Origin of the sequence: Archangium sp. Cb G35 (assembly GCF_001896145.1) — a bacterium.
GTDB lineage: Bacteria > Myxococcota > Myxococcia > Myxococcales > Myxococcaceae > Archangium > Archangium violaceum.
The window spans coordinates 691,679-749,349 of record NZ_MPOI01000003.1; the positions used below are offsets into that span (position 1 = coordinate 691,679).

44 protein-coding genes (2 of these 44 running past the window's edge) are annotated in these 57,671 nt (G+C 68.9%); 17 read left to right on the forward strand and 27 right to left on the reverse strand.

The annotated features are described in order from the left end of the window. Positions 1-648, reverse strand: partial view of a discoidin domain-containing protein gene (locus BO221_RS13145; RefSeq protein ID WP_233165947.1) — the 5' portion only. It extends 645 nt beyond the left edge of the window; only the first 648 of its 1,293 coding nucleotides appear in the window; the start codon lies at positions 646-648; the stop codon falls past the left edge of the window. A 433-nt stretch (positions 649-1,081) separates the two neighbouring features. Between BO221_RS13145 and BO221_RS13150 the strand changes: the two genes are divergently transcribed. Further along, positions 1,082-1,726 carry a porin family protein gene (locus BO221_RS13150; protein ID WP_143195419.1) on the forward strand — a complete coding sequence of 215 codons (645 nt, stop codon included), beginning with the start codon at positions 1,082-1,084 and terminating at the stop codon, positions 1,724-1,726. A gap of 27 nt (positions 1,727-1,753) precedes the next feature. Here BO221_RS13150 and treZ read toward each other — a convergent pair whose 3' ends face one another. After that, positions 1,754-3,601 carry a malto-oligosyltrehalose trehalohydrolase gene (gene treZ, locus BO221_RS13155; protein WP_073560738.1) on the reverse strand — a complete coding sequence of 616 codons (1,848 nt, stop codon included), beginning with the start codon at positions 3,599-3,601 and terminating at the stop codon, positions 1,754-1,756. Between the two features lie 185 nt (positions 3,602-3,786). Here treZ and BO221_RS13160 point away from each other — a divergent pair, with 185 nt between their 5' ends. Then, a complete protein-coding gene (locus BO221_RS13160; RefSeq protein ID WP_073560739.1) occupies positions 3,787-4,929 on the forward strand; it encodes an AAA family ATPase in 1,143 nt (380 codons plus the stop codon). 172 nt (positions 4,930-5,101) lie between these two features. Here BO221_RS13160 and BO221_RS13165 read toward each other — a convergent pair whose 3' ends face one another. After that, on the reverse strand, positions 5,102-6,250 hold the full coding sequence (locus tag BO221_RS13165; protein WP_073560740.1) for a pyridoxal phosphate-dependent aminotransferase: 1,149 nt from the start codon (positions 6,248-6,250) through the stop codon (positions 5,102-5,104). 73 nt (positions 6,251-6,323) lie between these two features. Between BO221_RS13165 and BO221_RS13170 the strand changes: the two genes are divergently transcribed. From BO221_RS13170 to BO221_RS13190, 5 genes are all read left to right on the forward strand, one after another. Beyond that, positions 6,324-7,502 carry a hypothetical protein gene (locus BO221_RS13170; protein ID WP_073560741.1) on the forward strand — a complete coding sequence of 393 codons (1,179 nt, stop codon included), beginning with the start codon at positions 6,324-6,326 and terminating at the stop codon, positions 7,500-7,502. 32 nt (positions 7,503-7,534) lie between these two features. Then, the gene (locus BO221_RS13175) at positions 7,535-8,521 is read left to right on the forward strand and encodes a HEAT repeat domain-containing protein (protein ID WP_233165949.1); all 987 of its coding nucleotides are present in this window, start codon (positions 7,535-7,537) and stop codon (positions 8,519-8,521) included. Positions 8,522-8,580: 59 nt separating this feature from the next. Further along, entirely contained in the window at positions 8,581-9,123 is a 543-nt protein-coding gene (locus BO221_RS13180) for a peptidase M23 (RefSeq protein WP_073560742.1), read from the forward strand. A gap of 210 nt (positions 9,124-9,333) precedes the next feature. Continuing rightward, complete coding sequence (locus BO221_RS13185) at positions 9,334-9,786, forward strand: DUF5666 domain-containing protein (RefSeq protein WP_073560743.1); 453 nt, start codon at positions 9,334-9,336, stop codon at positions 9,784-9,786. A gap of 28 nt (positions 9,787-9,814) precedes the next feature. Next, entirely contained in the window at positions 9,815-10,189 is a 375-nt protein-coding gene (locus BO221_RS13190) for a DUF5335 family protein (RefSeq protein WP_073560744.1), read from the forward strand. Positions 10,190-10,270: 81 nt separating this feature from the next. Here the strand turns inward: BO221_RS13190 and BO221_RS13195 are convergent, their stop codons facing one another. Both BO221_RS13195 and BO221_RS13200 read right to left on the reverse strand, forming a co-directional pair. Beyond that, positions 10,271-11,071, reverse strand: coding sequence for a M57 family metalloprotease (locus BO221_RS13195; protein WP_083680995.1), 801 nt, complete (start codon positions 11,069-11,071; stop codon positions 10,271-10,273). 471 nt (positions 11,072-11,542) lie between these two features. Next, positions 11,543-12,607 (reverse strand): Rieske 2Fe-2S domain-containing protein, encoded by a 1,065-nt coding sequence (locus BO221_RS13200; protein WP_233165951.1) that lies wholly within the window; start codon positions 12,605-12,607, stop codon positions 11,543-11,545. 134 nt (positions 12,608-12,741) lie between these two features. Here BO221_RS13200 and BO221_RS13205 point away from each other — a divergent pair, with 134 nt between their 5' ends. Next, positions 12,742-14,199, forward strand: a complete 1,458-nt coding sequence (locus BO221_RS13205) for a phospholipase D-like domain-containing protein (protein WP_073560745.1) — start codon at positions 12,742-12,744, stop codon at positions 14,197-14,199. A 12-nt stretch (positions 14,200-14,211) separates the two neighbouring features. Here the strand turns inward: BO221_RS13205 and BO221_RS13210 are convergent, their stop codons facing one another. Both BO221_RS13210 and BO221_RS13215 read right to left on the reverse strand, forming a co-directional pair. Further along, on the reverse strand, positions 14,212-14,787 hold the full coding sequence (locus BO221_RS13210; protein WP_073560746.1) for a DUF2378 family protein: 576 nt from the start codon (positions 14,785-14,787) through the stop codon (positions 14,212-14,214). 155 nt (positions 14,788-14,942) lie between these two features. Next, the gene (locus BO221_RS13215; RefSeq protein WP_233165953.1) at positions 14,943-19,370 is read right to left on the reverse strand and encodes a DNA topoisomerase 3; all 4,428 of its coding nucleotides are present in this window, start codon (positions 19,368-19,370) and stop codon (positions 14,943-14,945) included. Between the two features lie 273 nt (positions 19,371-19,643). On the opposite strand from BO221_RS13215, the gene BO221_RS13220 reads away from it, so the two are divergent. Then, a complete protein-coding gene (locus tag BO221_RS13220) occupies positions 19,644-20,051 on the forward strand; it encodes a hypothetical protein (protein ID WP_158079836.1) in 408 nt (135 codons plus the stop codon). A gap of 137 nt (positions 20,052-20,188) precedes the next feature. On the opposite strand, the gene BO221_RS13225 is transcribed toward BO221_RS13220, so the two are convergent. The 3 genes from BO221_RS13225 to BO221_RS13235 all read right to left on the reverse strand — a co-directional run bounded on the left by BO221_RS13225 (position 20,189) and on the right by BO221_RS13235 (position 24,191). Beyond that, complete coding sequence (locus BO221_RS13225; protein WP_073560749.1) at positions 20,189-21,355, reverse strand: SDR family oxidoreductase; 1,167 nt, start codon at positions 21,353-21,355, stop codon at positions 20,189-20,191. Positions 21,356-21,415: 60 nt separating this feature from the next. Further along, complete coding sequence (locus BO221_RS13230; RefSeq protein ID WP_073560750.1) at positions 21,416-22,711, reverse strand: NTP/NDP exchange transporter; 1,296 nt, start codon at positions 22,709-22,711, stop codon at positions 21,416-21,418. A 187-nt stretch (positions 22,712-22,898) separates the two neighbouring features. Continuing rightward, entirely contained in the window at positions 22,899-24,191 is a 1,293-nt protein-coding gene (locus BO221_RS13235; RefSeq protein ID WP_073560751.1) for a pyridoxal phosphate-dependent aminotransferase, read from the reverse strand. Between the two features lie 280 nt (positions 24,192-24,471). Here BO221_RS13235 and BO221_RS13240 point away from each other — a divergent pair, with 280 nt between their 5' ends. Beyond that, the gene (locus tag BO221_RS13240) at positions 24,472-24,954 is read left to right on the forward strand and encodes a CHRD domain-containing protein (RefSeq protein WP_073560752.1); all 483 of its coding nucleotides are present in this window, start codon (positions 24,472-24,474) and stop codon (positions 24,952-24,954) included. A gap of 141 nt (positions 24,955-25,095) precedes the next feature. Beyond that, positions 25,096-25,797: a hypothetical protein gene (locus tag BO221_RS13245; RefSeq protein ID WP_073560753.1), complete on the forward strand. Its 702-nt coding sequence runs from the start codon at positions 25,096-25,098 to the stop codon at positions 25,795-25,797. Between the two features lie 9 nt (positions 25,798-25,806). On the opposite strand, the gene BO221_RS13250 is transcribed toward BO221_RS13245, so the two are convergent. After that, a complete protein-coding gene (locus tag BO221_RS13250; protein WP_073560754.1) occupies positions 25,807-27,774 on the reverse strand; it encodes a 4-alpha-glucanotransferase in 1,968 nt (655 codons plus the stop codon). A 224-nt stretch (positions 27,775-27,998) separates the two neighbouring features. On the opposite strand from BO221_RS13250, the gene BO221_RS13255 reads away from it, so the two are divergent. Both BO221_RS13255 and BO221_RS13260 read left to right on the forward strand, forming a co-directional pair. Continuing rightward, complete coding sequence (locus BO221_RS13255; RefSeq protein WP_073560755.1) at positions 27,999-28,439, forward strand: type II secretion system protein GspG; 441 nt, start codon at positions 27,999-28,001, stop codon at positions 28,437-28,439. Positions 28,440-28,532: 93 nt separating this feature from the next. Next, positions 28,533-30,758 (forward strand): ATP-binding protein, encoded by a 2,226-nt coding sequence (locus BO221_RS13260; RefSeq protein WP_073560756.1) that lies wholly within the window; start codon positions 28,533-28,535, stop codon positions 30,756-30,758. Between the two features lie 6 nt (positions 30,759-30,764). Here BO221_RS13260 and BO221_RS13265 read toward each other — a convergent pair whose 3' ends face one another. From BO221_RS13265 to BO221_RS13280, 4 genes are all read right to left on the reverse strand, one after another. Beyond that, positions 30,765-31,907, reverse strand: a complete 1,143-nt coding sequence (locus BO221_RS13265; RefSeq protein WP_073560757.1) for an oxygenase MpaB family protein — start codon at positions 31,905-31,907, stop codon at positions 30,765-30,767. Positions 31,908-32,015: 108 nt separating this feature from the next. Then, entirely contained in the window at positions 32,016-33,743 is a 1,728-nt protein-coding gene (locus BO221_RS13270; protein WP_143195420.1) for a HAMP domain-containing sensor histidine kinase, read from the reverse strand. 13 nt (positions 33,744-33,756) lie between these two features. Then, complete coding sequence (locus BO221_RS13275; RefSeq protein WP_073560759.1) at positions 33,757-36,921, reverse strand: efflux RND transporter permease subunit; 3,165 nt, start codon at positions 36,919-36,921, stop codon at positions 33,757-33,759. 24 nt (positions 36,922-36,945) lie between these two features. Further along, positions 36,946-38,136, reverse strand: a complete 1,191-nt coding sequence (locus BO221_RS13280) for an efflux RND transporter periplasmic adaptor subunit (protein WP_073560760.1) — start codon at positions 38,134-38,136, stop codon at positions 36,946-36,948. Positions 38,137-38,329: 193 nt separating this feature from the next. On the opposite strand from BO221_RS13280, the gene BO221_RS13285 reads away from it, so the two are divergent. Beyond that, on the forward strand, positions 38,330-40,015 hold the full coding sequence (locus tag BO221_RS13285) for a CehA/McbA family metallohydrolase (RefSeq protein ID WP_143195421.1): 1,686 nt from the start codon (positions 38,330-38,332) through the stop codon (positions 40,013-40,015). A gap of 1 nt (position 40,016) precedes the next feature. Here the strand turns inward: BO221_RS13285 and BO221_RS13290 are convergent, their stop codons facing one another. Genes BO221_RS13290 through BO221_RS13305 form a run of 4 tightly spaced genes read right to left on the reverse strand, consistent with a single transcriptional unit; the run spans position 40,017 to position 45,163 of the window. Then, complete coding sequence (locus tag BO221_RS13290) at positions 40,017-40,580, reverse strand: SecY-interacting protein Syd (protein WP_073560762.1); 564 nt, start codon at positions 40,578-40,580, stop codon at positions 40,017-40,019. A gap of 27 nt (positions 40,581-40,607) precedes the next feature. Further along, on the reverse strand, positions 40,608-41,597 hold the full coding sequence (locus BO221_RS13295) for a 2-dehydropantoate 2-reductase (protein WP_073560763.1): 990 nt from the start codon (positions 41,595-41,597) through the stop codon (positions 40,608-40,610). Beyond that, positions 41,594-43,123 (reverse strand): acyl--CoA ligase, encoded by a 1,530-nt coding sequence (locus BO221_RS13300; RefSeq protein WP_073560764.1) that lies wholly within the window; start codon positions 43,121-43,123, stop codon positions 41,594-41,596. The genes BO221_RS13295 and BO221_RS13300 overlap by 4 nt, the downstream gene beginning before the upstream one ends. 51 nt (positions 43,124-43,174) lie before the next feature. After that, a complete protein-coding gene (locus tag BO221_RS13305; RefSeq protein ID WP_073560765.1) occupies positions 43,175-45,163 on the reverse strand; it encodes a hypothetical protein in 1,989 nt (662 codons plus the stop codon). Positions 45,164-45,315: 152 nt separating this feature from the next. Between BO221_RS13305 and BO221_RS13310 the strand changes: the two genes are divergently transcribed. Together BO221_RS13310 and BO221_RS13315 are read left to right on the forward strand one after the other, a co-directional pair. Beyond that, positions 45,316-46,353 carry a DUF2169 domain-containing protein gene (locus BO221_RS13310; protein WP_073560766.1) on the forward strand — a complete coding sequence of 346 codons (1,038 nt, stop codon included), beginning with the start codon at positions 45,316-45,318 and terminating at the stop codon, positions 46,351-46,353. A gap of 80 nt (positions 46,354-46,433) precedes the next feature. Continuing rightward, positions 46,434-46,898, forward strand: a complete 465-nt coding sequence (locus BO221_RS13315; protein WP_073560767.1) for a DUF4150 domain-containing protein — start codon at positions 46,434-46,436, stop codon at positions 46,896-46,898. 45 nt (positions 46,899-46,943) lie between these two features. On the opposite strand, the gene BO221_RS13320 is transcribed toward BO221_RS13315, so the two are convergent. From BO221_RS13320 to BO221_RS13345, 6 genes are all read right to left on the reverse strand, one after another. Continuing rightward, positions 46,944-47,747: an immunity 49 family protein gene (locus BO221_RS13320; RefSeq protein WP_073560768.1), complete on the reverse strand. Its 804-nt coding sequence runs from the start codon at positions 47,745-47,747 to the stop codon at positions 46,944-46,946. Positions 47,748-47,749: 2 nt separating this feature from the next. Next, complete coding sequence (locus tag BO221_RS13325) at positions 47,750-48,358, reverse strand: imm11 family protein (protein WP_073560769.1); 609 nt, start codon at positions 48,356-48,358, stop codon at positions 47,750-47,752. Next, positions 48,358-49,353, reverse strand: a complete 996-nt coding sequence (locus BO221_RS13330; protein WP_073560770.1) for an AHH domain-containing protein — start codon at positions 49,351-49,353, stop codon at positions 48,358-48,360. The genes BO221_RS13325 and BO221_RS13330 overlap by 1 nt, the downstream gene beginning before the upstream one ends. Then, on the reverse strand, positions 49,350-50,453 hold the full coding sequence (locus BO221_RS53650; protein WP_073560771.1) for a hypothetical protein: 1,104 nt from the start codon (positions 50,451-50,453) through the stop codon (positions 49,350-49,352). The genes BO221_RS13330 and BO221_RS53650 overlap by 4 nt, the downstream gene beginning before the upstream one ends. Before the next feature lie 29 nt (positions 50,454-50,482). Beyond that, complete coding sequence (locus BO221_RS13340; protein ID WP_073560772.1) at positions 50,483-52,510, reverse strand: TonB-dependent receptor; 2,028 nt, start codon at positions 52,508-52,510, stop codon at positions 50,483-50,485. 195 nt (positions 52,511-52,705) lie between these two features. Further along, entirely contained in the window at positions 52,706-53,605 is a 900-nt protein-coding gene (locus tag BO221_RS13345; protein ID WP_369864824.1) for an OmpA family protein, read from the reverse strand. Positions 53,606-53,979: 374 nt separating this feature from the next. Here BO221_RS13345 and BO221_RS13350 point away from each other — a divergent pair, with 374 nt between their 5' ends. Beyond that, positions 53,980-55,611 (forward strand): kelch repeat-containing protein, encoded by a 1,632-nt coding sequence (locus BO221_RS13350; protein ID WP_073560774.1) that lies wholly within the window; start codon positions 53,980-53,982, stop codon positions 55,609-55,611. 67 nt (positions 55,612-55,678) lie between these two features. Here the strand turns inward: BO221_RS13350 and BO221_RS13355 are convergent, their stop codons facing one another. Continuing rightward, on the reverse strand, positions 55,679-56,719 hold the full coding sequence (locus BO221_RS13355) for an ADYC domain-containing protein (protein WP_073560775.1): 1,041 nt from the start codon (positions 56,717-56,719) through the stop codon (positions 55,679-55,681). Between the two features lie 137 nt (positions 56,720-56,856). Next, positions 56,857-57,671, reverse strand: the final stretch of a protein-coding gene (locus tag BO221_RS13360) for a bifunctional serine/threonine-protein kinase/formylglycine-generating enzyme family protein (RefSeq protein WP_073560776.1). 2,998 nt of this gene lie beyond the right edge of the window; 815 of the gene's 3,813 nt are visible here — the last part of the coding sequence; its start codon lies off the right edge, out of view; it ends in the stop codon at positions 56,857-56,859.

A 57,671-nucleotide genomic window follows, 5' to 3' on the forward strand; every position in this document is an offset into this window, starting at 1 on the left:
CGCGTTGCGGGTGATGGTGTCCTGGGGATCGAAGCGCGAGTCCGTCAGCGCCGCGTCCTTGAGGAACCACGTCTCGCCGCCCGTCTTCGTCGGGTAGAGCATCTTCACGCCGAAGACGTCGGTGCCCGTCGCGGGCGGCGTCGTGGGCGGCGTGGGCTCCGTGGGTGGCGTGGTGGTACCACCGGTGATGGCGGCCATCTCGGAGATGCTCGCCCAGGTGTTCATCGTGGTGCCATTCACCGTCACGCGCACATAGCGGGCATTCCTGGCCGCGAAGGTGTAGCGCTCGAAGGCGGCCGTCTTCCCGGACGAGGTGCCGGAGAAGGCCTGCGTGAAGGTGGTGCCATCCGTGGACGTCGAGATGACGAACTTGCTGGCGCGCTCATTGCCCCGGTACCAGGCGATGTCGAGCGCGGTGAGGGACTTCACGGCGCCCATGTCTCCCTGGAGCCACTGGCCGATGCCATCCGCGGACCAGCGGGTGCCCGAGCTCCCGTCGATGGCGTTGCCCGGCACGTTGCCGTCATGCGCCTTCGCGGTGGCGGAGGTGAAGCCGCCGGCCGCCAACGCCGGAGCGGCGGAGAGGGCGAGGACGGAGACGAGTCCGAAGGCGGACAGCCGCATGCGGCGGGTAGAGAGTCGATTCACTGTGTCGCTTTCCTTCGTGTGAGGGGATTCGGCGCGGCCGGGGAATTTCCCGTGCACCCCATCCCGTGTGTTGGGCTCCAAACACTCGACTTCCCAATCAATTCCCTCAGATTTCTGAGGATTTTCAAGGGGTTACGAGCGCAGCCCTCCCTGTGAGGTCTCATCGGGCCGATGGACCTCCAAACCAGGGATACGGGCGTCCGGCCCGATGGGGCCTCGCGCCGCTGCTTGCCCACCAACCTGACAGGTCAGTAGGAAGTGAGGGGTATAACAAGTCACATTCCGTGTGCCCACCCCCAGCCGGCCCCGGGTGCGTCGCACTGGCCGCCTGGAGGGATGGCGCACGGAGAGGGGGCGCTTCCGGTCCTCAAGGCCCGCGCCCAGTTTTCGACAGACCCCCCCGACAGGGTGGGGGGGACAGGGAGGCAACACCATGAGCTTCAAGATGAAGTGGGGGCTCGGCGCGATCGCCGCGGCCACGTTGTTCGCCGTGCCCGCGTTGGCCCAGGACGACTACATCCCGGACGACGACATCACCCCGGAGGAGAGCATCTACGACGCGGGCCGCGGAGAGCGCGGAGGAGGCGGCCTCTTCAATGACCTCAACGTCGCCGTGTCGGGCGGCTTGAACACGTACACCGGTGACATCGGTGACAACACGACCGCGGGTGGATTCCTCGGCGTGCAGGCCAACTCGCGGCCACTGCCGTTGCTGGGCGTGGAGCTCGGCTATGAGGGCGCGCGCAACGCGTTCGAGGACATCGACGGAGGCCTGTGGCGGCACAACGTGGGCGCGCTGGCCAAGGTGGGCCCGGAGCTGCTCGCCAATGGAAGCCTGCGGCCCTTCGTCGGCGCGGGTTTCGGCGTGAGTCTGCTCAACCCGAGCGAGGACGGAGAGCTCTTCTTCGAGAACGACGTCGTCACCGAGGTGCCGTTGGCCGCGGGCGTGGACTACAAGTTCGGCGGCGTCACCGCTGGCGCGCGCGCCACCTACCGGCTGGTGGGCGGCGAGGACCTGGGACTGGCGCAGGACGGCAACATCGTCAACTTCGGTATCCAGTTGGGCGGCGCGTTCTGAGGCACACCGCCCTGGCTCCCGGGGGACTCAGTCCGTGAGACGCACCACCACGGCCGAGGGTCCCTCGAGCCGTACTCCCCCGCTTCGCAGCGGTGCCTCGTGCACGGTGCCGCCGAAGCGGGGGGCTTCGGTCCACAGCACGAGCTCGGAGCGCCCGGGCAGCCGGTGCTCCAACGTCCCACGCACATTGAGGATGACCTGGAGCGCGCCCCCGGGGCCGCGGCGCTCGAGCACCAGCCCGTGCTCACCGGTGGGCCGCGCGTCGAACTGGCCCCGGCGGGTGTCCTTCAGACACGGGTCCGTGGCGCGCAGGCGCAGCAGCTCCCGGTAGAGGGCGAGCACTCCCGCGTGCTCTGGCTTCGCCGCCTCGTTCCAGTCGAGCTTCGAGCGCGTGAAGGTCTCCACGGCCTGAGGGTCCGGCACCGTATCGCCCGAGAAGCGCGTGAAGCCGGCGAATTCCTTGCGCCGCCCCTCCGTCACCAGCTTGCCCAATTCGGCGTTGTGGTCCGTGAAGTAGAGGAAGGGTGTGCTCGCGTTCCACTCCTGCCCCATGAAGAGCAGCGGCGTGTAGGGCGACAGCAGCAGCAGCGCGCTCATCGCGCGGAAGGCGGCCGGGGAGACGTCCGCGCCCAGCCGCTCGCCATGCGCCCGGTTGCCCACCTGATCATGGTTCTGGATGCAGTGCACGAGCTGCCAGGGTTGCGCCTCCCGGGCGGGCGTGCCTCGCGCGTGGCCGGCCACCTGGGACACCTGCCCCTCGTAGAACCAGCCCTGCCGCAGCGTGCGGGCCAGGTCCTCCATGCTGCCGGTGTAGTCGCGGTAGTAGCCCTCGTTGTCCCCGGCGAAGGCGCGGCGCATCTGATGGTGGAAGTCGTCCGCCCAGACGCCGTCCAGTCCGTAGCCGCCCTTCTCCCTCGGGCGCACCAGGCGCGTGTCGTTGCGCTCGTCCTCGGCGATGACGACCACCCGGCGGCCGGGAGCCGAGGCCCGGGCGCACTCGGCGATCTCCGTGAGCAGGTGCGACGAACCGTCGTCGAGGATGGCGTGGGCGGCGTCCAGGCGCAGCCCGTCCGCGTGGTAGTCGCGGATCCACATCTCCACGTTGGAGAGCACCAGGTGGCGCACCACCGGGGAGCCCTCGCCGTCGTAGTTGACGGCATCCCCCCACGGCGTGTGGTGGCGGCCGGTGAAGTAGTGCGGCGAGTAGCAGCGCAGGTAGTTCCCGTCCGGCCCGAAGTGGTTGTAGACGGCGTCGATGAGCACCGCGAGCCCCTCGGCGTGGGCGGCGTCGATGAGGCTCCGCAGGCCCTGGGGTCCGCCATAGGCGGCGAGCGGAGCGAAGAGGTCCACCCCGTCGTAGCCCCAGTTGCGCACGCCCGGGAAGCTGGCCAGCGGCATCAGCTCCAGCGTGGTGACGCCCAGTTCCTTGAAGGAGCGCAACCGGGGGATGAGGGCCTCGAAGGTGCCCTCGGGCGTGGCGGTGCCCACGTGCACCTCGTAGATGACCTGGGCTTCCGGGTCCGGCCCCTTCCACGCGGCGTCCGTCCAGGCGAAGCCGGGCACCACCACCTCGGAGGGGCCGTGTACACCGTCCGGCTGTGAACGGCTCCAGGGGTCCGGGAAGGGCCCCTCTCCGTCCACCCGCAGCTTGTAGCGCACGCCCGGGCCGGCTCCGGCGAGGGTCGCGGAGAAGAAGCCTCCCCCCTCGTCCACCATGGGCACCGAGTCGCCCGGCTGCTGGCCCTCCCGCTCATACAGCACCACCCGCACCTCGCGGTGTCCGGGAGCCCAGACACGCCACCGCACTCCCGCCCCCGGCTCCACCCAAGCGCCCAGGCGAGGAGCCTGCCCTCGCGCGTTCTGTACCTTTTCCATGCCCCCCTACTTATCCACCCTCACGCCCGAGAGAGGTGTCTCTTGGGGCAAGAGGGGGTAGAGATGTTCACTGGTGGCCCGCCTCGGGCGTTGGATGCCCCCTCCGAGAGCGGGCGGGCACTGGCGTGGAGAGCAGGCAACGCTTGTCCAGTGCGGTCCCGAACCGGAAAGATGCCGTCCACTCCATGAGCCCACGTCCCGACCACCTGCAGGCCCTCCCCTTCGAGCGCAGCGATTCCGTTCGCGAGCGCGTCGCCGCGTTGGAGGTGCTCTCTCCCCGTGAGATCGACCAACGTCTCTCCGAGCTGGGCTACAGGGGCCAGCAGGAGGCCCGGCGCGCGGCGTCGGTGCTCACCTACCGGCACCTGCAGCGGCTGCGGCGCATCCACCTGGAGGGGCTCGCCCCCGAGCCGGGGACGCGGGAGAACTGTCTGTTCCTGGGGCCCACGGGCAGCGGGAAGACGTTCCTGGTGGAGCTGCTCTTCAAGGAGATTCTGGGGGTGCCCACCGTCATCGTGGACGCCACGCAGTTCTCCGAGACGGGCTACGTGGGCGACGACGTGACGACGATGCTCTCGCGCCTGTACGAGGCGGCGGGCGGGGACGCGGCGTGGGCGGCCTGCGGGGCCATCTGCATGGACGAGTTCGACAAGCTCGCCACCAGCCGCTCCGATGCCCGCTTCTCCGGACAGCAGACCACCAAGGACGTGAGCGGTTTTGGCGTGCAGCGCAGCCTGCTCAACCTGCTGAGCGCGCCGCGGGCGGACTTTCCGCCGGACTTCGGCTTCACCAGCCGCACGCCGCCCATGCCGATGGAGCTGTCGGCGCTGACCTTCATCGCCTGCGGGGCCTTCAGCGGGCTGAAGCACACGGCGGAGGAGCTGGGCGGCCACAAGGAGCGGATGGGCTTCGGGCGCGAGACGGGCAAGCGCGAGACGGCCATCGCGGAAAAGGTGACGGACGATCAGCTCGAGCAGACGACGGCCTTCGCGCGCTACGGCTTCATTCCGGAGCTGATTGGACGCTTCAGCCGCATCGTCTCCTTCTCGCCGCTGGACGCGCAGACGCTGGGCAAGATCCTCGAGGACAACGTGCTGCGCGCGTATGAGCGCGAGTTCGCCCACGAGGGGCTGACGCTGGTGGTGGAGCCCACGGTGCGCGAGTGGGTGGTGGCGCGGGCGCTCAAGCGCGAGACGGGAGCCCGCGGCCTGCGCGCCACCCTGGTGCCGCAGTTGGAGCGCGCCGCGTACGACCACTTCGGCGAGCCGCAGGTGGCCACCGTGCGCCTGGTGCTCGACGGCGAACAGGTGCGCACCGTCGCGGAGTGAGGCACCCCCGCAAAGAAAAACGCGGTGCCGGTGTGGGAACCGGCACCGCGCGTCCATCCAGGTCCCGGGGAGCCTCCTCGAGTGCCCCCCTGGCTCGGCACGGCTCCGCTCAGCCGCGGTACTGGTGGATGGACATGATGGGGTATCGGGAACTGGTACGGAAAAGTTGCGTCTACCGGCGCAGAATCCCGGCCAGCACCTCCACCCCCCTCAGCACCACCTCGGGCGTCGAGCAGGTGAAGCACAGCCGGATGTGGTGGGGAAACGGTCCGAAGCTGGGCCCCGGAGACACCAGCAGGTTGCGCTCGACGCACCGCTCCAGGAGCCCCGGCAGGCCCCGCTCGTCCAGGTGCGCGGAGACGTCCAGGAAGAGGAAGGTGCTGCCCTCCGGAGGAGGAACCCCCAGGCGCGCGGCCGCCTTCCTCCCCGTGTCGCGGTAGCTCGCGGAGGCCATGGCCACCCAGGCCTCTCCCGGCCCTCGCAACACGCGCTCCCCGGCCAGCTGCGCGGCGGTCGGCGCACTGTAGAAGGAGTGGGTGCTCACCTTGCGCAGCTGCGCCACGGCGTCCTCGGGCCCCACCACGTAGCCACACCGGTTGCCCGCCATGCCGTAGCCCTTGCTGAAGGAATACGAGGAGAGCGTCCGCTCCGGCGCCAGTGCGCGCGCGTACGTGTGCTCGCCCTCGTACACGTAGTCCTCGTACACCTCGTCCGAGAGCAGCCACAGCCCCTCGCGCCGGGCCAGCTCCGCCAGCGCCTCCACCCATGCGCGCGGTAGCACCCGCCCCGACGGGTTGTTGGGCGTGTTGAGGTAGAGCGCCACGCTGCGCTCCGTGAGCCGCTCGCGCACCGCCGCCACCAGCGCCTCCGGGCCGTCACAGTCCAGGAAGGGCACCGGCACCGGCCTGCCGTGGAACGCCGTGACGATGCCGGAGATCAGCGGCCAGTAGGGCGCGAGGATGAGCACCTCCTCTCCCGGCGCCACCAGCCCGCCGATGATCGCCCCCAGCGCGCCCGTGGCCCCCGTGGTGACGAGCACCTGTGAGCGCTCCGTGGCTACGCCCGTCTTCGCGCGCACCCGCTCGACGATCGCATCCAACAGCCCCGGCATCCCCTGCACCGGCGCGTAGCGGTGCATCCCGGGGTACTCCGCCACCCGGAAGTCCTCCATCCGGCAGCCCTCGGGCGGCTCCATCCATGTGTCCCCTACGTGCAGCGGGTACACCTCTCCGGACCTGCTCGCCAGCCGCTCCGCCAGCGCGGAGTACAGCGAGCTCGACATGCCCGAGACCGAGGGGGCGTAGCTGGGATGACGCGGCATGACACTCCTCACTCCCTGAGAAATTCTTGAAGTCCAATCATTTCTCGTGATACCAGGAATACCCGTTCACACCATGCAACGTCCATCCATCAAGGCCGCCGCACTGTTCGGCGCACTGTTACTCATTGTCCTCGGGGCGGCACTGGTCTCGCGCGGCTCCGGTCCGGCTGGAGACGGGTCCTCGGACTCCGCGGCCACTCCGGAAGGGTCCGCCGGGAAGGCGCGGGGTGCCACCGGCTCCGCCAACGCCGCGGGCTCCGCCCAGCCCAAGGAGGCCACACCGAAGGAGGACATCCTGCCCATGCCGGGGTGCTGGGAGGGTGTGGGCGAGTTCGACAAGAACACCTCGCTCGACAACTTCCGCCAGGCGCTGGCCTCGGCCGTGGGCGCGGGGGACCGGGAGCTCGCGCAGTACCTCCAGGAGCGCCTTACGGAGCTGATCGGCGGAGACACCAGCCGGGCCCTCCAGGTGCTCGACTGGGCGGAGCAGTCGCAGCAGCCAGAGCTGGGCGTGTTCATGGAGGCGCTCAAGGACGCCGCCGCCGTGCATGACCCGAAGGTGGTGGAGCGCCTGCTGAAGATGGGCGAGGACCCGGGCGCGCAGCTCGTCAACCGCGCCGCGGCGCTGGACACGCTCGAGTCGCAGAAGAGCCTGTCGGCGGCCAACATCCAGCGGCTCAAGGCGGTGGCGATGGACGTGTCCACGGACTCGGCGGGCTGGGTGGCCACGCGCACGCTGGGCCGGGTGATGAAGGAGGACTACGAGCGCACCGGCAACTTCGCTCCGTATTGGAAGGAGCTGATGGACATTGGCGAGAAGTCCGAGGACATGGCCGTGCGCCTGCTCGCGCTGGAGATGCCGTCCTACTCCAACCCCATCATCGGCGGGGACTCCATCGAGCGGCTGAGCACCATCATGCGGAATGACAAGGAGCGCGACGTGCGCGAGATGGCGGCCTTCCGGCTCGCCGTCACCGAGACGCCGGAGAAGGCGCTCGAGGCCTACCGCACCGCCTTCCCGGCCGAGCAGGACGAGTGCGTGCGCTGGGCCATCTTCCGCTTCGCCGTACGCGCGGGCGGGGCCCAGGCGCTGCCGCTGCTCGCGCAGATGGCCGCGCAGGATCCGCGCTTCGCGCAGGACTACCAGGACTTCCAGAAGCTCTACGCCTCGGGCGCGGTGGACTTCGTCCGCATCTGGCTGGGCAAGGAAGAGCGCCACCAGTGCATCGTCGAGGAAGGAGCGCCGCACTGATGAGCCCCCACTCCCTCGAAGGAATGACTCGCATGAACCGCCCTTCCCGCTGGCGCGTGGCGCTGCTCGCCTCGGCGGCCTGGCTGCTGCCCGTCACCGCCTCGGCCACCGGGAACGAGCCGCCCCTGCGCGCGACGACGTGCTCCTTCACCGGCATGCTGGACGAGCTGCGCGCGGCACTGAAGACGGGCTCGCCGGCCTACCGCAAGTACGTGAAGGAGCGGCTGAAGATGGCCGCCCGCGTGATGCCGGCCGAGGAGCTGCTCGCCGCCGTGCAGCAGGAGCGGGACCCGGACGTGCTGGAGGCCCTGGGTGGAGCGGTGGCGGGCAAGGCCAGCTTCAGCGAGGACGCCTCCCTCCTCCAGCCCCTGCTGGCGCGCGCGGCGAGTGACTCGGACCCGGCCCTGCGCGCCGCGGCGGTGCGCGGGATGAAGGGGATCGGCTCCGTGGACGCCATGGGCAAGAACGGCAACGTGGTGACGTACGACCAGCTCATCCGCGACAGCGCGCCCGAGGTGCGCCAGGCGGTGGTGGAGAACCTCGTCCACGAGAACGCCAAGGTGTACTTCGGCCACGACAAGACGGTGTCCGAGACGGCCGTGGCCACGGCCCTCGCCTCCAAGGACCCCGAGGCGGCCGCGACGCTGCTGTCCGAGGTCTCCATGGAGCAGGTGGGCCACGAGACGGTGGAGAAGCTGCGCGGCAACCTGCGCACGGACCACCCGGGCCTGCGCGCGGCCTCGGCCACGGCGCTCGGCGGAGTCCCCGGCGCGGAGGCGGCCGGCACGCGCCGCTCGCTCGTGGACCTCTACCGCACGGACAAGGACCCGGCGGTGCGCAAGGCGGCGCTGCAGGGCATCGCCCGGCTGGGCATGGGCGGCGCGAGCACCACGCTCGAGTCGCTGCGCGGCGTGGCGCCAGGGATGGACGCGGAGATCGACGCCTGGCAGTCCGCGCTCAGGCTGGGCCTGCAGGAGTGGCACCTGGTGCTCCGCGAGAAGGAGCGCATCCGCAAGTAACGGGGGGAAGGCAGTTCCTCATGCAGTGAAACACCGGAGTGAAGCACTCAGGAGGAAGTATGAACGCGAAGAAGATGATGTACGCCGCCGCGGCGCTCGTGGCGGGCTGGGCCGGGGTGGCCGTTTCCGCCACCGCCAAGGGCCCCATCTGCGACACCACCGCGTACGTGAACTCGACCACGTACTACAGCTGCTCGGGCAGCAGCCACACCGCGCTCGATATCGGCAACGGCTCGTGCAACGAGTGGAACCACCGCGGCATGCTGGCGGGCAGCTACTACTACAAGTACTACGGCGGCTGTGCGGGCGCCTGCTACGGCTCCACCTGTAACGGCGGCGCGGGCAACTACTACGTCGTCACCGGCGCCAACGGCTGGGACTTCCGCCAGCTGCACTTCTACGCCAACGTGAGCTCCGGCTCGAAGACGTGCGACGGCTGCGCGCTGGGCCTCGTGGGCGGCACCGGCCAGGCCACTGGCCCGCACGTGCACGCGGACAACCGCCAGTACTCCACCCGCAAGTCCGCCTGGTACACCAGCAAGGGCACCACCTGCGGCACCAACGCCTACTGCGGCAACATCATCGGCGTCCCCACGCTGTGATTCGCCGTCCCCACCGCCCCGCTCCTCACCGGGCGGAGCGGTGGTTTCCCCGGGCCGTGGCCCGCCCTCCGCTCGAGGGCCCGAGGCCCGCCCGGATGCCCGCTCCCCGGACGGGCTCGTCCGCTCCGCTCCCCGCTCGCTTCCCCATGGCCGCGCCCGCTCCGGCTGCCCACCTTGGAAGCATCGGCTTTGGGACACGGGGAGCAACGAATGGGCATGCACAAATGGACGTGGAGCCTGACGGCGGTGGCCCTGCTCGGGCTGGCCTCCGGCTGCAAGGAGCGGACGAGCGAGACCCCGGGCCGAGAGAGCGGCTCCACGGTGGTGAGCGGCAACCAGGGGGATGAAACTCCCAATGACGAGCAGAGCATCACCGAGGGGCGTCCCGACCTCACCGGCGGCGAGGACCTGGCGGACCAGGAAATCTACGGGACGGTGACGGGGATGGCCGCCAACAGCGTCACGGTGCGCGACCGGGGTGGCACCTCGATGACACTCGTGTTGGAGGACGACACCCGCTTCCTCCGTCAGGGCCAGCAGGCGGCCCGCTCGCAGCTGCGCGAGGGCATGCAGGTGCGCGCCGCCTATGACGAGGACGAGGGCCACTACGAGGCCACCACCGTGGAGCTGCTCCCGGGTGCCTCCGCGCCCCAGGGCAAGTGAGTCCTCCCGTCATCCCACGAGGTGCGCCATGCATCACACGCGAGAGATTCCCCGCGAACGGTGGGCCGACTACCTCCTGCTGCTGAGCGCCGTCGAGCACGACCAGCAGGTCCGCATCCAGGCCGCGGGACCGGAGCTGGGAGACCAGCGGGTGGCCTGGAACCTGCCGCTGGTGGAGATCCTCGTCGAGGAGAAGGGCAGCGACGAGGGCGCCATCGAGGTGACGGTGGGCCATCCCGGCGAGGAGTTCACCCATCGCATCCTCCACCCGGTGCACGTCTGGGCCGAAGAGAGCGACACCGGGGAGCTCGAGTGCCTCGACATCGAGGACGAGGACCACGTGAAGACGCTCATCTCCTTCGAGCCGCGGGAGCTGCTCGAGGAGGCGCAGGCGCCGGCGTGAAAAACGAAGAGGCCGGAGACGCCCCGCCCCACGTGGAGGCGTGCATCCCCGGCCCTTCGTCAGCTCAGGTGAGCGGAGGGATTACGGGTACAGCGCGCGGGCGCCGGTCTTGTCCAGGCTGGTCAGCACGAGGTCGCCGGTCTGGGTGCCATTGCACTGGGGGTAGTGCATGACGGAGGCCCGGTCGTAGGTGCTGGTCAGCGCGCGCCACTGGTTGTCCTCGTAGCAGCCCGAGGCGGTGGAGCGGGTGTGCTCGTGGCGGAAGCCGAGCACGTGGCCCAGCTCGTGGCGCAGCACGCCCGTCAGGGTCCAGGAGCCCGTCGAGGAGAAGGCGCTGGTGCTGATGAGCACGTTGCGGGCCGAGCGGCTGGAGTTCGGGAAGAACGCGCGCGCCACGTAGCTGGTGGTGGTGGTCATGCGCACGTCGAACACCACGCCGGCCTGGGACGCGGTGCAGTTGGAGTCGTAGCTGCTGGAGTGCACGAAGTTGACGTTGGCGGTGGCCTCCCAGGCCGCGGCCGCGTTGTTCATCGCGGTCACCACGGTGCTGTAGCGGCTGCCGAAGGAGGAGGAGCTCACGCAGTAGGTGATGTTGCGGGCCGCGGTGGCGCTCCACTTGATGTCGCCGCCGATATAGTAGACCGCCAGGCCGTCCTGGGTGGCGCCCACGTCGCCGTTGGCGACGAAGTTGTCATAGTACGCGCGCAGACCCTCGACGCCCTCCACGGCCTCATCGCCGTTGACGACGTACACGTCGCCCTCGTCGTTGATGGCCGAGGCCCGGAACTCCTCCCACGACTGCGTCTTCTGCTCGGGGACCTCGGGACCACCGCAACCAACGAGAGCAACACCGGCCAGCAACGCCATGGAAAGCTTACGCATGGGGGTTTCCTCTTTCGGGAACGACGTGGGGTTTGACGTGGCCGCCTGGAGCACCAGCCGCGACCTCGCGCCGTCCCCCTGAGCACCCAGCGTGCCAACAAGCGGGCTCACCGGAAATCAAGGGCTTAGCGGAAACAACGCGAATAGCCGTGGAGTACCGTCACTCCAGGCTCTCCCGGCTTCCGCGTAAAGGGTCCTGACAACCCGACCGGAAATCCCATGGGATTCCGAGGGCTTGCGCCAATAACATTTCAGACGTCCGGGAATCGGACGCCCATGTTGCTGAATCGGACAGCGGGCACACGTCTCCCGTACCGGAAAGACCCTCCGGACAAGGAAACGGCCACACAGCCGTCCCATACACCTGCAGCATCAAGTTACATCCAATCCATCCAGTATGCACTCAAAAAGTTGATGGACCAACCATCTACCCAGACAGAGCGTGGGCGGCGGCGGGGCACGGTGCAGCGCTCAGCCGTTGGCGGCCTCGGGCAGCGGGAGGGGCGTGGGCGGAGAGGAGGCGTCGCCGCCGGAGAAGTAGATGCGCTCGAGCAGCTTGCGGTGGTGGATGAGGGGCTTGTCGTACTTGCCCAGCCGCATGCCCTTCAGGCTGTAGGGGGTGTGGGCCACCAGGGGGATGAAGCGGGCGTCGTCGCGAATCTCGTACCAGCTCAGGACGAGCGCGGCGCGGCGCACCAGGGGCAGCAGCGGGCGCAGGCGCTCATTGTGGAGCTGGCCGAAGGAGAAGGTGTGCAGGCGCGTGGTGTGCGCCGTCTCCGGCACGAAGAAGATGATGGCGCGGTTGGTGAAGGGGCGCTGCTCGCCGGCGGGGCCCGTCCAGGTGATGGTGTAGTCGGTGCGCACCGGATCGAAGCGCGTCACCCAGTGGTTGTGGAAGAAGTCGCCGTTGCGCAGCAGCAGCAGGGGAATCAGGAAGGAGGGCCGCTGGGGAGCGCTGTAACGCACCTCGGTGCGGTCCTCGAAGTTGTGCGCCTCGTAGGAGATGTCCTTCGTCTGGGCGCGGTTCCACCCGAGGCGGGTGTGGACGAAGGGGGTGTGCTCGTCCTCGCTGAAGTTGTCGAGCGTCACGTGCAGCGGCGCGCGGAAGAGCATGGAGAAGGCGCCGTTGAAGGCGTAGCCCTCGGGGGCGAAGTCGGGGAAGGCGGACAGGGGGGTGTCGCGCGCGGAGAGCCAGAGGTAGCCGAAGCGCTCGACGAGCTGGAAGGCGCGCGCGTCGCACTTCTTGAGGTCGGGCTGGCTGGGGCTGCGGCCGTGGCCGTCGGCGTCGAAGCGCCAGCCGTGGTAGGGGCACTCGAGCTGGCCCTCGCGGGTGACGCGGCCGGCGGACAGGGGGGCCATGCGGTGGGGGCAGGAGTCGGCGAGCGCGGCGGGGCGGCCCTGGGCATCGCGGAAGAGGGCATAGGCCCGGCCCGCGAGCTCCACCCGCACCGGCTTGTCCTTCAACTTCCGTGCGGGGAGGACGGGGTGGAAGAAGCGGGTGACATCGGGAAGGGGCGCGTTGGGCAGGAGCTCCACGGGATGCAGTATAGGTGACCTCCCGGGTCACTCTGAAGGATGCCGGACGGAGCCCCCCTCCCCTGCCCGCGCCCGGGCCCGGAGCATGCACATATTGACTTCCACGCCCGGCCCGGGGACCGGACGGAGGAAGGATGACGCTGGAATCGCTGCTCCTGGAGGTCTGGCCCCATGTGGCGGCGGGGCTCGCGGTGGTGGCCAACCTGCTGGCCACCGGGCACGCGGTGCTGCGCAAGCGGGACGTGCGCGCGGCGGTGGCCTGGGTGGGACTGGTGTGGCTGGTGCCGCTGGTGGGGGTGGTGCTGTACCTGATTCTCGGCATCAACCGCATCCGCCGCCGGGCGCGCTCGCTGACGTTGCGCCAGGAGCATGGCCAGTTCCCCCCGAAGCCGGACGCCGCCCCATGCACGCCCGAACAGCTCGCGGCGGAGGTGCCTCCAGCGGCGCACCTGGCCTCGCTCGTCCGCCTGGTGGACGAGGTGGTGCATCACCGGCCGCTGCTGCCGGGCAACAAGCTGGTGCCCCTGGAGGCCCACGCGGGCGCCTACCCGGCCATGCTGGAGGCCATCGAGGCGGCACGCACCTCCATCTCCCTGTGCAGCTACATCTTCGACAACGACGCGGCGGGCCGGCAATTCGCGGAGGCGCTGGGGAGGGCGGTGGAGCGCGGGGTGCAGGTGCGCGTGCTCATCGACGCGCTGGGCGCGCGCTATGACTGGCCGCCCATCACCGGCCGCCTGCGCCGCGCCGGGGTGCGGGTGGCGCGCTTCCTGCCCACGCTGCTGATACCGGCGCGCCTGCCCTTCATGAACCTGCGCAACCACCGCAAGCTGCTGGTGGTGGACGGCAAGGTGGGCTTCACCGGGGGGATGAACATCCGCGAGCACTTCCTGCCGGGCCACGGCGACGCGAGGGATTTGCACTTCCGCGTGGAGGGGCCGGTGGTGGGGCAGTTGCAGGAGACGTTCGCCGAGGACTGGGCCTTCACCACGAAGGAGCGCCTGCACGGAGAGACGTGGTTTCCCCCGCTGGAGCCCGCCGGGCCGGTGATGGCGCGGGGGATTCCGGATGGCCCGGACGAGGACTTCGAGACGCTGCGCCTGACGCTGCTGGGGGCGCTGGCGTGCGCGCGGAGCACGGTGCGCATCGTCACGCCGTACTTCCTCCCGGAAGCGGCGCTCGTCACCGCGCTGAACGTGGCGGCGCTGCGGGGCGTGCGGGTGGACCTGGTGCTGCCCGAGAAGCTCAACCTCCCGGTGGTGCAGTGGGCCTCCATCGCGCAGCTGTGGCAGGTGATGCGCCCCAACAGCCGCGTCTTCCTCACCGCGCCGCCGTTCGACCACACCAAGCTGATGGTGGTGGATGGGGTGTGGTCGCTCCTGGGCTCGGCCAACTGGGACCCGCGCTCGCTGCGGCTCAACTTCGAGTTCGACGTGGAGTGCTACGACGCGCAACTGGCGGCGCGGCTGGACGCGCTCATCGAGGAGCGGCTGTCGCGCTCGCGGCTCGTCACGCTGGAGGAGCTGAATGCACGGCCGCTGCCCATCCGCCTGCGGGACGGAGTGGCCCGGCTGTTGTCGCCGTACCTGTAGGCCCGCGGCGTCTCAGCCGTTGGCGGCCTGGGGGAGGGCCTCGCGCCAGCGGATGTCGAAGGTGCAGGCGGTGCCATCGTAGGAGGCCACGTCCACGTACACGCCCCGCGCGCCGGCCAGCTGCTGGGCCCGGAGGATGAAGCCCGCCGCGAAGGAGGGCACGTCGTCGAGGACGTCATTCATCCACAGCTCGCAGTGACGCGGGGAGTGCGCCACCAGTTCGACCTCGATGAAGTTGTTGCCGCTGCGCAGGTCCTGCCCGATGCGCTCCAACATGCGCCGGGGGCCGAGCACCGGGGCCAGCTCCGCCACGACACGCCCCGTGAAGGTCTGCAGGTAGCCCTCCATGAAGTGGATGCCCATCCACCAGTGCGCCTCGACGGGCTGCAGGTGCGGGTAGAGCGCCCCGGAGGCCACGTGCACGAACGTCTTCCACTCGTCGAGCGGATAGGAGACCTCCAGCGGCTTCTCCAGATCCAACCCCGCCTCGCGCAGCCGCCGCCGGGCGAGGCTCGACAGGTTCGCCCCCAGCGCCCGGACGAACAGGGCTTCAACGGCCGTGGCGAACACCACTTTCTCCGGCGACATGACGGTCCCTTCGGCGCCTTATCGGCGCCCTGCCAGGAAAGCGGCTCCGGAGGCGGAGCGCTGCCCTCGTCGGAAGACAGTGCTCACTTTCTCATAAAGAAAAACGCCTCCGCCACTCCCCCTCTTGAAAGAGACACACGGCGGCGCTGTAGGACTCAGGATGACATGCGGCCGACGAGCCCGAGGATGGCCTCGCCGTAGCGCTCGGCCAGCTTGGGGCCGACGCCGTGGACGCGCTGCAGCGCCAGGCCGTCCCGGGGGCGCGCGGTGGCGATGGCGCCGAGCACCTTGTCGGTGAGGATGCGGAAGGCGGGGACGCGCCGGCGGCGGGCCTCGGCGAGCCGCCACGCCTTCAGGGCCTCCACGAGCTGGGGCGAGGGCGTTCCCACGCCGAGCGTCTCCCCACTGCGCCGCGAGCGCTCCAGGGCCCGCGTCAGCGCCTCCCGGCCACGAGGTACCGGGGTGGGGCGTGCCTCGTCCTGCGCCGCGTAATAGGCGGGCTCGGCCCGCTCCAGGGCCTGGCGCTTCCTCCTGCCTCCGGCGGCGGACTCCTTGCGGCGCGAGGCCTTCTTGCGGCCACCTTCCGCCCGGGAGCCCTTGGTCCGCGAGCCACGGCGCTTGCGCGCGGGGGCCTCGTCCGGCAGCCGGGGCAGTTGCACCTGACCAGGAGCGGGCTCGTGCGTGCGCCGGCCCTCGGCCGTGAGCGAGACGCGCTGGAAGGTGATGCTCTGCCCGTCCTTCTCGAAGGTGTCCTCGGACAGGCGCACGAGCCCGGCGCGAACCAGTCCACCGAGGAGCCGCTCGAAGTCGCGCCGGGGCAGCGCCTCGCCGAACAGCTCGCGGTGGAGCCGGCCGGTGGCCTGGGCATCGCGCTCGTGGAGCGCCTCGAGGATGCGCCCGAGCGCGTGCAGCTCGCTGGCGGTGGGCTCGCCGAAGCGGAGGGTGGCGCAAGTGTCGGGCGCGCAGACGTCACACAGGCCGCACTCGGCGCCCGAGTCCTGCAGGTCACCGAAGTGGTCCACCAGGTGCTTCATCCGGCACCCGTGCGACTCGGCGTAGCGGGCCATGTGCTCCAGCTGCGAATGCTTGTGCTCGCGCTGCGCCGCGTACGAGGCCGCCCAGCCCGGCTTGCCCCGGCGCACCGACTCGTCCGGGCTGATTTCCACGCCGCCGTGGATCCACAGCTGCTCGAGCGCCTTGTCGAAGGTGTCCACCGCCACGCGCGCCCGGGCCGCCAGCGACTCCTTCGGCTCCTGCTCCTCGCGCGCCGCCCGGTAGATGCGCTCGAGCACCGAGGGCTCGGGGTAGTCGCGCTCGTGGAAGAACTCGTGCGTGCGCCGGTCGATGAAGGAGTGCAACAGCACCGCGCGCGAGGACTTTCCATCCCGGCCCGCGCGGCCCAGCTCCTGGTAGTAGCCCTCCAGGCTCGCCGGCAGCGCCGCGTGCACCACCGTGCGCACGTCCGCCTTGTCGATGCCCATGCCGAAGGCCGTCGTCGCCACGATGACCTCCAGCCGGCCTCCGAGGAACGCCGTCTGCACCTCGTCCCGCTCCGACGCGCTCATGCCCGCGTGGTACGTGCCCGTGTGGAAGTCCGCGCCCAGCTCCTCCGTGTACCGCTCCGCGTGCTTGCGCGTGGAGGCGTAGACGATGGCCGGCCGGTGCGAGGGGTCCGCGAGCAGCTCGCGGATGGCGTCGGAGCGCTGGCTCGGGTTGAGCTCGCGCACCTCGATGGCGATGTTGGTGCGCCGGAAGCCGTGGATGAAGGTACGCGCGGGCGCGGTTCCCGCTCCCTCGAGCCCGAGCTGCTGGACGATGTCACGCTGCACGTCCGGTGTCGCGGTCGCCGTGAGCGCGATGACGGGCGAGGGACGCAGCATCGGCAGCCGCGCTCCCAGCAGCCGGTAGTCCGGGCGGAAGTCGTGTCCCCACTGGGAGATGCAGTGGGCTTCGTCCACCGCGACGAGTGCCGGCGTACGCCGGGCCAGGAGCTCCACGAAGCCTGGTACTCCGAGCCGCTCCGGCGCGATGAAGAGGAAGTCCAGCCGCCCCTCGAGATAGTCCGCGCACACCTGCCGCGATGTGGCCCGGTCCCTGCCCGAGTGGATTCGCTCCGCCGCCAGGCCGAGCGACTGGAGCCTCGCCACCTGGTCCTCCATCAGCGCGATGAGCGGGCTGATGACCAGGGTCGTTCCCGCTCGCGCGAGGCCCGGGAGCTGGTAGCAGAGGGATTTGCCCGCTCCCGTCGGCATCACCAGCAACAGGTCCTTGCCCTCCGTCGCCGCCCGGCACACCGCCTCCTGGTACGGCCGGAAGTCCGTGAAGCCGAAGACCTCCTTGAGCAGCCCGCGCAGCTCGGAGGGGCGCGTGGGCGGGCGCGCGGTTCGCTCGGGGCGAGTGGTGGGTCCAGGGGAGACGAGGGTGAGCGACGGGCGCGCGGTGTTCCTTTGGGACGAGGGCTCGGCGGCGACCTGGTTGCTCGGGGACCGGCGTAGACCCTCACCCTGACCCTCTCCCAAAGGGAGAGGGGATTCACGCGGACTCAACCTGGGGGCTCCGATACCCTCACCCCGTCCCTCTCCCGAGGGGAGAGGGGATGTTGGCGCTCTTGGGGGGGTGGATCCTCTCGCGGGAGCTCTCGCGGTCACCATCGGCATGGGGAGATTCGGTGGCACCTTGCCCACCACCTCGATGATGTAGGCCTCGATTCCTCTCAGGAACGACTCCAGGTCCCCGCTGCCTCGCTCGATGCGCTGCAGCCACGCCTCCCACTGCCCCGTCATCGCCGGGCTCTTCACGTCCGGATGCACCACCCGGATGAGCCCGATTCCCTTCTCCGTCGCCTCGAACGACTTCCCCCGCCTCTCCAGATAGCCGCGATCCAGCAACGTCTCGATGATCGCCGCGCGCGTCGCAGGCGTCCCCAGCCCCGACTCCCTCATCGCGTCCGCCAGCTCCTTGTCGTCCAGCGTCCGCCCCGCCGTCTCCATCGCCGTCAGCAGGCTCGCGTCCGTCAGCCGCGGCGGCGGTCTCGTCCGCTTCGTCACCGGCTTCACGTCCCGCACCGCCCTCGCCTGCCCCTTCGCCAGCCCCGGCGGCAACTCCTGCTCGTCCTCCGGCTCCTCCGCCTCCGCCTCGCTCCCCTTCTTCCCCGCCTCCTTTGGCTTCGGCGCCTTCTGCCCTCCCCCTACGTCCAGCACCTTCCAGCCCTCGCGCACCACCATCGTGCCCGCGCTGTGGAACCGGTCCACCTCCGACGCCGAGCTCACCGCCGTAATGACCGTCGTCACCGACCAGACGAAGTCCTCGTGCCACGCCGCCAGCAGCCGCCGGCACACCAACTCGTAGATGTGCCGCTCGTCCTGCGCCAGCCTCGCGCGCTCCGGCGACGTCGTCGTGGGGATGATGGCGTGGTGGTCCGCGACCTTCGCGTCATCCACGAAGCGGCGCCCCAGCGGGCGAACCCCCGTCTCCGGCGCCAGCAACGCCTCCCACGGCCCACGAATCGCACGCACCACCTCCGGCAACGTGTCGGCGATCTGCTTGGACAGGTGCCGGCTCGACGTGCGCGGATAGCTCAGCAACTTGTGCTTCTCGTACAACGCCTGCGCCAGCTCCAACGTCCGCTGGGCGCTGTAGCCATACAGCCGGTTCGCGTGACGCTGCAGCTCCGTCAAATCATAGAGCAGCGGCGGCGCCATCCGCTTCGTCTCGGCGGTGACGGACTCCACCGCCGCGCGGCCCGTCTTCACCCGCTCGACGATGCGCCCCGCTTCCTCACCGTCCGCGGACAGACGCCGGGCCTCGCGCGCGTCCCACTCCTTCTCCTTGCCCGGCTCCGCGGGACGGAACCACGTGCCCTGGTAGCTCCCCTGCGGCCCCTCGGCACCCGCCGGCCCGAAGGTGGCCAGAATCTCCAGGTAGTCCTTGGGCACGAAGTCGCGGATGGCCAGCTCGCGCTCCACCACCATCGCCAGCGTGGGCGTCTGCACCCGCCCCACCGAGAGCATGTCCCCGCCGCACGCCAGCGTGTACAGGCGCGTCAGGTTCATCCCCACCAGCCAGTCCGCCCGGCTCCGCCCCTTCGCCGCGTCCGCCAAGGGCTCGTACTCGCGCCCCGGCTTCAACGCGCGGAAGCCATCCCGGATGGCTCCCTCCGTCAGCGACGACACCCACAGCCGCTTCACCGGCTTGCGGCACCCCGCCGCCTCGTAGATGTAGCGGAAGATGAGCTCGCCCTCGCGCCCGGCGTCGGTGGCGCATACCACCGTGTCCACCTCGGGCGCGTTCACCACCCGCTTCACCACCTTGAACTGGCTCGCCGTCTTGTCCTGCACCACCAGCGGCCAGTCTCCCGGCAGCATCGGCAGCACCTCGCGCTGCCAGCGTTTCCACTCGGGCCGCATCTCGTCCGGCTGCGCCAGGCCCACCAGGTGACCGATGGCCCACGTCACCACGTAGCCGTTACCGCGGAAGAACCCGTCGCCCTGCTCGCGAGCGCCCAGCGCCCGGGCGATGTCGCGCGCCACGGCCGGCTTCTCCGCCACCACGGCCAGCACGCCCCGTCCTCCTCCGTCACCCATGATCATCCATCCTCATCGCGGCCTACATCGTTCCATACCGCGCCGACCCCACCCACCTGCAAGGCCGTTCAGCACCCGGCCCGTCCGCCCGGAGAGCGGGCAGGCAGGCACCACGAGTGATTCCCCACCCCGGGTTGGCGCCCTGACGCAACCGATTGGCGTCCGCGAGGAAAACTCCCCGGCGCTCATTGGCCATTATCCCGGCCTGTCACCGATCTCGCTCACGGGTGTGCCACAAGGGGGGAGCCCATGCAGCGCGAGCTGGAGAACAGCATGAAGGCGACGCGTCATCAGGTCCACGGAATGCAGCGGGGCACCGGCAAGGCGGGGGTGGTGCTGCACGTGGGGGGGGAGCAGAACGCGCCGGTGATGAAGACTCTGGTCCGGCTGTCACCAACGGCCGGGCTCTCCGAGCGCGATGGGGGCAACCGGCTGACGGTACCCCGGCTGGCGTCCTTCGCGGGGGCGAAGCGCAGCCAGTTGGCGGTACTGACAGAGGCGGGGGTGACGGACGGGTTGCACGAGGTGGTCACGGGGGTGACGTGCCTCGCGGTGGTCCGGCCACTCTCACCCCGGCTGGCGGTGGCCCCCATCGTGCTCGACAGAGCACAGGACTTCGAGCCGTCCTACGGCCACGACTTCGACCTGGGCGTGGATGTGGGTGGCATCTATAGCTGGTAACACCTCGGAACTCCGAGGTGGACGGCCTGGCGACTCCTGCCCGTCAGAGGGGGAGGGCGGAGCAGCCGGGGCCGGAGTGATGGGGGATGCCACGGTTCAACCCGGGCATCCCCCCTTTTTTTGTCCGCTCCCAGGACTCAGGGCGCGTGGGCCGCCCCGGACCGCTGCTGGTGCCAGGCGGCGAGCACCTCGCGCTCGCGCTCCGGAGGGAGGCCGGCCCGCTTCTGCAGCTCCGCCTGCCGCTCCGGGGGCAGCCCGTTGAACCAGGTGAGGGTGTCGCGCGCCGTGTCCACCGTCGGGCGGAACTTCAGTCCGCGCGCCACCGCCCGGGCGTTGCTGACGGCCGTCATGCCCGCCAGCTCGCCCCCGGGCGTCACCCACACCGGCATGTCCATCCACGCCTTCACGTTGTGCTTCTCCAGGAAGGCGGCATCCGCCCAGGTGAAGGTGGCGTCGCTGTTGCTGGCCTGTTTGCAGGCCTCCAGCAGCCCCTTCATGGTGAGCGGCTTCTCCGGGCCCGTGGCGTTGAAGACGCCCATGTCCCGGTTCTCGATGGTGAGGATCGTCCACTCCGCCAGGTCGCGCACGTCGATGACCTGCGCGGGATCCGAGCCATTGCCGGGAGCAAGCACCTCGCCGCCCCGGGCCACGCGCACCGGCCAGTAGGTGAAGCGCTGCGTGGGGTCATCCGGGCCCACGATGAGGCCGGGGCGGATGTTGGTGGTGCGCCCCGGGAAGGCCGCCTCGGCCGCCTTCTCGCAGAGCGCCTTGAGGGCGCCGTAATTCTCGCGGACGTTCTCGTTGGTGGGGTCCTCCACGGTGGCCAGCGTCGAGTCCTCGTCCATGCCCGGCCGGGGCAGCTCCTTGTAGACGGAGATGGAGGAGATGAAGACGTAGTGGCCCACGTTGGGCGCCAGCAGCTCCGCCGAGGCGCGCACCACGCGCGGCACGTAGCCGGAGGTGTCCACGACGGCGTCCCACGTACGGCCCTCGAGCACCTTCAGGCCCTCGCCGTTCTTGGGGTCTCTATCCCCCTGCAGCTTCTCCACGTCCGGAAAGAGGTGGGGCCGCGTCTTGCCGCGGTTGAAGAGCGTGACGGTGTGGCCGCGCGCACGCGCCGCCTCCACCAGTTGAGGCCCGAGGAAGCCCGTGCCGCCGAGGATGAGGATGCGCTTGCCCCCTCCCTTCGGCGCGGACACCTTCGCCACCTCACTCCCCTCCTTCTTGGTGGAAGCACACCCCACGGCCCAGAGCGAACCGGCCGCGGCGGCTCCCTTCAACACCCCTCTGCGAGACAACTTCATGCGGATGAACCCCCTCTTCGGATGAAACGGATGAAGCCGAGCCGGGTCGCACGCCGCGGGTCAGCGGGCCGCGTCCACGGGGGACGCCAGCTCGGGCGTCGCGGCGGGAGCGGAGGGCTCCGGTTTCCGGGCGAGCCGGGCGAGCCACAGGGACACCGCGAGCCACATGCCCGCCAGCGGAATCGTGGCCAGGGACAGCGCCGAGGTGCTCATCCCCAGCTTGTCGAGGCCCGTGTACAGCCAGGAGCTCACCGAGTCGCTGCCGCGGTACACCACCGTGTCGATGAAGCCCTTGGACTTGTACTTCGCCTCGCGGTCCACGCTGGTGAAGAGCACCTCACGCGCGGGCCGCTCGAGGGAGTAGTGCGTGGCGCCGCGCAGCGACTTGAAGGCGATGAGCACCAGCATGGTGGGGAACACCGCCAGCCAGAAGGAGCCGATGGCGGTGACCAGCGGAGCCACCGCCAGCACCAGTCCCAGCCCGAAACGGGACATGAGGTGCCCCGCCACCACCATCTGCAGCACGAGCGTGAGCGCCTGCACCCAGAAGTCGATGTTGGCGAAGGCCGCGGTGCGCGCGTCGGTGCCGGAAGCCACCGAGGCCACGATGTGGGCCTGCTGGTTGTAGAGGAAGGTGGAAGTCGCGGCGTAGAGGAGGATCTGCAACCCCAGCCCCAGCAGCAGGGGCGAGGAGAACAGCAGCCGCAATCCGTCGAAGATGCCTCCTCCCACGGGCGCCTCGGCCGCCGCCTCCCGGGGGCGCGCGATGACGGCCCGGTGCGACAACCGCCGCACGCATTGGGCGCTCACCTCCAACAGCACCGCGGTGATGAGCATCAGGTTGGTGGCCCCCAGCGGCTCGGCCAGGTGCTTGACGAGGAACGGCCCCACCAGCATCCCCACCGTGCCCCCACCGGCGATGAAGCCGAAGAGCCGCCGGCCCTGCTCGCTCTCGAACAGGTCCGCCATGAAGCTCCAGAAGATGGAGACGACGAAGAGGTTGTAGACGCTCACCCAGACGAAGAAGACGCGCGCCACCTGCTCCCGCGCCACCCCCAGCGACAGCACCACGAAGAAGCCCAGCAGGTTGACCAGGAAGAAGCGGTAGACGAGCGGGATGACCCGCTGCCTCGGCCAGCGCGCCACCAGTGCCGAGAACGCTGGCACCGCCACCAGCATCACCATGAACGTCGCCGTGAAGACCCAGGCCACGTTCTTCACGCCCCCCGCCGTCGCCATCTCGTCCCGCAGCGGCTTGAGGATGGCGTAGCCACACATCAGCGTGAAGAAGTACACGAAGGACAGCAGGACCGAGCCCACCTCCTCGTCCTTCACGTTCACGAATTTCTTGAGCATGGGTGCTGGTGCCGTCTCGGAAGCGCTCGGGGAAGGGCTCGGCTACCCTCCGAGCGTGCCGCCATGAACCGGGGCACCCCGGCACTATTCCCGAGGTGCCCGGGGCGCGCCAGCACGGGTCATCAGAACGGATGTCTGGCACCCTCACCCCAGCCCCCTCCCGAGGGGAGAGGGAGGGCATGGACCGCTACCTGCCCACCACCTCGCGCAGCACCGCTTCCACCCGGGGCAGCCCCGCTTTGATCTCCTCCATCGACACGGCGCCCACCGACAGGCGGAACCAGCCCGTATCCGCCTTCAACCCGAAGGCCTGGAAGGGCACCAGCGCGAAGCCCGCCTTGTCCAACAGCAGCTTGCGGATGTCGTCGTTCGTCCGCAGCCCCGCCTTGCCAATCAGATCGAACTGCGCCGACAGATAGATGGCGCCCTGAGGGGCGATGGAGCGCACCGGCAGCCCCGCCGCCTTCATCGCCGAGAAGCCCTGGTGCAGCGCCACCAGCCGCTCGTCCACCCGCTGCTTCATCGTCTCCAGGTAGCCCGCCACCGCCGGCACGTCATCCAGGAAACGCGCTACCGCCACCTGCTCGGCCTTGGGCGCCCACGCTCCCACGTGCCCCAGCACGTCCTTCATCCGCGAGATGATGGACGGCGGCCCCACCGCCCAGCCCACGCGCACGCCCGTGGACGCGAACGCCTTCGAGATGCCATCCACGAACACCGTGTACGGCGCCAGCTCCGGCACCAGCTCCAGCGGCGTCACGTGCTTGGCCTGCCCGAACGTCAGCGTCCAGTAGATCTGGTCGTACATCACGATGAGCGGCTTGCGCCCCTGCGCCTCGCGCTTGCGGTTCTCCTCCACCACCCGCTGGCCGATGTCCTTCAGCGCCTCGGCGGAGATCATCGTTCCCGTGGGGTTGAGCGGGCTGCAAAGGCATAGCAGCCGCGCCTCGGGCAGGTGCGGCGCAAGTTGCTCCACCGTGGGCATGAAGCCGTGCTCGGGACTCGTCACCACCTCCACGGGCTTGGCCCCCACCATGTACGAGTAGTGGTTGTTGTTCCACGAGGGCACCGGGTAGATGACCGTCTCGCCCGCGTCCACCACCGCGCGGAAGATGGCGTAGATGACCGGCCGCGCGCCTCCGGCGATCAGCACGCTCTCCAGCGGATACTTCAGGCCCAGCGCCCGCTCGTAGAAGCGAACCACCGCCTGCCGCAGCGTCAGCACACCATCCGAGGGCGGGTAGTTCGTCTCGCCCGCCTTCAGCGCCGTGCTGATGGCGTCACCCAGCTGCGCGGGAATGGGGAACTCGCGAGGGCTGAAGTCCCCCACGGTGAGGTTGCACACCTGTTTCCCCTGCGCCACCAGTTCGCGGATCTCCCCCGCGATGCGGAGGATTTCGCTGCCGATCAGGCCACGCACCATCGTACCAACGGTGTCGTCCCGTCGAGCGCCAAGCAGGGAAGTGAGGTCGAGAGCCATGGGTGCTTCACTCCAAGGGGGGAAACGCGTCCGGCCGCACGATATACGCGGCGGGGGACGTCCTCCCAGGCGGTCCGTGGGATTTTCCGCGCTCCCTGAAGGGACAACTCCTGGACGCATGCCTTTCTTGCAAGGCCAAGGGACTGCCCGATACCGGGCAGTCCCCATTCCCGTGGCGCGCCCGTGACGCGGAAGTCCTCTAGACACGTGGCCGGGCCGCCGGGCCCGAGACCCACCCCGGGTCCCCCAACACGCCCGGGCGGACAGACAGGAGACACGAATGCACACGTGTGACACGAAGCGCTGGACGGTGCTGGCAGTGCTGGGAGCCGGATTGCTGGCCCTGGCCGGCTGCGGGTCGAAATCCTGGGTGGCCACCACCCAGCTCTCGGGCGCCAACGAGGTCCCTCCCACCGCGGCGCCCGCCACCACGATGGGGATCGCCACCGCCACGCTCGATGGGAACACGCTCTCCATCACCGGCACCTTCAACGGCCTGCAGAGCAACCTGCAGGTGGCCTCCGGCACCGAGAGCGCGGCCCACGTCCACCAGGGCGCCCAGGGAACGAACGGCCCCGCCATCCTCGACCTCACCATCACCACCACGGATCAGCGCAACGGCAGCTACACCGGCACCAAGAATCTCTCCGACGACGAGCAGGAGGCCTTCAAGGGCGGGCTCCTCTACATCAACATCCACACCACCGGAAACCCGAACGGTGAGATTCGCGGCCAGTTCATCCCCACCGAAAAGGACGACTGACGCGCCCGCTCCGGGCGGAACCGGCCCCTTCGTGGTTCCGCCCGAGCCGCCCGTCTTCTCCACCAATCGTGCTGGCACTCGGACGCCGCTCGTGCCACATGGGGCGCCGTCCGGCCCGGAGCCTTGGGCCGCCAGGAGACGATGATGAAGGTGCTTGGACGCTGGATGCCGACGCTGGGACTCGCCGCCTGCCTCACCACCGCGGCCTGCAAGAAGGAGGAGGCCACCCCCACCCCGCCCCCTCCCGCGGAGCCGTCCGCGCCCGCGAAGACCACCCCTCCCCCTCCCGCCGCGCAGCCCACCGGCGCGGGCCCCGTAATGGACACCGATGCCGGAACCTCCGCCGGTGCCACCCCGCCCGCCTCCAACCCTCCGGGCTCTCAGGCCGCACAGGCCGAGGACCCGAAGAACCGCGAGTGGACCGCGGGCCTCATGGACGTCAAGCGCTCCGGCTTCGCCCCCGTGACGATGCGCGAGGTGCGCACCGCCCGCAACGAGGGCTTCGACCGGCTCGTGCTCCAGTTCGACGGCGGCCAGCTGCCCGGCTACCACATCGAGTACGTCGACAAGCCCGTGGTCAAGTGTGGCTCGGGTGACCCCTCCGAGGTCGCCGGCCAGGGCTGGCTGCAGGTCACCGTCCAACCCGCCCAGGCACATGATGGACCCCAGGTCACCGTGGCCGAGCGCGAGCGCAAGCCCGGCCTGCCCGTCTTCGAGGAGCTGGAGCTCACGTGTGACTTCGAGGGCGAGGTCACCTGGGTGCTCGGCGTGAAGCGCCCCAACAAGTACCGGGTGCTGGAGCTGCGCGAGCCCACCCGCCTCGTGGTGGACGTGCAGCACTGAGCACGCCCTTCACCCGCGCCGCAGCTCCGTGGCCAGCCGCTCCAGGGCCGCGATGAGCTGCGCGTGCCGGGTGCGCGCCTCCTCTCCGCCCGCGCTCAGGGCCAACGCCAGCGCCCTCGGCAGGTTGAGCGCCCCATCGTCCGCGAGCTTCTCTCCGTAATCACGCCGGTAGTCCCGGGGAACGCGCAGGCTCCAGTTCTCCTCGTTCACCGTGCCGGGCGCGTTGTACGTCTCCTTCATGCCCAGCAGGTCCGCGAAGAACACCATCACGTTCTCCGCCCGGCTGGCGAAGAGGTCCGCGAACTTCGCCTGCACCAGCAGCCCCGGCTCCTCCAGCAGCCGCCGCGCGAAGTCCTCGCGCCCCTCGTCCTCCGGGTGCAGCCGCCACGCCAGATAGTCCGCCTGGGCCCGCGCCTCGCCCTCCTTACGCCACCGCTCCGCCAGCGCCCAGATGGACTTCGTGTCGTGGTTGCCCACCATGATCCAATCCTGGGGCGCGGCGTTCTCGCTCCGGTACACGTCCCGCGGATTCTTCAGGTCCGCCTTCTGCGTCACGCGGAAACGTCCCAGCCCGTACTGCTCCAGCAGCCGCTGCAACGGATGGGGCAGGGTGCTCAACACCTCGCACAACAGGTCCGACACCTTGCGCCCGTGCGCGTGCGCCGCGGCGATGATGGCGTCGAAGAGCGCGCTGTAACGGCGCACCTGCTCCTGGCTCAACTCGCGTACCCAGCCATCCGCGTAGCGCGGCAGCGAGCGCTCCAACTGCCCTGGCGCCACGATGGCCCAGCGCGCCAGCTCCGGATGGTCCGGCAGGTCCGGCGAGGAGAACAGCCGCGCCCCGTTCTGCACCGCGTGCAGCGCGTTCAACTCTCCCGAGCGGTACACCCACGGACACACCAGGCCATGCGGATGGTCGATGCGCAGCCCGTCATACTCGGAGAGCATCTTGTTCACCCGCGAGCCCATGAACCACAACACCGGCCCGGGCTGCCGCACACCAGGGTACGGCCCCTTCGGGTCGGGAGGCGCGTGGTACTGCCCCGGGTCCAGCACCGGGTAGTTCCACGGCTGGCCCTCGGGGTTGGTGCGGCTGGGCGGCGCCCCCATCAGGTACGAGCCCACGAAGAGCCCCTGGTACGCCCAGGCATCCCTCGGGGAGAAACCAATCTGGAGATCTCCGTACAGCTTCAGGCCCCACGCCGCCGTCCGCTCCCTCAGCGCCGCATGCTGCGAGTGCACCAGGAACTGCTGGAAGGCATAGGCCTCCACCTGCGCCGCGTACTTCGCCAGCAGCACCTGCCGGCGCTTGGCGAACGACGCCTCCTCGCCCGGACGCGGGCTCCACAGCCGCCGGTCCCATTCGCTCGGCCACTCCTTCCAGTAGGGGCGGCCATGCTCCAGGCAGAGCACGTCGTAGAGCGCGTCCCGCTCCAGCCACTCGTGGTGCTGGCGCCGGAAGGTGTCGAAGTGCTCGGAGAGCCAGGCGATGGGGCTGCCGGGCGCTGCCTGGAGCCGCTTGTGCTGGAAGGCTTCCCAGGCCGACTCCAGCGCCTCGTGCTGGGCCCGGAAGGCGTAGCGGTGCGTCACCCGCGCGTCCCCGCCCGGCTTCGCCGAGACGAGTGACTGCAACCGCTCGGGGCGCACCAGCCCGCCCCAGGTTTCCTCGTGCGTGAGCGGCGCGAGCGCCACGTTCAGCACGTTGCGCGAGAAGAGCGTCCCATCGTACGGCGAGGCGTTGTCCTCCGACGTCTGCCCCTGCGGACCGAGCTGGATGCCGTTGAAGCCCAGCTCCCGCGCGAACTCGAGGAAGCCCATGCCCCCTTCCGAGTACGGCGTGCCCCGGCCGGTGTCCTCGCCTGGAGCGCTCGGGAAGCTGGGGTCGTGGATGCTCAACACCAGGTTGCGCACGTTGAGCGCGGCCAGGGCCGCCGTCACGTGTCGCCGGTAGTCTTCGGGCAGGTTTCCTCGGGGCATCGGCACCTGTCTGGGGGAAAGGCCTACCCTAGGGGATGGCGGAGGAACCGTGAACCCCTTCCCGACCGGAGCGGCCCGGCTCCCCCGCGCAGGTGCTGACAGAATGACAGCCGGACACGGGATACCCGGGACAGGCCGGACACGCGCCGGGATGTATCGGTCTCGTGTAACGGAGAGTGTGCCTCGCGCGAGCGGCCGGTACGCGGATTGAAAGGGCTCCGGACATGGCCCCCGCGACTCCCGGACATCCCAAGCTCCACTGGAAGGCCGTCCTGCGCGACCTCTTCCTCACCGTCGTGTCATCCCTGGCCGTCTTCGCGGCCGTGGCGGCGATGCTGTGGTTCGCCCCGCTGTTCATCTTCGGCCACGTGAACTTCGGTCCCCCGAAACAGGAGGCCGCCGAGAACGGCGTGACCGCCATCCAATACGCCCTGAAGCACTTCCACGCGAAGCACCAGCGCTACCCGTCCACCGAAGAGGGCCTCCAGGCACTCGTGAACGGCCACCACCTCGAGCAACTTCCGATCGACCCATGGGGGCTGCCCTATGGGTATGCGCTCCAGGAGGGACGGCCCGTGGTGTGGAGCTACGGCGCCGATGGTGCACCGGGTGGCGAAGGTCCAGATGCGGACATCTCCAGCCGGGAGCCCGCCTCCCACCAGTGAACAGTGGCCGGGCATGTGGATGGACGTCCCCGCGTTCCATTGGGAGCTTTCGAGCCCCCTCGGGGGATTGTCTTCCTCGACCTGGAGTTCCTGATGAGCACGGCGGCCCTTCCTCCCTCGCACCCTTCCCTGCCCGAGAACCGTCCGGCGGGGAACCTGGGGGCGGAGATGCTGGCCCGGCTCTTCGAGCAGGCCCGCCCGCTGGTGGACGCGCTCTTCGCTCAGGTGAACGACGGCGTCACCGTGCAGGAGCAGGACTTCTCGCTGTGCTTCGCCAACCCGGCCGCCGCGCGCATCCTCGGCGCCTCCTCCCCGGAGGAGTTGCTGCGCACGGGCAGCGGCAAGGTATTCGAGCGCTACGACGTCCTCGATACCGCGGGCCATCCGTTGAGCCTCGACCAACTGCCCGGCCGGCAGGTCATCACCCGCGGGAGTGCACCCGAGCGGGTGCTGCGCTTCCGCGACAAGCGGACCGGCGAGGAAGTCTGGAGCCGGGTGTCCTCGGCGCCGGTGCGCGACACGCGGGGCCAGGTGGTGTACGCCATCAACGTCTTCCGGGATGTCACCGAGGTGATGCGCACCGAGGAGCGGCTGAGCCTGCTGGCCGAAGCCGGTGAGCTGCTCTCCGCCTCGCTGGACCTGGAGGGCACACTGGCCGCCACGGCGCGCCTGCTGGTGCCCCGGATGGCGGACTGGTGCGCGGTGCACCTCGCGGGAGACAGCACCCCGTCACGGCAGGTGGCCTCCATCCACATGGACCCCGCCAAGGTGGAGCTGGCACGGCAGCTGGCCGAGCTCTACCCCACGGCCCCCGGGGCCCGGAGTGGCGTCAACCACGTGATGCGCACGGGCCAGCCGGAGCTCACCTCCGACATCACCGACACGATGCTGGTGGCGGCCGCGCGCAGCGAGGAGCACCTGCGCATCCTGCGCGAGCTGGGCCTGCGCTCGCTGATGGTGGTGCCGCTCAACGCCCGGGGGCGGACGCTGGGCACGCTCTCGGTGGCCACCGCCGAATCCATGCGGAGATTGGGGCCCGAGGAGCTGCGGCTGGTGGAGGAACTGGCGCGCCGGGCCGCGCTCGCGGTGGACAACGCCCGCCTCTACACGGAGGCGAAGCGTGCCCAGACGAGACAGGCGGTGGCGCTCGAGGCGGGCCGGATGGGTGCCTGGGAGTGGGACATCCAGGCCCAGCGAGTCACCTGGTCACCCGAGCTGGAGCGCCTCCATGGCATTCCCGAGGGCAGCTTCGGCGGCAGCTTCGAGGACTACCAGAGCGACATGCACCCCGAGGATCGGGAGCGCGTGCTCACCAGCATCCAGCGGGTGGTGGCCGAGCTGCAGCTGGAGCACCACGTGCAGTACCGCATCGTCCTGCCGGACGGGCGGGTGCGCCAGGTGGAGGCCCATGGCCGGCTCACGCTGGACGAGCAGGGCCGGCCCTCGCGGCTGACGGGCGTGTGCACGGACATCACCGAGCGGCTGGCACTGGAGGAGGACGCACGCCGGCTGGTGCGCGAGCAGGCCGCGCGCGCCGAGGCCGAGCGGGCCCGTCAGCACACCGCCGAGCTGCTGGCGAACCTGGAGAAGACCCAGGCCGAGCTGGCCCAGCGCGCCCAGGAGCTGACGCGCTCCAACGCGGACCTGGAGCAGTTCGCCTATGTGGCCTCGCATGACCTGCAGGAGCCGCTGCGGATGGTGGCCAGCTACGTGCAACTGCTGTCGAGGCGTTACAAGGGCAAGCTGGACGCGGACGCGGACGAGTTCATCCGCTACGCCGTGGACGGGGCCACGCGCATGCAGGCGCTCATCAATGACCTGCTGGCCTACTCGCGCGTGGGCACGCGGGGCAAGGAGCTGGTGACGGTGCCGCTGGAGCGAGGCATGGAGCGGGCGCTGTCACACCTGCGCCTGGCGCTGCAGGAGTCCGGCGCGGAGGTGGAGGTGGAGCCGCTGCCCTCGGTGAAGGGAGACGAGACGCAGCTGGCGCAGCTGCTGCAGAACCTGATGGGCAACGCGGTGAAGTTCCGCGGCGAGCGGCCTCCGCGCATCCGCGTGTCGGCCCAACGGGAAGGCGACACGGTGACGGTGGCGGTGGAGGACAACGGCATCGGCATCGAGCCGCAGTACTACGAGCGCATCTTCGCCATCTTCCAGCGGCTGCACGGCAAGGAGGAGTACCCGGGCACGGGCATCGGCCTGTCCATCTGCAAGAAGATCGTCGAGCGCCACGGCGGACGCATCTGGGTGGAGTCCACTCCGGGACAGGGCAGCACGTTCCGCTTCACGCTCGGCGCGGCTGCCACCACCCCGGCCTGAGTGGCGTCAGGCCAGCTGCTGCTCGCGGCTGCGCACGTTCCACGACTCGCGCAGCTGCTCGGGGATGCGGAAGGGCGGGCGCTCGTCGCCGCGGCTCACCCACACGATTCCCTCCAGCAGCTTGCGCCCGAACAGCTCGCTGAGCTTCGCGTTCACGATGTTCGCCTCGTCGCCCTCGTCCATCACCCAGCCCAGCAGCTGCAACGGCTTGATCAACGCGCGCGTCCAGTCCGCCGGCGGCACGGCGATCAAATCCGCCGTCTCGTCGCTGATCAGATGGCGGATGAGCGTGCTGCACAACCCATCGAAGAGGTTGCCGGGAATGATGTGCTCCACCTGCTCGATGAGCGCCTGAGTCATCACCTTGCCCTGCTCGCAGGAGCGGAACACGCGCGCGAAGATGGAGTCCGCCAGGCGGCAGCCCTCCTCGTACGTCTCCGGCAGCAGGCGCTCGTCCACCCCCATCACGTACCCCACCACCCGCCACGCGTGGTAGTAGGCCTGCTCCTCGCGCGGCTCCAGCGTGTAGCCCAGCTTCGTCAGCGCGCGAATCGTCACCACCGAGAACGTCACCAGCGTGCCCGCCATGTCCTCCTGGTTGATGGGCTGGCCCCACTCCGGATTCCACCGGCTGCTCTGACGGATGAGGTGGCGCACCGCCGCGTGCATCAGCCGCACCTTCTGCGCGTCCCGCAGGCCCCAGCCATCCGGCTCCAGGCCCCCCGGCGACATCACGTCCACCACCATCTGCGCCGTCTCGATGATGCGCCGCTTGGTGTCCGTCTGCAGCCGCGCCGTCAGGTGCAGCACCTGCACGCCCTCGGCTCCCGCGTAGCACGTGGGCAGCGACGCGCACACCAGCGCCACCACCGACAGCGAGCCACACCGGCTGAACACCGCCTGCCCCTCGCGGATGAGCTCCTGGTCCGCCCACGAGGGCAGCTTCGCGCTCTGCTCGAAGTAGCCCCGCAACGGCACCGGCAGCTGCTCCGCCGTCACCGTCTCGTGCGCCACCAGCTGCTTCATCAGCTCGTTGGCGGAACCCACCATCCCCTGCGCGAAGAGGCTCTGCACCGCCTCGTCCGCCGGCGGGTCACACACCTCGCGCATGGAATCCAGGAACTCGTTCGTCCAGCGCATGTCCGTCATGAGCAGTACCCCCGCGAAATGGCTTCGCCCTCCGCATCCTCGCGAAGCGCGCGCCGCAGTCTGGCACAGCCCCAAGGACTGTTCGATAAAGGATGCTCGCTCGCCCGCTCAGTGCACGGGGGACTCGGGGGCCAGGGTCCGCTCCCCCCGGGGCGGAGGCCACGGCAGGGTGAAGGAGAAGGTGCTGCCCTGCCCCTGCTCGCTCTCCACCTCCAGGGAGCCGCCATGGGCCAGCACGAGGCCCCGGCTGATGGTGAGGCCCAGCCCCGTCCCCTTCTTTCCCGTTCCTTCTACCTGCCAGAAGGGCTCGAAGAGGTGGGGCAGCGCCTCGGCGGGGATGCCCGGGCCGGTGTCCCGCACGCAGAAGCGCACGAAGCCCCCTCCGGGCACCACCTCCACCGTCACCCTCCCCTCCTCGGGGGTGAACTTCAGGGCATTGCCCACCAGGTTGGACAGCACCTGGAAGAAGCGGTCCCGGTCACACTCCTCCCAGCAGCGCTCCCGTGGCACGCGCGTGCGCAACTCCACCCGCTTCTCGATGGCCAGCGGCTCGAGCAGCACCAGGCCGTCGCGCACCAGGTCGTCCACCGCGTAGCGCCCGAGGACCAGCTTCAGCTGGCCGGCCTGGATGCTCGCCATGTCGAGCAGATCCTTGATGAGCCGGTCCATCCGCTCCACCGAGCGTTCGATGGTCTGGGTGTGCTTGCGGAGCCGCTCGCCTTCCTCACCCGGGGGGATGAACCGCCGCATCAACTGGGTGGTCAGCGCGATGGAGCCCAGCGGGTTCTTCAGGTCATGGCTCACCACGGCCAGCACGTCCTCGCGGGTGCGGACGGCGCGCTGGGCTTCCTGCTCGGCGGCTTCGGCCCGTGAACGCTCACGCTGCTGGACGGCGGCCTCGGCCCGCGCGGCCTGCTCCCGGGCCTCGAGCCGTACCCGCTCCTCCTCGACGCGCTGGCGCCGGGCCTCCACCCGGTCCAACGCGAAGGCGGCGCCCCACACCAGCGCGGCGAAGGCGATGACGTTGCCCACGGCGATGAGCGCCAGCGCGAACGGCAGCGCGTAGGCCCCGGCCCGGTAACCCGTGAGCGCCAGTCCGCTCAGGAGGACGGGCAGGACGAACGCGGGCGGCAACAACCAGCGCGAGAGCACCCCGCCCACACCCGAGTGGGTGACCACGCTCATGAAGCCGCGATCCGGACGGGCGAGGAAGACCCCCGAGGAGATCAGCAGGAAGCACACGGTGGTGTGCACCGCCATCTGCGTGTAGCGGCTGAGACCGGGGAACTCCTCCTGGCCGTAGAGGTAGCCCACGAAGCCCACCAGCGCGATGAGCGCCGAGAACGAGGCCAGGTACTGGGAGGGCCAGCCAACGAACCGCGACTTCAGCTCGATGAACGCGAGCGACACTCCGAGCAGGATGAAGCAGAGGGCCGTGTTGGGCGCCATCCGCCCCGGGTAGCCGAGCTCCACCCCGTGCCGGGTGTCCTCCACCAGGAGGTGGTCGATGCCGAGGTCCACGTCGAAGAGGTACTGGGCGAACGTCAAGCCACTGAGGAGGGTGACGAGCACCGCCGCCACCTGTGCGCTCCGCTGCACCCGGGTGCGCTCGCTGGGAAGCGAGGCCAGCATCAGCGAGGCGCCGGAGAGGATGAAACACAAGGCCGTGTTGGCCTTCATCGTGGGCAGCCCCGGCCGCAGTCCCTTGAGGGAGTCGATGTCCGCCAGCCAGGCCACGAAGACCAGCAGACCCACCGCGAGGACGAGGCCTCCTTGGATGACGGCGAATCCCCGCAGGTTCCGGCACAACCGCGTATGAACCGTTACCTGGGCCAACCTCGGTCCTTCCTCAAGTTCCCGGGCGCGTCTGGGGGGGACGTTGCACCGGCTCGCGGCCTCCGTGTTCCTTGCCGCGCCTCAGTTTACCCAACATCCACGTGCGCGCGTCGTGAAGAATCTCATACACCGTCGGAATGACCAGGAGGGTCAACACGGTGGAGGTGATGACGCCGCCGATGACGGCACGCCCCAGCGGCGCGCGGAAGTCGCCACCCTCGCCCGCGCCCAGCGCCACCGGCACCATGCCCGCGATGATGGCCAGCGTCGTCATCATGATGGGCCGCAAGCGGATGCGTCCCGCCTCGATGAGCGACTCGCGCATGGTCAGACCTCGCGAGTGCGCCCACTTGGCGAAGTCGATGAGCAGGATGGCGTTCTTGGCGACAATGCCCATCAGCAGGATGACGCCGATGAGGCTCATGATGTTGAGCGTGTCCCCCGTCACCAGCAGTGCCAGCACCACGCCAATGAGTGACAGCGGCAGTGAAATGAGGATGGCCAGCGGATCCAGGAACGAGCCGAACTGGATGACCAGGATGAGGTACATCAACAGCACCGCCACCCCGAGCGCGAGGAAGACACGGCTGAACACCTCGGCCTGATCCCTCGCCTCGCCGCCCTCGCCCAGGACGTAGCCCGGCGGCAGCCGCACCTGGTCCAAGCGCGCCCGGATGTCTGTCATCACCTCCGACAGCGAGCGGCCCTGCACGTTTGCCTGGATGTTGATGACCTTCTCGCGGTTGAGGTGGTTGATTTGAGCGGGCCCCACCGTCTCGCGGATGCGGGCCACCTGGCCCAGGGGAACCAGGGCCGGAGGCCCCCCCTGTGTCGCGCCCGCTACCAGGGGGAGTTGCCCCAGGTCACCCGGACGCACCCGGGCCTCGGGCACCACCCGCACCATCACGTCCCGCGTCTCGCCCGAGGGATCCACCCAGTCCCCCGAGTCCACGCCCGCGAAGGCCGCGCGCATCGCCTGCGCCACCTGGGCCACCGTCACGTTCAGCCGGCCCGCCACGGCGCGGTCCACTTCCACCTCCACCTCCGGCTTCTCCCCGCGCGTGGACAGGCCCACGTCCACCGCGCCCGGCACCTTCTCCACCTCGCGGCGCAACTGCTCGGCCAGCCGCGTCAGCTCCCGCGCATCCGGCCCGCGCAGCTCCAGCTGGATGGACTTGAAGGCGCCGCCAAAACCACTGGTGAAGACGGAGACGTTCGCCCCGGCCACGCGCGCCATCTCCTGGCGCAGCGTGACACCGAGCTCCTCCTGGCTCACCTCCCGCTCGTGCTTGGGCGTCAGCTTCACGTACACCAGCGCCTGGTCCACGCCCGGCGAGCGCAGCGGCAGCGGCGTGCCGATGGTGGTGAAGGTGTAGCGCACCTCGCCGTGCTCGCGAGCGATGCGCGTCACCTCCTCCACCTTGCGCTTCGTATATTCGAGGCTGGAGCCCGCGGGCGTCTCCACCAGCATCTCCACCTCGGCCCGGTCGCTCACCGGGACGAAGCCCGCGCCGCCGAAGGCCCCCTGCAGCACCAGCGCGCCCACCAGCGAGCCCACCGCCACCAACACCATGGCCAGACGGTGGTCCAGCGCCCAGGCGATGACGCCCTTGTAGTTGTCCGCCTGCCGGTCGAACCAGTGGTTGAAGCGCGCCAGCACCCGGGAGATGGGTCCCTTGTGCGCCCCCTTCTCCACCGCTGGGTCTGGCCAGTACGCGGAGAGCATCGGGTCCAACGAGAAGCTCACGAAGAGCGACACCAGCACGGAGCACGCGATGGTGAGGGCGAAGGGTTTGAACCACTGGCCCGCCACGCCGTACATGAAGGCCACCGGGACGAACACCGCCACGATGGAGAACGTGGTCGCCGCCACCGCGAGGCCAATCTCACTCGTGCCCTCGCGTGAGGCGGTGTAGTGGTCCTTCCCCATCTCGATGTGGCGGACGATGTTCTCGCGCACCACGATGGCGTCGTCGATGAGGATGCCGATGGCCAGCGTGAGGCCGAGCAGCGACATGGTGTTGAGCGTGAAGCCGAACGCCCACACGCTGATGAAGGACGCCAGCACACTCACCGGCAGCGCCAGGCCGGTGATGACGGTGGAACGCCAGGAATTGAGGAAGAGGAACACCACCAGCACGGTGAGCAGCGCGCCTTCCACGAGCGCGGACTGCACGTTCGCCACCGCGTTGTCCACCTGCACGCCCGAGTCGCGGACGATCTCCATCTTCACGCCCGGGGGCAGCTTGGACTGAAGGGCCTGGATGCGCTCGCGCACGGCATCGGCCACCTCGGTGGTGCTGTAGCCCTTGGACTTGAGGATGTCGATGCCCACCGCCTCGCGGCTGTTGTAGAGGGCCAGGGTGCGTGGGTCCTCGGTGCCATCCACCACCTTCGCCACCTGGCCGAGCCGGATGGGCTGGCCCCCGCGCTCGGCGATGACGACGCGCGCGAAGTCCTCGGGCGTCTCCAGCCGGCCCTTGAGGCGGATGGTCGTCTCCTCCAGCGGTCCGTCCAACCGGCCCACCGGCGCGGCGAGGTTCTGCGCCTGCAGCGCCTGCACCACCTGCGAGATGCTCAGCCCCGCGGCCTGCAGGGACTGCGGGCTGACGAAGACGGACATCTCCCGCTCGATGCCACCCACCACCGAGGCCTGGGCCACGCCGGGAATGGAGCGCAGCTCACCCACGATGCCCGGGTCCACCAGCCGGGTGAGCGCCGTGGCCGGCAGCGTGTCCGAGGTGATGGCCATCGAGACAATGGGAATGTCCGCGGGGTCGAAGCGCGTGAGGACGGGCTCCTCCATCTCCAGGGGCAGATCGGCGCGCTTGCTGGAGATGGCGTCGCGCACGTCCTGCGAGGCCTCCTGCAGGTTCTTCTCGAAGTCGAAGAAGATGGTGAACTGGGCGAGGCCGTCGATGGCGCTGGAGGTGGACTGCGCGGCATCCACGCCGCTGATGGCGAAGAGGGCGTCCTCGATGGGCTCCACCAGCTCGCGCTCGACCACGTCCGGGGAAGCGCCCGGGTAGACGATGGTGACGTTGATGATGGGCTGCTGGACGTCGGGGAACTCGTCCGTCCGCAGGGAGACGAGCGCCACCAGGCCGAACACCACCAGCGCCAGCATGGCGGTGATGGTGACGATGGGCTTCTTGATGGCGAAGTTGGAGATGAACACGGAAGGGCTCTCCTTCAGCGAGGCTCAGCGGGGCACGGACTGCTGGGGCGGGGACTCGTCCGGCGGAGTGCCACCGCCGCCCACGCCAGGCCCGGGCTCCTGGGGCCGCGCGGGCAGCCGCAGCTCCACGGGAGTCCCCTCGGCGACATCCCCCGACGAGGTTCGCAGCAGCACGTCCCCGGGTTGCACGCCGGAGCGCAGTTCCACCAGCCGCTCCAACTCGTCCGTCATGCCGAGCTTCACCTGCACGCGCTCCACCCGGCCGTCCTTCACACGCAGCACCGTGGGCGGCTCGGCGCGCACGTCCACCGCGGACACGGGCACCGCGGGGACTTCGCGCCGCAGCGCCGCCACCCGGCCCTCGGCGGAGAGCCCCGTGAGCAGCACCTGCTCGGTGTTGGGCAGGGCGACGTAGATGCGCACCTGGCCCGTGCCCGGATCCACCGCGGGGTTGACCTGCTCGATGCGGCCCTCGAAGGAACGCTCCCCGAAACCGGCCACGTTGAAGTCCACCCCGACGCCGGGCTCGAGCACGCTGAGCTGCGCGGCCGGAACGGAGGCCTCCAGACGCAGGCTGGTGGGGTCGATGACGGTGTAGAGCCCAGTGCCCGGCTGGACGATGTCGCCCGCGCTGGCAAGACGCTCGCTCACCACGCCGGCGAAGGGAGCGCGGATGCGGGTGCGGCCCACCTGCTGGCGCGCGAGCGCGAGCCGGGCCTCGGCCTCGGAGAGCTGCGCCTGGGCCTGGTAGCGGGCGAGCTCCACCCGCGCCAGCTCGCGGCGGGTGATGACGCCCGCGTCGGCCAACTTGCGGTTGCGCTCCTCCTCGGTCCGGGCCACCTGGAGGCCACTGCGCGCCACCCGCACCGCGCTGCGCGCGGCGATCAACTGGTCCTGCAACGAGGTGTCCTCGATGCGCGCGAGCAACTGCCCCTTCTTCACCTTCTGGCCCTGCTCCACGAGCATCTCCAGGACGGCCCCCTGGACCTCGGCGCGCATGGTCGCGGCACGCCGGGCCTGGAGCGTGCCGGAGAGGACAGGCCCACTTTCCAGCGTCCGCGGCTCCACCCGGACCACATCGTCCGGCCCGAGCACCACCGGTGCCTTCTCCTGGGGCTGCTGCGCTTGAGGGCTCCCCCGCTCGCAGCCGGAGAGCATTGCCAGCCCCAGCAAGACGAGGACCCCCCACGCCGCGCCCCGGCGTCCCGTGCTCATGCTCACGCCTATCCACCTCCTGACACGCCGCGTAGAGATGTGCACACGCTGGCCCGGCTGCATCCGTCTCGCCCCTGGGTTGGCCCTTCCGGCCGCGCTCCCACGCCCGCCTGCCTGGAGTCACCGTTCCTATCGGCGGTACGCGCAACGCCCGGTGGGCCAGGGTTGCCCGGGATGGCACCCGGACGGCCGCATGGTTGGATGGGTTAGGCTGCGCCCCGTGCTGCTCGCCTGCCTCCTCGCTTGTACGTCCGCCCTCGCCGCCGGCCCGCTGGTGCTGGAGGGAGAGGTGCCCGCCGAGGGCGGATTCTTCGACATCCCCTTCGAGGTACCTCCGGGCACCGTGGAGTTGGAGGTCCGCCATGACGACCTCGCCAGCGAGAACATCCTCGACTGGGGACTGGAGGATCCGGAGGGCTTCCGCGGCTACGGCGGCGGCAACGAGGAGCCCGCCGTCGTGAGCGAGCGGGCCGCGTCGCGCTCGTACCTCGCCGGGCCATTGCGCCCCGGGACGTGGAAGGTGACGGTGGGCAAGGCGAAGATTCGCAAGACACCCGCGCGCTACCGCATCGAGGTGCACCTGCGCACGGCGGTCACGCTCGCGCCCCAACCCGAGCGCCAGCCCTACCACCCCGCCGACGCGCTCTCCTCGCAACCGCGCTGGTACGCGGGCGACTTCCACGTCCACTCGCGCGAGAGCGGTGATGCGAAGGCCTCGCTGGATGAAATCGCCCGCTACGCGAGGGAACAGGGGCTCGACTTCGCCGTCCTCACCGAGCACAACACCACGTCCACGCTCGACTTCCTCGTGGAGGCCCAGTCACGTCACCCCCAGCTGCTGCTGGTGCCCGGCATCGAGTACACCACCTACGCAGGGCACGCGAACGCCATCGGCGCCACCGGCTACGTGCCGCCACGCGTGAACGAGGGCATCACCTTGCAGGAGGCCATCGACGCCTTCCACCGCCAGGGCGCGCTCTTCTCCATCAACCACCCCACGTACGACGTGGGAGACCTGTGCATCGGCTGCGCGTGGCAGCACACCGTGCCTCCGGGTGGCGTGGACGCCATCGAGGTGGCCAACGGCGGCTGGGAGAAGCTGGGGCGCTTCTTCTCCGAGGGCGCGCTCGGTTACTGGGATTGGCTCCTCGCGCAGGGGCACCACACCGCGGCGCTCGGAGGCAGTGATGACCATCGCGCCGGGGTGGACCTGGACTTCACCCAGAGCGCCATCGGCCACCCCACCACGCTGGTGTACGCGAGAGAGCTGAGCGTGGCCGCGCTGTTGGAGAGCATCCGCCACGGCCGGACGGTGGTGAAGCTCCAGGGGCCGGAGGACCCCATGGTGAACCTGACGAGCAGCGTGGCGCCCACCGGGGACACCGTGCTCGCGCCGAGCGCCCGGCTGAGCGCACGCGTCACGGGTGCGAAGGGCCACCAGGTGCGCTTCGTCCACAACAGCGTGCGCCTGCCGCTCGTGGAGGTGAGCTCGGAGGATTTCGTGGTGGAGCAGGACGTCACCGCGCCCGAGCAAGGCGAGGACCGTTTCCGCGTGGAGGTGTGGATCAACGGCCATCCGCGCACCGTGACGAGCCACCTGTGGGTGGCGCGCACCGCGGGCATGCGTGGGATTCCAGGACCGGTGCCCCAGGTGATGGAACCAGAGGCCTGTGGCTGTGGCTCGGCTCCGGGCTGGAGCTCGGGAGTGCTGGCATTGGCCGTGTTGGCACTCGGGCGGAAGCGCCGGAAACTCATGCGCATGCAGAACATGCTCGGTAAGGCGGCAACAGGCTCGGGCCTGGTCCTCAGCCCTACGGACTCACGGCCGGAGATCACCCCGCCTGCCGCGCACGCTCGCGCACCGAACCGCGCGGTGTGAGCTACAGACCGCCTGGGGGCGGCAGGCGGGAGAGGAAGTCCACGAGCGATGGAGCCAATACGATGGGTGGGCTCCCGAAATCCTCAAGCAGCACCTTCCCGGTGGCGTTGTCGACGCTGAAGAACCGGTCATCCCCGGAGTTGCCAATGAACACCGTCAGAGGCAGCTTCTCCGCCCGCTTCACCATGAGGTGCTCGCGCAGTCCCTTGAGCCGCCTGCTCCAATTCTCTTCATTGGCACTGAAGGCCGGGAGGAAGAGCAGATTGTCTTCGTACGGCACTTGGAGGCCGTGCGCCCAATAGCTGCCGAGGAACTCCTTCGCATCCGGGTGCAAGGATTCTCCCACGGCTTCCTCCACGGAGGAGAAGTCCCCAGGGGTCTGTCTGAGTACGGGCCGCCAGCCCACGAGGCCCTCCTCGTCCTCATCATCCAGGTCGCAGGGAGAGGGTAGCTCCGGGTCAGACTCGACGCGGAAGGGAGACCACTCCGTCTTCGGCTCAAGCGACAGGACATGCTCGAAATACCTGGCGAGCACATCGCGGACGGATGGTTGGGATGCCGGCATGAAACCCTCCCGTGAAAACAACTCATTCTATGGGTTCACGGCAGGATAGCACCCCGCCTGCCGCGCGCGCTCGCGCACCAGTGTCAGTACCAGCTCGCACGCGGGCATCGGCTTGCCCACGAGTTGGCCGAGCTCCACCACCGAGCCCAGCAGCGCGTCGATCTCCATCGGCCGGCCTCGCTCCAGGTCCTGCAACATCGACGTCTTGTGCGCGCCCACTTCCGCCGCTCCCTGGATTCGCTTGTCCACGTCGATGGGAAAGCGCACCCCGAGCGCCTCGGCGACCACCTGGGCCTCGACCATCATGGACCGTGCCACCGTTCGCAGGTCTGCCTGGGTCGCCAGCGTGTCCAATGTTGCTCCCGTCAGCGCCGAGAGCGGATTGAAGGCCAGGTTTCCCCAGAGCTTCACCCATAGCTCGTCACGGATGCGCGGCCGCACCGGCGCCTTCAGGCCCGCTCGAATCAACAGCTTCGACAATGCCTCGACGCGAGGACTCTTGTTTCCATCGGGCTCGCCCAGCGTGATGCGGTCCCCATAGGTGTGCTCGATGACGCCGGGCTCCACCACCTCAGCCGCCGGGTAGAGCACCGCGCCAATGGCTCGCGAGGGGTGCAGCGTCTCCCAGAGCTTCCCACCCGGGTCCACGCTCTCCACAGGCCGGTCACGGTACTGCCCCTCGAGCCCGTAGAAGTACCAATACGGCACGCCGTTGATGCCCGTCACGAGCGCCGTCTGGGGCCCCAGCAGCGGAACCATCTGTGCCGCCGCCGAAGGCAGGGAATGTGCCTTCAGCGTGATGACCACGTAGTCCTGTGGTCCCGCCTCGGCCGGGTCGTCGGTGCACAGCGGCCGGACGGTGACGCTCTCGCCGCCGCTGCGCAGGGTGACGCCCTTCTCCCGCATCGCCGCGAGGTGTGCCCCCCTCGCGATGAAGGTGACATCCGCGCCCGCCTGCAACAGCCGGACGCCGAGGAACCCGCCAATCGCTCCCGCTCCGAAGATGGCGATCTTCATTTCGTGAGCCCCAACCGCTCGGCCAGTCCGATGCGCTGCAACTTGCCCGTCGCCCCCTTGGGGATCTCCGGGAGGAAGACGATCTTCCTCGGCACCTTGAAGTCGGCCAGCCGTGCGGAGGCGAAGTCCTGGAGCTCCCGCTCACCGGCGCTCGCGCCCTCGCGCAGCACCACGGCGGCGGCCACCTCCTCACCCAGCTTCGGGTGCGGCATGGCGAACGTCACCACCTGCTGCACCGCCGGGTGGTCCATCAACACCGTGTCCACCTCCAGCGGGCTGATCTTCTCGCCTCCCCGGTTGATGATCTCCTTGAGCCGGCCGGTGAGCCGCAGGTAGCCCGCCTCGTCGAGCACGCCCTGATCTCCCGTGCGGAACCAGCCCCGCGTGAAGGACTTCGCATTGGCCTCGGGGTTGTTCTCGTAGCCGGCCGTGACGTTGCGGCCCCGGATGACCACCTCCCCGAGTGCCCCCGGCGGCAGCAGGGTTCCCGCCTCGTCCATGATGCCGACCTCCGGCCCCGCCGCGATTCCCACCGAGCCCGCGTAGCGCGGCCGTGGCGGCAACGGATTCGACGCCATCTGGTGCGACGCTTCCGTCATGCCGTAGCTCTCGATGACCGGCACGCCGAACACCTGCTCCAATTCCTCCATCACCTGCGGCGGCAGCGACGCGGACGACGAGCGGATGAAGCGCAACCGCCCAGCCTGGATGACCCCCGTGTTGCGGCTCGCACGGCCGAGGATCGCCTGGTGCATGGTGGGCACCGCCGTGTACCAGCTCGGCCGCACCTCCTCGAACCAGCCGAAGAACTTGAGCGCGTTGAAGCCCGGCGTGCACACCACCCCGCCGCCCGCCGCCAGGCTCGCCAGCACCGCCGCGATGAGGCCGTGGATGTGGAACAGCGGCATGATGTTGAGACAGACATCCTCCCGCCCCAGCGCCAGCGTCTGGCCAATGTGGTACGCGGAGGCCGTGACGTTGGTGTGGCGCAGGGGGACGATCTTCGGCCGTGCCGTCGTCCCCGAGGTGTGGAGCACGAGCGCCACGTCCCCCGCCTCGGCGAACCCCGCCCGCGCCGGCGTGCCGGAGAGCGGCCGCTCCGGTTTCAACGTGAAGCGGCCCGCGGGCCCGTCCGTGCCGGGGACCAGCTCGATGACGGGAATGCCTCGCGCCGCGGCCACGGCACGCGCCGGGCTCTCCATGCCCTCGAGCAGGACGAGCGCCCGGGCCTTCAGGTCGGAGAGGTAGAAGTCGAACTCCTCCGCCCGGTAGGAGGGGTTGAGCGGCGCGGTGGTGGTGCCGCAGGCGAAGGTGACGAAGGCCACCGCCATCTCCGGCCCGTTGGGCAGCACCAGGGCCACCCGGTCCTCACGCCCCAGGCCCATGCCGTTCAACGCCGTGACGGTGTGCCGCGCGAGCTCCCGCAGGCCTCCGTACGTCAACCCGGGCCGCCCCGGCGCTCCGATGGCGAGGTCCCCCTCGCCACCGCGCTCGATGAGGCCCACCACCGTGTCCGCTCGCTCCATCCGGGAACCTCCCCTGCTGCTGGTGGTTCCCGGATATGCCCTCCGGCGCCCTCACGCAACAGTCGGCGCGCCCGCACCGTCGCCGGCCCGGCGCCCGGTGACGGCACCCGGGCGGGAAGCGCGGTCGGTGGACTCGCGAGGCTCGGGCCGCGGCGCTCGTGGAGGAGCCTGGACGTCCACCACCTCTTCCCGGACGGCCTGCGTCTTGTGCCAGCAGCGAAGGTTCTCCACCCATTCCTCGTCCTTGATGGCGTCGAGCACGATCTGGAGCCGGGGAATGCTCCCGTTGGACGCCGAGCCGGACAGGAGCTGGAGGAACTCGTCATGCTTGCTGCGCTTGTCGGCCCGATCACTGGCCTCCATCAGGTCCGTCACCGTTCGGATGCCATACCGGCGCAGGGTCGGGAGCAACGAATCAGGTTCGCCGCCGGTCTGTCCCCCGACGTTGCAGTGCAGATGGAGGATGGCCTGGTCCACCCAGTCCAGCAACCGCGGCGCGGGGACACGCGTCTGGAGCATCAGCTCGACCACGTCATGGCGCGCCAGGGCCTGGACGTTCGTCACCCCTTCGTCCTGCAGGCGCGCCCGGTCGTAGATGTCGATTCCTTCCAGGCTCGTGAGGGGCTCGTGTGGATCGACGAGCTGGAGGCCCGGATCCTTCGCCGGCCGCTTCAGCTTCCGCAGGGTGGTGCGCAGCACCTCGCCGATGAAGACCAGCCCCGTCTCGGGGATGATGCCCGTCAAGAAGGCGAGCGTGTGCAGCGCGGGCTCCAGGGCCGGCTGGTCCACCTGGGAGCCCGGGACGATCAACCAGCTCTCCTCGAGCACCCAAGCCAGAACCATGACCGTGAAGACGCGGGTGGTGATGTGGCTGTAGATCTTCGGCTGGAGATCCCTCCGGGCATAGCTGCGGAAGGTGGTGGCCAACGCATAGGCATACGCCCCCAGGAAGCCAAAGGGGAGCGTGGACTTCAGCGGTTGGAAGAACCCCAGGAAATCCACCGGTGAATCACCGTCGGCCGGCGTTCCCCCGCTCAGCATGGTGAAGGTCCAGCCGAGCGCCAGGACCAGCGTGGCGATGAGCAGCGGCGAGCGCCGCGTGGGGAGGAGGCGGGTGGTGCCGTCACGGCCCTCGGTGCCATACGCCTCGTCCATCTGCTTGCCATAGCGCGTCTGGACGTCCTGCCGGGTCTCCACCGCCGGATCGAACCGGAAGATGTGGGCGACGAACCGCTCCCTCAGGGTGCTCTGGTGCTGCCGGTCGAAGGCGAAGAAGAGCACCGCGGGCAGCAACGAGAGCAGGCTGATGAAGAGCAACTGGAGGAAGCGGCCGGCGACGAGGAGCCGGTCCTGGGAGCTCACCTCGGGAAGCACCTGGCCCGCGGACCGCACCCACACCGTGGTTGCCTCCAGGACCTTCCGGAGATCGCCGATGAAGCCTTCCGAGGCGAGGATGACGAGGCTCGGAATGCCCACCCCGATGGCGAGCAGCAGAATCGGGTAGACCTTGCCACGGACCCAGCGCTTGAAGGAGCGCCTCATGCCCATGCCGCTCCCCAGCCGGGCGACCAGCAGCATCGACACGAGCGAAGCTCCCATGAGGCCCAACGCGATGAGCAGGTACGTGCGGGCCCGGCGCCCCTCGAACAGGTCGATGAGGAAGAAATACGCCGCGGCGATGAAGGACAACAGCGACAGCTTGCCCGTGAAGGATTGGATGAAGGCCAGCCGGTGCACCCATCGGCTCGGCTCGGGCTGCAGGGAAATCCTTCCCCGCTGCGCCAGGGCCTGGAGGTCGAACGCCTCGACCTCCTGCGCGGACACCCGCCTGTCGCACTCGAGCGGCGAGAGGACGAGCACCGTGTTGTCGGGGCGGCGTATCTTCAGACGGCGATCGGTCTGGTTCGACACCAGGGAGGCCCTGAAGCGCGAGTAGCCGAGCAGGAATCGCACCGCGGTCCGGGTACCGGAGCCGATGCGCTGCCGCCACGCAGCAGGGCCTTCGGCGCCCTGGCCCTTGCCGTCGTTGCCCGGTTTCATGTGTGTAGCCTCCCCGAGAGGTGATGGGATCCCCACGGAAGAAGGAGGGCACGGAAGGGAATTGTGACGTGCCCCGGAGTACCAGGCCGCACAGCGGCAGCACGCCTGCTCTTGGGACCGAGACACTGGTACAGTGCGGTCCCTGCACACCTATGGGACACCCCAGCATCGAGAACGAAACGCCGTTCGTCTTCGAATTCATGGGCATGGCGGATGAAGAGGGGCGGCCGTTGCTCCTGTTGTTGGTGAAGGCTACCTATTCCATCGGAGACACGAAGCTGGAGCCCGCTCCCGAGCAGGTGCCGGTGAAGTGGGGAGGCGAGCCCTGGGGCACTCCGGGCGAGTCCAGCGACAAATACGAGCCCGAATGTGCCTTCATCAAACCGGCCACGGATGTGGTGCTCATTGGTCACGCGCACGCCTCCAAGGCCACCACCGAGACAGGGGTGGCGATGCAGGTGGGCCCGCTGAAGAAGAGCCTCCGGGTGGTGGGCGAGCGCACGTGGTTCCGGAGCATGGGCCGCGTGGCCATGACGAAGCCGTTGCCCTTCGAGCGCATGCCCCTCACCTGGGAGCGGGCTTTCGGGGGTTGGGACCGGAGCGCTCCGGACCCGAAGAAGCACTCCTTCGAGCCGCGCAATCCCGTGGGAACGGGCTTCCGGGTGAGTCCTCACCACTTCGAGGAGGAGCTGCGGCTGCCCAACCTGGAGGACCCGGAACATCCGCTGCGGGAGTTCGGCCAGAAGGTGCCCCCAGCGGGCTTCGGCTTCACCTCACCCCATTGGCAGCCGCGCGCGGCGTACGCGGGCACCTACGACGAGGCCTGGGACAAGACACGCAAGCCGTTGCTGCCCAAGGACTTCGACCGGCGCTTCTTCAACGCCGCGCCCCCGGGCCTCGTCGCCCCCGGGTACCTGAAGGGGAACGAGCCCGTCATCCTCACCAACGTCTCGCCGAGAGGCCCGCTCACCTTCCGGCTCCCCGCGCAGCCAGCGCCCACCGTCACCGTGGAGCGCGCGAGTGCCGGGGACACAACGCCCGACATGCGCCTGGACACCGTCATCCTCGACACGGACGCCCACCAGGTGCTGCTGCTGTGGCGGGGACACGTGCTCCTGGACGAGGGACTCCACGACGTGCGCGGCATCCGTATCACCGCGGAGGGCATGTCCCGTCCGAAGGCGGACTGACCGGCCCGGGCATCACGAGAGTCCGGCTCGCGGCCGGGGCCCCGGCGCGATAGACTGGGCCCTTGCACGAGGGGGGAGCCATGCCCGTCAACGTCGGTGTCAACAAGATGTCCGTGGTGACCAAGGACAGCAACGGCGTCACCTCGGCCTTTCCGGACGTGTGCAAGACGCCCAGCCCGGGAGGGCCCGTGCCCATCCCCTACCCCAACGTCGCGCAGTCCTCGGACACGGCCAAGGGCACGAAGAATGTGTCGGTGAAGGGCAACCCGGTGTGCGTGAAGGATTCGAACTTCAGCACCAGCACGGGCGACGAGGCGGGGACCGCGGGCGGCGGTGTGGCCTCCAGCAAGACGAAGGGCAAGGCCGAGTTCGTCAACTTCTCCTTCGACGTGAAGTTCGAGGGCAAGAACGTGGCGCGCGCCATGGACCTGATGCTGCACAACGACAAGAACACGCCGCCCTTCCCAGTCATCCAGGGGCCCGTTGTCGCCTCGGAAGGTGATGAGGAGGACCCCAGGTGTAGCGTCTGCAACGAGAAGATCTAGCCAAGCAGCCCAAGGTAGAAGTGGGACTCTTGCACTTCAGATGCCTCACTTCGCCCCAGCTCCAAACGGAAGTGCCCAATCGTTGTCGCACGCCATGGTCATCGCGACGCGCGCGAGCGGAGGGCAGTAGAGGAAGGGCTCATCACTCCTCAAGCCCACGCGCTCGGCAAGACGCAGCAGCGCCAGCCCCTCGAACCAAATGAAACGGTAGGCCACGAACTTGTCGGGAGACATACCAAATCCCACGGCTCGAGCCTCCGTCTCGCGCTCGTGGCTCTGGAGCACCCGCTGGAAGGCCGCGAAGAAGCGATTGCCGTCCGCAACAAGCAGCGCCTGGAACAGCTCCAATCGGTCCGGCTGCTCCTCCTCGAGCACTCGCTCGTATCGGCTCAGCAATACTTCGGGGAACGCCCTACCCACCGGAAGCGCGATGAACTCTTGCAGCATGTGCGCCCACACGAACTCGTCTTCGTATTCCTCCTCTGCTCGAGCGGTCGCGGAGAGATGGCAGAGTGCGCGTGCGAGCTCCCACTGCCCGGCAGCCACCGCCCCCAGCAGCGGCGTGTTGTCGGACGAGGGTGGCAAGGCATCCCCCTGGCTGTGCAGATGGGCCAACAACCGACGCCAGTTCTCCGCCGCACAACACAGATTGTAGAAGAAGTACTGTGGGCTTGCGTCGATGAGCAGCGTCGTCGTGGCCAGGGTGTGGAAGTGCATGCAGACCTCGCGCACCAACTCAACGAGGTCTTCCGCCTTTCCCTCAGACAGGGTTTCCGCGAACAAGTCATCGAAGATGATGTCGATGGAGTCCGCGGCCTCTTCCCTCAGGTCCTCAAGCTCGAATTGCATGGCTACTCCAGATTCATGTAGGAGCCATTCCAGCCTTCGGTCTCCAGCAAGCGGAAACCCGAGACACCTCCCTTTTGGAGAGCTTCTGCCACAGTCTGGTCGACAACGTAATGCCTCATCAATGTTTTGAAGCGGAAGAGGCGGACGTTGGGGGAAATGGCCTCCTTCTTCAGGACGAGTTTATGGATTAGATGGATCTGCTTCTCATCGAATGGATCCTTGTCGTACACCGACTTTTCCATGTCGACGCCGTCCTCACCTCCAAGAGGATGGACAATAAAATAGCCGGGGCCCACGAGCTTATCCTTGTGGTCACGGACCCCAACAGGCATGTACTCGCATCCATCCACCCCAACCGCGTCGAGGATGTCACGCACCTTCCTCGAAACAATCAGCAGGCTCAAGGTATTGGCTACGAAATCGAAGAGCTTGCGCTGCTTGGGAAAGTCCTCGGAGAATTTGACAGTTGCACCCGCGGGGAATTCCGAAGCGAGACTCTTTCCCTTGAAGAAGCGCCACTTGGACGGAGTGCCCGCTGGAACCTGCTCGATCACCGCTCCAGGGTTGCTGACGGTGTCGAGAATCCAGAATTTCCGGTTGTCAGCCGACATCAGTTCATCGCTCCTTCAGGAAAGCGCTTGCGCCGTCCACTGCTTCGGCTCTTTCCCTTGGTTATGAATTTCACGAGGCTGCTCTTGGGACGCTTGTCCTGGAGATACAGCTTGACCGAGGCAGTGCCGATCTCCTTCAGCTTGGCCCATAGGTCATCCTCGATCTTCGTCAGCATCTTGATCAATTGTGGATAGAAGGCCGAGTGAGGTTCCCCACTTTCCCTCGCCTCATCGATCTTGTCCCGGACCGCTTCCAGTTGGGTCTTGGCATGCTTGATGTACTCGAAATGGCCGCCGCTATGCGCCAGCAAGCAGTGAGGCGGCACATCCCACGTCGGTAGCGGCACGATATTGTGTCCGTTGTTGACGTCATACCCGGAGTCGCGGATCAACATCTGCTGATCTTCGTTGAAGAAGGGTTTCTTGGTGCTGTCGAAGACCTCGATGGGAATGAGGTGGTGCGCTACCCATTTGTATGGCTTTGGCTTCGTAAAGAAGAAATAATTCTCCGCGACATCCTTATGGGTGAGCTTCGCGGTGAGGTAGAAGAGCTTCCTCTTACCTGGAAAGCCTCCCGGTTCGGGAAACTTGAAGCACAAGTCCCATTTCGACTTATCTTTGACAATGGCCCATATCGGGCGCTTTTCCGCCAGCTTTCCTACCTTGTCGAGCATCACCTTTTTCGTGGCGGGATCGCAGCCCTCGAAGAGATAGTCGAAAGGCCAGAGGTGATACCGATCCCGGCCTCCGTGCTTATGGGCGTAAGCCGGCCCTCTGTACTGATAATTCGCCTGGCGCCGGAGGGGATTGGGTACATCCGCGTGATTGCTCTTCTGCTGCTGCTCCGCTGACTTCGCTTGCGCCTCGAGTTTCTGGATGAACTCCTGGGGATAATTTGCCTCCTCCAGTTCCGGAAACTTCTCGTTCTTGAAGGCATCCTGGCCGACGCCGGAGACATTGTAGTTCGCGAAAACGCCCTTCTTGTGCCCACTCATGAGCGAACTCCTGGCTGCAACTTGTTGAGAAGAATGGCGGCTCGCGCACCATCCTCCGACGTGCTGAGCACCAGAGCGGAGCGAGACCGGGCATAGCCGCGTTCGAGGCTCCTCGCCGCAACACAGACCCCTACGGCACCTGAAGCCGCACCGGTTTCGCCGAAGCCGATCGCCGGAAAACAGGCGTTCTCAAGCATCCAGTCCGGATGAGCCGCATGGAGATGGATTTGGAGATTGCCCCACTCACTGGCCCGGCGTTGCTCGCCGTTATGGTCGCTGACAAGCAACGGCTCTTCCGGAGCAGGGCCGCCGTGTGGCTGAAGGACGCGCTCCACGCAGAACGCAAGTACTCGATCGTCAGTCTGCCTCGAAGCTGGAGGATCTGACACGTGGACCTGCCGGATGGATACCGGCGATGCGGAGCCCTCTTTCAGCGAACCGGGGGCAGGCCGCAACAGTATCGCCACCCCGACCTCCCCTGGGATGAAACCAACAGGAAGGTCGTCTGTCTTGACGCGTCTTTCCCTCACGAGACGACTGAGCGTAGGCGGTGACAGGAGGCTGTCCACCGCCATCACGAGGCACGCCCCCACGCTTCGGGACTCGAGCGCTACCTGCGCGGCCTGTAGCGCACGTGCGAACGTCACCTGCCCACCCATGAAGAACTGCCCTTTCAGGCCCCGCCACGTCATCCCGAGATTCTCGAACGTCTGGTTCAAGACAAATTGGCCGAGAGCCTCGACGCGACCTGACGGATCTTCCATCAACCCGGCGCGCATCGGAAACTCGCGCTCCAAAGGGTCGGGGAGCACCAGATACAGGGCGGTGTCGGTTCTCAGATTGCCGAGTTCCAAACGGCTCTGGAGATCTTCGAGCGTTCCTCCCAGGATGGCGACAAGCCTGCCCGCAGCGGAAAACCCGAAGGTTCTCACGGGAATGGAGCACGTCCGCAGTGGGAGCGGAGCATTATCCTCCTCTGGGAAATAGCGAAACTCACGAGATGTGCGCACCCGGCTGATACCTGCGCGAAACGCGGCACAAGCAGTGAGGAGCGGCCCAAGGCACGAACTCATTCCCATGGCGACGATCTCCAGTTGCATGGAGTGAGTCTAACACCCCGCGGATGCCGTCAGTAACGCGCCTGGATCCCCAGTGATGGGAGCGTCACGGGCGGCAGGCCGAATGGCTTACGCACCAGCTGGCCCCTCTCCGTTCCATAGCTGTAACGGAACGTCTCCCGCGTCAGCGACAGGTTGAAGACATCCAGCCACGCTTCCACCGCCAGCGGGCCCCAGGTGCCCGTCTTGGATATCCGGCCGTCCACCCGGAAATAGCCCGGCAGGCGCGTCACCCTGTCCCGGTCCACCGGCACCCAGCGCGCCGTGCCACGCACCGGGTCCACGCCCTCGCGCTGCGTGTACGAGAAGAGCAGGCCGCCCGCCTCGGGCGCCCCGGTGTTGTAGTGCAGCGTGGTCCCCGCCGTGAGGCCCCATGGCAGCTTCACGGTGACGGCCGCGTTGAACACGTGCTGCTGCTCGAGCGCCGAGGCCAGGGGCAACACCTCCGTCCCCACCATCTGCCCCGCCTCGTCCCGCCGCTCCACACGCGTGCTCAGCGTGCGCCGCTGGAAGGTGTACGAAGCAAGCAGCGACCAATTCTCCGACAGCGCCCGCCGGGCCAGCAGCTCCACGCCGTAGCCGTGGCCCTCCGCCGTGCGCTCCCGCCCTCGCGCCAGCGGATCATCCGCGAGCATGTCGAAGGACAGCACGTCCAGCTCCACCGTGCGCAGCAGCGGGTGGACGAACACGTCCGCGCCGAAGGTGAAGCCCGCCGGCCCTCGCACGTCCGCGCCCGCCTCCACCTGCAGGGCCCGCTGCAATCCCAGCCGCAGCGCCGCCGTCTCCACGCCCGGCACGTCGAGCAGGTGGTTCGGTGCCTGGTGCACGAGGCCCGCTCCCAGCCGCAACGCCACCGTCTCCGAGAGCACCGCCCGCGCGTGCAGCCGGGGCTCGACCACCACCTGGTTCAGCGTGGGTGCCAGCAGGTATCCGTCCACACGCAAGCCCGGGGTGAGCCGCCACATTCCCTGGGCCCAGGTGGCCTGCGCGTACGCTCCCGCGAGCGTGGCCCGCGCGAGAGGTCGTGGGCCTCCCGTGGTGACGGTGGGCCTGCTGGGGTCATCGGCCTCGCCTGGGCGGAAGGTGGTGGACTGCTCCGCGTCGACGCTCCGGCGCTCCACGTCCGCGCCCGCCTCCACCGTGAGCCCCTGGGACAGCGCGGCCCGCCACGCCATCCTCGCCCCGAGCGTGCGCTCCGCGAGCCCCACGGTGACACGTGAGGCGGAGCCTCCTCCCGTGGCCCCCAGCGTGTCCTGGCCCCAGGTGAGGGCGGCCTCGGCCTCGCCCACGCCCAGCGGGTGCGTGAAGCGGAGATCCACCCGGTGGAAGGCCGTGCCCAGCCGTACCACGTCTCCCGGGCCGCTCAGGCCCGCGTCGTCCGAGCTCCCCAGGGCAAACAGGCGCAAGGAGCCCTCGCCCACGGCCTGGGTGACGCGCGCCTGGTAGTCGAAGAGCCCGAGCACCAGGTCCGGGCCCGGCGTGCCACGCGTGCCATTGATGACCGCCGCGGCGATCCACGGGCTGTAGCCGAAGCGGCCCGCGAGGGTGAGCTCCGTCCCCGTGGAGGAGATGGGCACCTGGGTGAGCACGCCCACGTTGAACACGTCGATGGAGCCCACCGCGTGTACGGCGCCGGTGCTCGGCGGGAGGAGCCGCGCGTTCACGGTGCCACCGAGCTCCCGGCCGAATCGCGCGGGAGCGGGTCCCCGGTGGAAATCGAGTCCGGAGACGAGCGCGGGGTGCACCGTGGCGGGCCCGGCCCACAGGTGCTGGAGCTGCGGCACGCGCACGCCGTCCAGATAGAAGCCCGTGGACGAGGGAGCCGCGCCGCGCACCACCGGCAGGCTCGCCCCCGAGACGACGTGGCTCACCCCAGGCATCACCATGAGCGCGCGGAAGGGCTCGCCCCACGTGCCCGCGAGATCCTTCAGCTCGGAGGATTCGAAGGTGAGCGGGGCCGCGCTCTCCGTGGGCGGCTCCCCAGCACGGGAAGCAGAGCCCACGAGGAGCACCAGCAGGACACAGGGCGTCGGACGCATCTCGGGTTCAGATCTCCCTCTCCCGCCGGGAGAGGGTGGGGTGAGGGTGCTGGGTTATATCCGGGAACCCCTCGCATCCAGAACCCGAGGTCCGGGAACCCTCACCCCGTCCCTCTCCCGAAGGGAGAGGGGATGTGTCCGCGTTCTGTGTCCGCGTTCTGTGTCCGCGTTCGCTGTGTTCTGTCCGCGGAGCCGCTACTTCTTCTTCGCGGCGGGCTTGGTGCCGGAGGCCGGCTTCACCACGGGCGCGGGCGCCGCCGGGGCCGGGGCCTTCTTCACCGAGGCGGCCACCACCGCGGACGGGGCCTGCTCCGCGGGCGCGAGGACGATCTCGATGCGCCGGTTCAGGCTCCGTCCATCCACCGTCTGGTTCGAGGCGATGGGCTGGTACTCGCCATAGCCCAGCGCGGAGAGCATCGTGGGCGGCACGCCCTGCTCCTGCAGCAGCTTCACCACCACGAGCGCTCGCGTCGTGGACAGCTCCCAGTTCGAGTCGAACTCCGTCTTCGCGTCCGCCGGCATCGGCACGTTGTCCGTGTGCCCCTCGACCCGGATGATCTTCCCCTGCACGTCCTTGAGCGCCTGCGCCACCTTCTCCAGCGCCTCCTGGCCCTCCTTGTTGAGCTTCGTGCTGCCCGAGGAGAAGAGGATCTTGTCCTTCATCTTCACTACCATCCGGCCCTTCAGCTCGGACAGCTCGATCTTCCCGGTCTTGATCTCATCCTTGAGGCTCTTGGCCAGGTTCTCGTACTCGCTGGACTTCTTCTCGAGCGCCTCCTTGGCCGCCTCGAGCTTCTCGGTGTTGCGGGACAGTTCCTTGTTGAGATCCGACAGCTCGTCCACGCGCTTGCGCAGCGCGCGGCGCTCGGCGTCGCTGTTCGCGAGTGAGGACTCCAGTTCCGCGTTCTCCTTCTGCGCCTTCTCGGCCGCGGTCTTGGTCTCGCCGAGCTTCTGCTCCAGGGCCTTCATCTGCTCCTGTTGCTCGTCGTACTGCTGCTTGAGGGAGAGCGCCTCCTGAGACTTCGAGTCGAACGCCTTCTGCGAGACGCACCCGGCCAACGGAACCAGCAGGACGACACACCAATGCATACGCATTCGGGGCTCCTTGGGTTGAAGGAGCGCTCTTATACCTCCGAGCCCACTCGGGCGAGAGGGTGTGTGTTCCCCACCTGAGGCGTCGAACGTGGGGAAACACGACGGTGTCACGCGAAAACTTCCATCAGAGCCGCGCCCGCGTTCTCGGAGTGTTTCAGCGGTTCGCGGTCAGCGTCTGTCATTGAAGCCGCGGGACCATTTTGACGCGGGACAGTCGTGAAATGGAATTCTCAGCAATTACGAAAACAGCGGAAAATCAAAACAGACCTGTAAATAATTTCAATCCAATGTATCTTGGGTGCCCCTCGCGCGATGTCGTCGCAGCCCGGCTCGAGCACTCCCGAGTCCATCCGTCCCCCGAGAGGTTCCACACCATGATGCCCACCCAGCGGTTCCTTCCCCCCATCCGTCATGCCTTCACCCGGAGGCACTCCTTCGCACGCTGCGTCATGCTCATGGGAGCCCTCGCCGGCTACGGCCAGGAGGCATTCGCATCCTCCACGTGCACCTCACCCGATGTGGAACCTCCGTTCCTGACCTGTCCCGCCGCGGTCACGGTCGAGTGCGTCTTCAGCGGACAGGACACCATCTACGATCATGGCGATGTCGACTTCGGGGATAACTGCGGGCTCAAATGGGTGAGCGTCCAGCCTGAGTACATCGGCCGTCCGGGAACCTTCACCGGATGGATCTCCGCCACCGACCTGTCCAACAACTCGACGTCCTGCTCGACGCAGTGGACGGTGGTCGATACCCATGCCCCCAACCTGAGGGTGCTCGGCTCCCTGGAGATAAGCCTTCACGTGGGCGCGGTCTTCGCGGAGCCGGGGTACTCGCTCACGGAAGATTCGTGTGACGGGTACTACTACTCGAACCGGGCCCAGCGCACCGGCTCCGTCAACACCGCGGTGCCAGGCACCTATCCCCTCATCTATTCCGGTACCGACCTCCAGGGCAACACGAGCACCATCACCCGGCAGGTGAAGGTCCTGCCCTTCCAGCCGAGCGTGGCGTCCGTCAGCGACACGCCCCAGCCCCGGCTGCTGCACTCGGCGACCCTGCTGCAGAATGGCCGGGTGCTGGTGACCGGTGGCTTCAACACCAACGCGGAGGAGTACAACCCGCTGCCGGCGTCCTGGTCCGCCGTGGGCAGCAGCTTCGCCACCCACCGCGGACACACGGCCAGCGTGCTGCACAACGGCAAGGTGCTCATCGCGGGTGGAACCTCGCCGACGAGCGAGGAGGTGTACGACCCCACGCTGAAGTCCTGGTCGCTGGCGGGCCCCATGAGCACCCCGCGCTACAACCACGCCGCCGTCACGCTGCCGGAGGGGACGGTGCTGGTGGCGGGCGGAGGTTCCAGCGAGAGCTCGGGCCCCGTGCTGGCCTCGGCCGAGTTGTATAACCCCGCCACGAACCAGTGGACCCCGACCGGCTCGCTCCTGACGGCCCGCCGTGGCCACACCATGACCCTGCTGAAGAATGGCCGGATCCTGGTCACCGGTGGAACGGATGAGAACGGCAACACCCTGTCCTCCGTGGAGCTCTATGACCCCGCCACGCGCATGTGGAGCGCGATGCCGGGCATGAGCACGGGCCGCACCCTGCACTCGGCCACGCTGCTGGAGAGTGGCAAGTTGCTGGTGGTGGGCGGCTCGACCCAGGCCTGGACCCAGGGGAGCTCGACGGAGCTGTTCAACCCCGACAACGGCGGCACCTGGACCGTCCAGGGCTCCCTGAGCCACCCGCGCCAGGAGCACACGGCCACGCGCGTGGTGGGAGACCTGGTCGTCGTGACGGGCGGCTTCAGCGGCCAGTCGGGAATCCTCTCCTCGTCCGAGGTCTACTCCCCGGCCACGGGCACCTGGCGCGCCACGACGTCCCTGGGCGTGAGCCGCTACAAGCACACGGCCACGTCACTCGACTCCCACACGGTCCTCCTGGTGGGCGGAGCCAGCAACACCAATCAGTCCGCGGTGGAGCTCCTCAAGGTGAACACGCAGTAGCGGGCCCGCGGTTCGACGGGCGCCTCCGGCGGCGGGGTCCATTCCCGCCGCCGCGGGGCGTGGAGCGCTACGGCGTCTCGCTCCGCAGCAGCGTGCCGGAGGAGAAGGACTCCGCCGCACCGCACTGCTCCGTCTTCGGAGTGCCCGGGCACGACACCAGCGCATGGGCCCGGTTGTGGTCCGTGAAGCAGACCGCCCCGTCGGTGCCCCACTCCGCCTCCATGCCCCACGTCTCCGTGTCCTGCTGCACGCCCGCCGTGTCGTAGACGTTCACCCACTGCCCGTTCACGGTGTGCGAGGTGCCATCGCCGCAGTAGTCCGCGCGGATGAGGCGCGTGCACGCCTGATGGTGCGCCGCCAGGCTCACGCCCCCGACGCTCGCCCACGGCTTGTAACCGAAGCGGATGCACTTGGCGATCGCCGCGCCCTCGCACGCGAAGGTGAAGACGCGCGGATCGTCGTACTTCCTGCCGCCCACGCCCGGCAGCCCCTGCCGGTAATCCCAGTACCCGTCCACGGCGATGGCCGCCGCCGCCTGTCCGCTCGCGTCGCGGCAGATGGGGCGCCACTGGCCGTCCACCGGCGAGCGGAACGACACCCGGTACTTCCACACGTCCGCGTTCGCGCCTTCGCCCGGAGTGGCCGTGTCCACGCGCAGCTCCACCTGGCTCCCGTCCCCCAGGTTGCCCAGGAAGCGCGCCTGCACGAAGTCCTGTCCGACGAGGTGCTGCCCGTCGTACCAGCCATGCAGCGTCGAGCCCTCCAGCCACACCTCCTCGAGGCTCGCCGGGTGCCACGTGGACCACTGGCCCGGCGAGGAGGACTGCTGCCCGTTCTCGAACCACGCGCCCGCGAACTCCACCGACACCAGCGTCCCCGAGAGGGCCGGGCCGTTCAGGTCCGAGCCATTCAGGTCCGAGCCGTTGAGATCCGAGCCGTTGAGATCCGAGCCGTTGAGGTTGGCGCCATTCAGGTTGGCGCCATTGCGTGCGCTCAGCGACGCCCCGGCCTCTCCGAGGGAGGATTCCGGCAGCACCGGTGCCTCGCCCCCACACGCCACCACGCCCACGGCCGCAACCACGACCCGGCACCACCTGCTTGCTCGCATGGCCCCACCCCTCTTTGACACCGTCCCCGAGACGGGCGGAGGGTGTGCAGTGGTCATCCACACGGCAAGCCACACATGTCGCCGTGGGGCTCTTGCAATGTCCGGAAGCCATCAGTCGCGGCAAGTACCCTGGGGAGCTACTTCCGAGGGGACAACGCCCTGGAGGGCAGGTCGGCGCACAAACGGAAGCCCACGGTAATGTTCCGCAGGGTACGCTCGGGCATCTCGCGGTTGGCCAGGCGCGCCGAGGCGGGGGCGAAGTAATAGGAACCACCGCGTGCCACCACGCCCCCGGCCTCCAGCGACGAGCGCGTCCACTCCCACGCGTTGCCGGCCAGGTCGTCCACCCCAAAGGGGCTGCGCGAGGCCGGGTGCGAGCCCACCTCGTCGGGGCCGAAGCCGCCGGGCTCCTTGCCATAGGTGAAGTCCACGTTGGCGTCGTCCGGGGCGAGCGAATCGCCATGGGGGAACTCGCGGCCGTCCTCGGCCCGCGCGGCGCGCTCCCACTCCAGCTCCGTGCACAACCGGGCCCCCGGCACCCGGCCCGTCTTGTCCAGCCAGGCCGCGTAGGCCTCCGCGTCCTCGAAGGAGATGCCGGTGACGGGGAAGCGCGTCCAGTCCTGCTCCACCCGCCGGTCCCGCTTCGCGTAGCGCATCCGCTCGCCCAGCCGCACGGTGTAGGGCACGCCACCGGGCTGGAAGCGCAGCGTCCAGACACCGCGCTCCCGCTCCAGCTTGAGCATGCCGTGGTAGGTGGTGCTCGTGCGCGGCTGGCGGCGCACGCGCTCGGCCGCGGGCAGTGACTCCAGGAAGGTGAGCCACTCCGTGTACGTCGTCTCCTGGCGGGCGATGAGGAAGCCCGCCGTCTCCTTGGCATGCAGCGGCACGGCGTTGAAGAAGCCGCGCACGCTCGCATCCGCCGCGCTGCCGAAGAGCACCCGTCCCGGTGGGA

Coding starts and splice junctions, on each gene's coding strand:
- BO221_RS13225 (WP_073560749.1), bottom strand. CDS start 21,355: ATGAAGTTGTCTCGCAGAGGGGTGTTGAAGGGAGCCGCCGCGGCCGGT.
- BO221_RS13255 (WP_073560755.1), top strand. CDS start 27,999: ATGGCCCCCGCGACTCCCGGACATCCCAAGCTCCACTGGAAGGCCGTC.
- BO221_RS13165 (WP_073560740.1), bottom strand. CDS start 6,250: ATGCCGCGTCATCCCAGCTACGCCCCCTCGGTCTCGGGCATGTCGAGC.
- BO221_RS13310 (WP_073560766.1), top strand. CDS start 45,316: ATGGGACACCCCAGCATCGAGAACGAAACGCCGTTCGTCTTCGAATTC.
- BO221_RS13160 (WP_073560739.1), top strand. CDS start 3,787: ATGAGCCCACGTCCCGACCACCTGCAGGCCCTCCCCTTCGAGCGCAGC.
- BO221_RS13230 (WP_073560750.1), bottom strand. CDS start 22,711: ATGCTCAAGAAATTCGTGAACGTGAAGGACGAGGAGGTGGGCTCGGTC.
- BO221_RS13285 (WP_143195421.1), top strand. CDS start 38,330: ATGGTTGGATGGGTTAGGCTGCGCCCCGTGCTGCTCGCCTGCCTCCTC.
- BO221_RS13235 (WP_073560751.1), bottom strand. CDS start 24,191: ATGGCTCTCGACCTCACTTCCCTGCTTGGCGCTCGACGGGACGACACC.
- BO221_RS13320 (WP_073560768.1), bottom strand. CDS start 47,747: ATGCAATTCGAGCTTGAGGACCTGAGGGAAGAGGCCGCGGACTCCATC.
- BO221_RS13215 (WP_233165953.1), bottom strand. CDS start 19,370: ATGGGTGACGGAGGAGGACGGGGCGTGCTGGCCGTGGTGGCGGAGAAG.
- BO221_RS13350 (WP_073560774.1), top strand. CDS start 53,980: ATGATGCCCACCCAGCGGTTCCTTCCCCCCATCCGTCATGCCTTCACC.
- BO221_RS13345 (WP_369864824.1), bottom strand. CDS start 53,605: ATGCGTATGCATTGGTGTGTCGTCCTGCTGGTTCCGTTGGCCGGGTGC.
- BO221_RS13180 (WP_073560742.1), top strand. CDS start 8,581: ATGAACGCGAAGAAGATGATGTACGCCGCCGCGGCGCTCGTGGCGGGC.
- BO221_RS13325 (WP_073560769.1), bottom strand. CDS start 48,358: ATGTCGGCTGACAACCGGAAATTCTGGATTCTCGACACCGTCAGCAAC.
- BO221_RS13210 (WP_073560746.1), bottom strand. CDS start 14,787: ATGTCGCCGGAGAAAGTGGTGTTCGCCACGGCCGTTGAAGCCCTGTTC.
- BO221_RS13185 (WP_073560743.1), top strand. CDS start 9,334: ATGGGCATGCACAAATGGACGTGGAGCCTGACGGCGGTGGCCCTGCTC.
- BO221_RS13290 (WP_073560762.1), bottom strand. CDS start 40,580: ATGCCGGCATCCCAACCATCCGTCCGCGATGTGCTCGCCAGGTATTTC.
- BO221_RS13170 (WP_073560741.1), top strand. CDS start 6,324: ATGCAACGTCCATCCATCAAGGCCGCCGCACTGTTCGGCGCACTGTTA.
- BO221_RS13240 (WP_073560752.1), top strand. CDS start 24,472: ATGCACACGTGTGACACGAAGCGCTGGACGGTGCTGGCAGTGCTGGGA.
- BO221_RS13245 (WP_073560753.1), top strand. CDS start 25,096: ATGATGAAGGTGCTTGGACGCTGGATGCCGACGCTGGGACTCGCCGCC.
- BO221_RS53650 (WP_073560771.1), bottom strand. CDS start 50,453: ATGCAACTGGAGATCGTCGCCATGGGAATGAGTTCGTGCCTTGGGCCG.
- BO221_RS13260 (WP_073560756.1), top strand. CDS start 28,533: ATGAGCACGGCGGCCCTTCCTCCCTCGCACCCTTCCCTGCCCGAGAAC.
- BO221_RS13220 (WP_158079836.1), top strand. CDS start 19,644: ATGAAGGCGACGCGTCATCAGGTCCACGGAATGCAGCGGGGCACCGGC.
- BO221_RS13195 (WP_083680995.1), bottom strand. CDS start 11,071: ATGCGTAAGCTTTCCATGGCGTTGCTGGCCGGTGTTGCTCTCGTTGGT.
- BO221_RS13150 (WP_143195419.1), top strand. CDS start 1,082: ATGAGCTTCAAGATGAAGTGGGGGCTCGGCGCGATCGCCGCGGCCACG.
- treZ (WP_073560738.1), bottom strand. CDS start 3,601: ATGGAAAAGGTACAGAACGCGCGAGGGCAGGCTCCTCGCCTGGGCGCT.
- BO221_RS13355 (WP_073560775.1), bottom strand. CDS start 56,719: ATGCGAGCAAGCAGGTGGTGCCGGGTCGTGGTTGCGGCCGTGGGCGTG.
- BO221_RS13205 (WP_073560745.1), top strand. CDS start 12,742: ATGACGCTGGAATCGCTGCTCCTGGAGGTCTGGCCCCATGTGGCGGCG.
- BO221_RS13295 (WP_073560763.1), bottom strand. CDS start 41,597: ATGAAGATCGCCATCTTCGGAGCGGGAGCGATTGGCGGGTTCCTCGGC.
- BO221_RS13305 (WP_073560765.1), bottom strand. CDS start 45,163: ATGAAACCGGGCAACGACGGCAAGGGCCAGGGCGCCGAAGGCCCTGCT.
- BO221_RS13190 (WP_073560744.1), top strand. CDS start 9,815: ATGCATCACACGCGAGAGATTCCCCGCGAACGGTGGGCCGACTACCTC.
- BO221_RS13340 (WP_073560772.1), bottom strand. CDS start 52,510: ATGCGTCCGACGCCCTGTGTCCTGCTGGTGCTCCTCGTGGGCTCTGCT.
- BO221_RS13300 (WP_073560764.1), bottom strand. CDS start 43,123: ATGGAGCGAGCGGACACGGTGGTGGGCCTCATCGAGCGCGGTGGCGAG.
- BO221_RS13280 (WP_073560760.1), bottom strand. CDS start 38,136: ATGAGCACGGGACGCCGGGGCGCGGCGTGGGGGGTCCTCGTCTTGCTG.
- BO221_RS13175 (WP_233165949.1), top strand. CDS start 7,535: ATGAACCGCCCTTCCCGCTGGCGCGTGGCGCTGCTCGCCTCGGCGGCC.
- BO221_RS13250 (WP_073560754.1), bottom strand. CDS start 27,774: ATGCCCCGAGGAAACCTGCCCGAAGACTACCGGCGACACGTGACGGCG.
- BO221_RS13265 (WP_073560757.1), bottom strand. CDS start 31,907: ATGACGGACATGCGCTGGACGAACGAGTTCCTGGATTCCATGCGCGAG.
- BO221_RS13315 (WP_073560767.1), top strand. CDS start 46,434: ATGCCCGTCAACGTCGGTGTCAACAAGATGTCCGTGGTGACCAAGGAC.
- BO221_RS13330 (WP_073560770.1), bottom strand. CDS start 49,353: ATGAGTGGGCACAAGAAGGGCGTTTTCGCGAACTACAATGTCTCCGGC.